This window comes from Bariatricus sp. HCP28S3_A4 (assembly GCF_052066395.1).
In the GTDB taxonomy this organism is placed as follows: domain Bacteria; phylum Bacillota; class Clostridia; order Lachnospirales; family Lachnospiraceae; genus Allocoprococcus.
The window spans coordinates 55,207-112,877 of the sequence record NZ_JBQHSE010000005.1 but is presented as its reverse complement, the minus strand read 5'-3'; the positions used below and the strand labels follow the sequence as shown (position 1 = coordinate 112,877).

General features: G+C 43.1%; 58 protein-coding genes (2 of these 58 only partly in view). 52 read left to right on the top strand and 6 right to left on the bottom strand.

What is annotated here, in order from left to right; all coding sequences use genetic code 11:
* The 10 genes from grdB to ACTNBF_RS04375 all read left to right on the top strand — a co-directional run.
* On the top strand, positions 1-1,294 hold the 3' portion of the coding sequence (grdB, locus tag ACTNBF_RS04420) for a glycine reductase complex selenoprotein B (protein WP_427805769.1). It extends 20 nt beyond the left edge of the window; the window shows 1,294 of its 1,314 coding nt (coding positions 21-1,314); the start codon falls outside the window, past its left edge; it ends in the stop codon at positions 1,292-1,294.
* Positions 1,295-1,441: 147 nt separating this feature from the next.
* Positions 1,442-2,389 (top strand): thioredoxin-disulfide reductase, encoded by a 948-nt coding sequence (gene trxB / locus ACTNBF_RS04415; RefSeq protein ID WP_427805768.1) that lies wholly within the window; start codon positions 1,442-1,444, stop codon positions 2,387-2,389.
* Between the two features lie 25 nt (positions 2,390-2,414).
* Positions 2,415-2,732, top strand: a complete 318-nt coding sequence (gene trxA / locus ACTNBF_RS04410; RefSeq protein WP_427805767.1) for a thioredoxin TrxA — start codon at positions 2,415-2,417, stop codon at positions 2,730-2,732.
* Positions 2,733-2,883: 151 nt separating this feature from the next.
* Complete coding sequence (grdA, locus tag ACTNBF_RS04405) at positions 2,884-3,357, top strand: glycine/sarcosine/betaine reductase complex selenoprotein A (RefSeq protein WP_427805766.1); 474 nt, start codon at positions 2,884-2,886, stop codon at positions 3,355-3,357.
* Between the two features lie 171 nt (positions 3,358-3,528).
* On the top strand, positions 3,529-5,061 hold the full coding sequence (gene grdC, locus ACTNBF_RS04400) for a glycine/sarcosine/betaine reductase complex component C subunit beta (RefSeq protein WP_427820384.1): 1,533 nt from the start codon (positions 3,529-3,531) through the stop codon (positions 5,059-5,061).
* Between the two features lie 14 nt (positions 5,062-5,075).
* Positions 5,076-6,230, top strand: a complete 1,155-nt coding sequence (gene grdD / locus ACTNBF_RS04395) for a glycine/sarcosine/betaine reductase complex component C subunit alpha (RefSeq protein WP_427805764.1) — start codon at positions 5,076-5,078, stop codon at positions 6,228-6,230.
* 110 nt (positions 6,231-6,340) lie between these two features.
* Entirely contained in the window at positions 6,341-7,099 is a 759-nt protein-coding gene (locus ACTNBF_RS04390) for a threonine/serine ThrE exporter family protein (protein ID WP_427805763.1), read from the top strand.
* A gap of 15 nt (positions 7,100-7,114) precedes the next feature.
* Positions 7,115-7,621 carry a threonine/serine exporter family protein gene (locus ACTNBF_RS04385; protein ID WP_427805762.1) on the top strand — a complete coding sequence of 169 codons (507 nt, stop codon included), beginning with the start codon at positions 7,115-7,117 and terminating at the stop codon, positions 7,619-7,621.
* Positions 7,622-7,694: 73 nt separating this feature from the next.
* On the top strand, positions 7,695-9,152 hold the full coding sequence (gene gltX, locus ACTNBF_RS04380; protein WP_427805761.1) for a glutamate--tRNA ligase: 1,458 nt from the start codon (positions 7,695-7,697) through the stop codon (positions 9,150-9,152).
* A 25-nt stretch (positions 9,153-9,177) separates the two neighbouring features.
* Positions 9,178-11,034, top strand: a complete 1,857-nt coding sequence (locus ACTNBF_RS04375; RefSeq protein ID WP_441088821.1) for an ATP-dependent helicase — start codon at positions 9,178-9,180, stop codon at positions 11,032-11,034.
* A 110-nt stretch (positions 11,035-11,144) separates the two neighbouring features.
* On the opposite strand, the gene ACTNBF_RS04370 is transcribed toward ACTNBF_RS04375, so the two are convergent.
* A complete protein-coding gene (locus ACTNBF_RS04370; RefSeq protein WP_427805759.1) occupies positions 11,145-11,480 on the bottom strand; it encodes a DUF1292 domain-containing protein in 336 nt (111 codons plus the stop codon).
* A 126-nt stretch (positions 11,481-11,606) separates the two neighbouring features.
* On the opposite strand from ACTNBF_RS04370, the gene ACTNBF_RS04365 reads away from it, so the two are divergent.
* The 31 genes from ACTNBF_RS04365 to ACTNBF_RS04215 all read left to right on the top strand — a co-directional run bounded on the left by ACTNBF_RS04365 (position 11,607) and on the right by ACTNBF_RS04215 (position 43,421).
* Positions 11,607-12,593 (top strand): sugar ABC transporter substrate-binding protein, encoded by a 987-nt coding sequence (locus ACTNBF_RS04365; protein ID WP_427805758.1) that lies wholly within the window; start codon positions 11,607-11,609, stop codon positions 12,591-12,593.
* Positions 12,571-14,301: an alpha-amylase family glycosyl hydrolase gene (locus ACTNBF_RS04360; RefSeq protein WP_441088820.1), complete on the top strand. Its 1,731-nt coding sequence runs from the start codon at positions 12,571-12,573 to the stop codon at positions 14,299-14,301. Before ACTNBF_RS04365 ends, ACTNBF_RS04360 begins: the two co-directional genes overlap by 23 nt.
* An 8-nt stretch (positions 14,302-14,309) precedes the next feature.
* Positions 14,310-14,879: a DUF5662 family protein gene (locus ACTNBF_RS04355; protein WP_427805756.1), complete on the top strand. Its 570-nt coding sequence runs from the start codon at positions 14,310-14,312 to the stop codon at positions 14,877-14,879.
* Positions 14,876-15,055, top strand: coding sequence for a DUF4250 domain-containing protein (locus ACTNBF_RS04350; protein ID WP_427805755.1), 180 nt, complete (start codon positions 14,876-14,878; stop codon positions 15,053-15,055). The genes ACTNBF_RS04355 and ACTNBF_RS04350 overlap by 4 nt, the downstream gene beginning before the upstream one ends.
* Positions 15,056-15,078: 23 nt before the next feature.
* Positions 15,079-16,536: a tRNA (N6-isopentenyl adenosine(37)-C2)-methylthiotransferase MiaB gene (miaB, locus tag ACTNBF_RS04345; RefSeq protein WP_427820346.1), complete on the top strand. Its 1,458-nt coding sequence runs from the start codon at positions 15,079-15,081 to the stop codon at positions 16,534-16,536.
* Positions 16,537-16,814: 278 nt separating this feature from the next.
* Positions 16,815-17,453: an RNA polymerase sigma factor gene (locus tag ACTNBF_RS04340; RefSeq protein WP_427820345.1), complete on the top strand. Its 639-nt coding sequence runs from the start codon at positions 16,815-16,817 to the stop codon at positions 17,451-17,453.
* Positions 17,454-17,543: 90 nt separating this feature from the next.
* Positions 17,544-18,206: a hypothetical protein gene (locus ACTNBF_RS04335; protein ID WP_427820344.1), complete on the top strand. Its 663-nt coding sequence runs from the start codon at positions 17,544-17,546 to the stop codon at positions 18,204-18,206.
* A 47-nt stretch (positions 18,207-18,253) separates the two neighbouring features.
* Positions 18,254-18,658, top strand: coding sequence for a hypothetical protein (locus tag ACTNBF_RS04330; RefSeq protein ID WP_427820343.1), 405 nt, complete (start codon positions 18,254-18,256; stop codon positions 18,656-18,658).
* A 27-nt stretch (positions 18,659-18,685) separates the two neighbouring features.
* Positions 18,686-19,090 (top strand): hypothetical protein, encoded by a 405-nt coding sequence (locus ACTNBF_RS04325; protein WP_441088819.1) that lies wholly within the window; start codon positions 18,686-18,688, stop codon positions 19,088-19,090.
* A gap of 35 nt (positions 19,091-19,125) precedes the next feature.
* Complete coding sequence (locus ACTNBF_RS04320; RefSeq protein WP_441088818.1) at positions 19,126-19,809, top strand: ATP-binding cassette domain-containing protein; 684 nt, start codon at positions 19,126-19,128, stop codon at positions 19,807-19,809.
* A complete protein-coding gene (locus ACTNBF_RS04315) occupies positions 19,806-21,107 on the top strand; it encodes an ATP-binding cassette domain-containing protein (RefSeq protein WP_441088817.1) in 1,302 nt (433 codons plus the stop codon). Before ACTNBF_RS04320 ends, ACTNBF_RS04315 begins: the two co-directional genes overlap by 4 nt.
* A 59-nt stretch (positions 21,108-21,166) precedes the next feature.
* Positions 21,167-21,598, top strand: a complete 432-nt coding sequence (locus tag ACTNBF_RS04310; protein WP_427805751.1) for a putative ABC transporter permease — start codon at positions 21,167-21,169, stop codon at positions 21,596-21,598.
* A gap of 165 nt (positions 21,599-21,763) precedes the next feature.
* Positions 21,764-22,414, top strand: coding sequence for a hypothetical protein (locus ACTNBF_RS04305; RefSeq protein WP_441088816.1), 651 nt, complete (start codon positions 21,764-21,766; stop codon positions 22,412-22,414).
* Positions 22,415-22,647: 233 nt separating this feature from the next.
* Entirely contained in the window at positions 22,648-25,317 is a 2,670-nt protein-coding gene (gene mutS / locus ACTNBF_RS04300) for a DNA mismatch repair protein MutS (protein WP_441088815.1), read from the top strand.
* Between the two features lie 34 nt (positions 25,318-25,351).
* Positions 25,352-27,490 carry a DNA mismatch repair endonuclease MutL gene (gene mutL / locus ACTNBF_RS04295; protein WP_441088814.1) on the top strand — a complete coding sequence of 713 codons (2,139 nt, stop codon included), beginning with the start codon at positions 25,352-25,354 and terminating at the stop codon, positions 27,488-27,490.
* A gap of 49 nt (positions 27,491-27,539) precedes the next feature.
* The gene (gene miaA, locus ACTNBF_RS04290) at positions 27,540-28,523 is read left to right on the top strand and encodes a tRNA (adenosine(37)-N6)-dimethylallyltransferase MiaA (protein ID WP_441024777.1); all 984 of its coding nucleotides are present in this window, start codon (positions 27,540-27,542) and stop codon (positions 28,521-28,523) included.
* Between the two features lie 35 nt (positions 28,524-28,558).
* Positions 28,559-29,818, top strand: a complete 1,260-nt coding sequence (locus ACTNBF_RS04285) for an aminotransferase class I/II-fold pyridoxal phosphate-dependent enzyme (protein WP_441088825.1) — start codon at positions 28,559-28,561, stop codon at positions 29,816-29,818.
* Positions 29,818-31,056, top strand: coding sequence for an NAD(P)/FAD-dependent oxidoreductase (locus ACTNBF_RS04280; protein ID WP_441015770.1), 1,239 nt, complete (start codon positions 29,818-29,820; stop codon positions 31,054-31,056). The genes ACTNBF_RS04285 and ACTNBF_RS04280 overlap by 1 nt, the downstream gene beginning before the upstream one ends.
* Entirely contained in the window at positions 31,049-32,740 is a 1,692-nt protein-coding gene (locus tag ACTNBF_RS04275; protein WP_427805865.1) for an NAD(P)/FAD-dependent oxidoreductase, read from the top strand. The genes ACTNBF_RS04280 and ACTNBF_RS04275 overlap by 8 nt, the downstream gene beginning before the upstream one ends.
* Positions 32,741-32,821: 81 nt before the next feature.
* A complete protein-coding gene (locus tag ACTNBF_RS04270) occupies positions 32,822-33,082 on the top strand; it encodes a DUF4321 domain-containing protein (protein WP_427805738.1) in 261 nt (86 codons plus the stop codon).
* A gap of 70 nt (positions 33,083-33,152) precedes the next feature.
* Entirely contained in the window at positions 33,153-33,863 is a 711-nt protein-coding gene (gene radC / locus ACTNBF_RS04265) for a RadC family protein (protein WP_427805737.1), read from the top strand.
* Between the two features lie 20 nt (positions 33,864-33,883).
* Positions 33,884-34,906 carry a rod shape-determining protein gene (locus ACTNBF_RS04260; RefSeq protein ID WP_427805736.1) on the top strand — a complete coding sequence of 341 codons (1,023 nt, stop codon included), beginning with the start codon at positions 33,884-33,886 and terminating at the stop codon, positions 34,904-34,906.
* Complete coding sequence (gene mreC, locus ACTNBF_RS04255; protein ID WP_427805735.1) at positions 34,907-35,767, top strand: rod shape-determining protein MreC; 861 nt, start codon at positions 34,907-34,909, stop codon at positions 35,765-35,767.
* 2 nt (positions 35,768-35,769) lie between these two features.
* Complete coding sequence (gene mreD / locus ACTNBF_RS04250; RefSeq protein ID WP_441024774.1) at positions 35,770-36,297, top strand: rod shape-determining protein MreD; 528 nt, start codon at positions 35,770-35,772, stop codon at positions 36,295-36,297.
* A gap of 61 nt (positions 36,298-36,358) precedes the next feature.
* Positions 36,359-39,229, top strand: coding sequence for a penicillin-binding transpeptidase domain-containing protein (locus ACTNBF_RS04245; RefSeq protein WP_427820352.1), 2,871 nt, complete (start codon positions 36,359-36,361; stop codon positions 39,227-39,229).
* A 5-nt stretch (positions 39,230-39,234) separates the two neighbouring features.
* Positions 39,235-39,891 carry a septum site-determining protein MinC gene (locus tag ACTNBF_RS04240; protein WP_441049132.1) on the top strand — a complete coding sequence of 219 codons (657 nt, stop codon included), beginning with the start codon at positions 39,235-39,237 and terminating at the stop codon, positions 39,889-39,891.
* A gap of 11 nt (positions 39,892-39,902) precedes the next feature.
* Positions 39,903-40,694, top strand: coding sequence for a septum site-determining protein MinD (gene minD / locus ACTNBF_RS04235; RefSeq protein ID WP_427805732.1), 792 nt, complete (start codon positions 39,903-39,905; stop codon positions 40,692-40,694).
* Between the two features lie 11 nt (positions 40,695-40,705).
* The gene (locus ACTNBF_RS04230) at positions 40,706-40,936 is read left to right on the top strand and encodes a cell division topological specificity factor MinE (protein ID WP_441024772.1); all 231 of its coding nucleotides are present in this window, start codon (positions 40,706-40,708) and stop codon (positions 40,934-40,936) included.
* Positions 40,933-42,057 (top strand): FtsW/RodA/SpoVE family cell cycle protein, encoded by a 1,125-nt coding sequence (locus ACTNBF_RS04225; RefSeq protein ID WP_427805730.1) that lies wholly within the window; start codon positions 40,933-40,935, stop codon positions 42,055-42,057. Before ACTNBF_RS04230 ends, ACTNBF_RS04225 begins: the two co-directional genes overlap by 4 nt.
* A 13-nt stretch (positions 42,058-42,070) precedes the next feature.
* On the top strand, positions 42,071-42,466 hold the full coding sequence (locus ACTNBF_RS04220) for a methylglyoxal synthase (RefSeq protein WP_427805729.1): 396 nt from the start codon (positions 42,071-42,073) through the stop codon (positions 42,464-42,466).
* Positions 42,450-43,421, top strand: coding sequence for a D-alanyl-D-alanine carboxypeptidase family protein (locus ACTNBF_RS04215; protein WP_427820334.1), 972 nt, complete (start codon positions 42,450-42,452; stop codon positions 43,419-43,421). The genes ACTNBF_RS04220 and ACTNBF_RS04215 overlap by 17 nt, the downstream gene beginning before the upstream one ends.
* A gap of 37 nt (positions 43,422-43,458) precedes the next feature.
* Here ACTNBF_RS04215 and ACTNBF_RS04210 read toward each other — a convergent pair whose 3' ends face one another.
* Complete coding sequence (locus ACTNBF_RS04210; RefSeq protein ID WP_427805727.1) at positions 43,459-43,665, bottom strand: DUF378 domain-containing protein; 207 nt, start codon at positions 43,663-43,665, stop codon at positions 43,459-43,461.
* Positions 43,666-43,775: 110 nt separating this feature from the next.
* Here ACTNBF_RS04210 and ACTNBF_RS04205 point away from each other — a divergent pair, with 110 nt between their 5' ends.
* From ACTNBF_RS04205 to ACTNBF_RS04165, 9 genes are all read left to right on the top strand, one after another.
* On the top strand, positions 43,776-44,747 hold the full coding sequence (locus ACTNBF_RS04205) for a TIGR01212 family radical SAM protein (RefSeq protein ID WP_441088813.1): 972 nt from the start codon (positions 43,776-43,778) through the stop codon (positions 44,745-44,747).
* A 32-nt stretch (positions 44,748-44,779) separates the two neighbouring features.
* The gene (locus ACTNBF_RS04200) at positions 44,780-46,204 is read left to right on the top strand and encodes an HlyD family efflux transporter periplasmic adaptor subunit (RefSeq protein ID WP_427805725.1); all 1,425 of its coding nucleotides are present in this window, start codon (positions 44,780-44,782) and stop codon (positions 46,202-46,204) included.
* A 13-nt stretch (positions 46,205-46,217) separates the two neighbouring features.
* Positions 46,218-46,910, top strand: coding sequence for a YggS family pyridoxal phosphate-dependent enzyme (locus ACTNBF_RS04195; protein ID WP_427805724.1), 693 nt, complete (start codon positions 46,218-46,220; stop codon positions 46,908-46,910).
* A 30-nt stretch (positions 46,911-46,940) separates the two neighbouring features.
* Entirely contained in the window at positions 46,941-47,483 is a 543-nt protein-coding gene (locus tag ACTNBF_RS04190; RefSeq protein WP_427805723.1) for a cell division protein SepF, read from the top strand.
* Positions 47,484-47,501: 18 nt separating this feature from the next.
* Positions 47,502-48,278, top strand: a complete 777-nt coding sequence (locus tag ACTNBF_RS04185) for an RNA-binding protein (RefSeq protein WP_441088812.1) — start codon at positions 47,502-47,504, stop codon at positions 48,276-48,278.
* A 32-nt stretch (positions 48,279-48,310) separates the two neighbouring features.
* Positions 48,311-48,832 (top strand): signal peptidase II, encoded by a 522-nt coding sequence (lspA, locus tag ACTNBF_RS04180; protein WP_441015781.1) that lies wholly within the window; start codon positions 48,311-48,313, stop codon positions 48,830-48,832.
* A gap of 35 nt (positions 48,833-48,867) precedes the next feature.
* Positions 48,868-49,785, top strand: a complete 918-nt coding sequence (locus tag ACTNBF_RS04175) for an RluA family pseudouridine synthase (RefSeq protein WP_441028529.1) — start codon at positions 48,868-48,870, stop codon at positions 49,783-49,785.
* Between the two features lie 62 nt (positions 49,786-49,847).
* A complete protein-coding gene (locus tag ACTNBF_RS04170) occupies positions 49,848-50,492 on the top strand; it encodes an AAA family ATPase (protein WP_427820330.1) in 645 nt (214 codons plus the stop codon).
* Between the two features lie 30 nt (positions 50,493-50,522).
* On the top strand, positions 50,523-52,406 hold the full coding sequence (locus ACTNBF_RS04165) for a fructose-1,6-bisphosphatase (RefSeq protein WP_441088811.1): 1,884 nt from the start codon (positions 50,523-50,525) through the stop codon (positions 52,404-52,406).
* A gap of 52 nt (positions 52,407-52,458) precedes the next feature.
* On the opposite strand, the gene ACTNBF_RS04160 is transcribed toward ACTNBF_RS04165, so the two are convergent.
* Entirely contained in the window at positions 52,459-53,193 is a 735-nt protein-coding gene (locus ACTNBF_RS04160) for a tRNA 2-thiocytidine biosynthesis TtcA family protein (RefSeq protein WP_441088810.1), read from the bottom strand.
* Positions 53,194-53,394: 201 nt separating this feature from the next.
* On the opposite strand from ACTNBF_RS04160, the gene dtd reads away from it, so the two are divergent.
* Positions 53,395-53,844: a D-aminoacyl-tRNA deacylase gene (gene dtd / locus ACTNBF_RS04155; RefSeq protein ID WP_427820329.1), complete on the top strand. Its 450-nt coding sequence runs from the start codon at positions 53,395-53,397 to the stop codon at positions 53,842-53,844.
* Positions 53,845-53,893: 49 nt separating this feature from the next.
* A complete protein-coding gene (gene pepV, locus ACTNBF_RS04150; RefSeq protein WP_427805715.1) occupies positions 53,894-55,258 on the top strand; it encodes a dipeptidase PepV in 1,365 nt (454 codons plus the stop codon).
* Positions 55,259-55,366: 108 nt separating this feature from the next.
* Here pepV and ACTNBF_RS04145 read toward each other — a convergent pair whose 3' ends face one another.
* The 3 genes from ACTNBF_RS04145 to sppA all read right to left on the bottom strand — a co-directional run.
* Complete coding sequence (locus ACTNBF_RS04145; protein ID WP_441088809.1) at positions 55,367-56,431, bottom strand: tyrosine-type recombinase/integrase; 1,065 nt, start codon at positions 56,429-56,431, stop codon at positions 55,367-55,369.
* A 76-nt stretch (positions 56,432-56,507) separates the two neighbouring features.
* Complete coding sequence (locus tag ACTNBF_RS04140) at positions 56,508-57,155, bottom strand: RDD family protein (protein ID WP_441024767.1); 648 nt, start codon at positions 57,153-57,155, stop codon at positions 56,508-56,510.
* Positions 57,145-57,671, bottom strand: the 3' portion of a protein-coding gene (gene sppA, locus ACTNBF_RS04135; RefSeq protein ID WP_441028524.1) for a signal peptide peptidase SppA. 448 nt of this gene lie beyond the right edge of the window; only the last 527 of its 975 coding nucleotides appear in the window; its start codon lies beyond the right edge, outside the window; the stop codon is at positions 57,145-57,147. Before sppA ends, ACTNBF_RS04140 begins: the two co-directional genes overlap by 11 nt.

Here is a 57,671-nt window from a genome sequence, read left to right as displayed (position 1 = left end):
ACATTATATCAATCAGTTCTTCGCTAATATCGGTGGAGAAGAAAAAGCTGATTACCCGGCTGAACTTCGTGTTGGCGAAGTAGTAGGACCAGGTATGGCACTTGCACAGAAATTTGGAGAGGAAGCAGAAATCGTTGCTACGATCGTTTGCGGTGACTCTTACTTCAATGAAAATCTTGAAAAAGCAAAAGCTGATATCCTTGGATGGGTTAAAGAACAGGCTCCGGATGTATTCGTAGCTGGACCAGCTTTCAACGCTGGACGTTACGGTGTAGCCTGCGGTACCATCGCAGATGCAGTTCAGGAAGAACTTGGAATTCCTGCAGTGACCGGTATGTATGTTGAGAACCCGGGCGCTGATATGTTCAAAAACAAAGTATATATGGTTTCTACAAAGAACAGCGCAGCTGGTATGAGAGATGCGGTTGGCAAACTTGCTCCACTCGCTCTGAAACTTGCTAAAGGCGAGCCAATCGGTGCTTCCTGCGAAGAAGGCTATATGCCGAACGGAATCCGTGTAAACTTCTTCGAGAAGAAACGTGGATCTCAGAGAGCAGTTGAAATGCTTCTTAAGAAACTTGCTGGAAAACCGTACGAAACAGAGTATCCGATGCCGACATTCGACAGAGTTGCTCCGAACCCGGCTGTTAAAGATCTCAGCAAAGCTACAATCGCTCTGTGTACATCAGGCGGTATCGTACCGAAGGGAAATCCGGACCATATCGAAAGTTCAAATGCTTCTCACTATGGCGAATACGATATCACAGGTGTTATGGATCTGACAGAAGAGACATACGAGACAGCTCATGGCGGATACGATCCGGTATACGCTAATGAAGATGCTGACCGTGTACTTCCTGTTGACGTACTCCGCGAACTTGAAAAAGAAGGCGTTATCGGAAAATTACACAACAAGTTCTACACAACAGTTGGTAATGGTACTGCAGTTGCTTCTGCTAAAGCTTTCGCTGACGAATATGCTCAGAAACTGATCGCTGACGGCGTAGATGCAGTTATCATGACCTCTACTTGAGGTACCTGTACACGTTGCGGTGCAACGATGGTAAAAGCTATTGAAGCAGCAGGACTTCCGGTAGTTCATATGTGTACTGTAACTCCAATCTCTATGACAGTTGGAGCTAACAGAATCGTTCCTACAATTGCTATTCCTCATCCACTTGGAAATCCGGCTCTGGATAAAGATGAAGAATATGCACTTCGTAAAGACCTTGTTATGAAAGCATTAAATGCTTTGACAACAGAAGTTGAAGATCAGACAATCTTTGACAAATAAGCATAATTGTTAAGAAAAAATATTTGCAAAATACTAGTATGATTTAAAATTGTGTGGTATAATGTAAATAGATGGGATGTAATCGCGATAACTTAGTTATTGTGACGAATCGGATAATCTTAAAAATATGTGAAGGAGAAATGCGTTATGAGTAAAATTTATGACGTAATTGTCCTGGGTGCAGGACCGGCAGGCTTAGCTGCCGGTCTGTACGCAGGAAGAAGCCGTCTTTCTACATTAGTAGTAGAAAAAGGCAAAGATGGCGGACAGATCGCTATTACAGATGATATCGAAAACTATCCTGGACAGATCGTTGAAGGTGAGAGCGGACCGTCTCTTATCGCCAGAATGACACAGCAGTGTGAAAAATTCGGTGTTGAGCGTGTGTCAGATGTCATCAATGCGGTTGAGCTTGAAGGCGACGTTAAGAAGCTGAAAAGCGCAAAAGGTGAGTACTGTGGAAAGACAGTAATCATCGCAACAGGAGCTTTTGCAAGACCGATCGGATGCAAAGGCGAGAAAGAATTCATGGGCAAGGGCGTTTCTTACTGCGCTACCTGTGACGCAAACTTCTTTGAAGATTTTGAAGTATTCGTAGTTGGCGGCGGCGATTCAGCTGTTGAAGAAGCTATGTATCTTACAAAATTTGCAAGAAAAGTTACGATCATTCACAGACGTGATGAACTTCGTGCAGCTAAGTCCATTCAGGAGAAAGCATTTAAGAACGAAAAACTTCACTTTATGTGGGATTCCGTTGTAGAAGAAGTCGGCGGTGAAGGCATTCTTTCATGGATGAAAGTTAAGAATGTTAAGACTGGTGAAGTTACCACGATTGAAGCAGATGAAGAAGACGGAATGTTTGGTGTATTCGGATTTATCGGAACTCTGCCAAGCACAAAGATCTTCGAAGGAACTCCTCTTCAGCTTGATGAAAGAGGATATATTCCGACAGACGTTGATATGCATACAAATATTCCTGGTGTATTCGCAGCAGGTGATGTACGTGTAAAGAGCCTTCGTCAGGTTGTTACTGCAGCTGCTGACGGAGCAATCGCAGCTACTCAGTGCGAAAAATATCTTAACGAACATGAATAATTAGACTTCGAGGAGGAACAGATCAATGTTAGAAGTAGATAAAAATACATTTAAAACAGAAGTACTTGAAGCAGAAGGCTACGTTTTTGTAGATTTCTTCGGTGATGGATGTGTACCTTGCCAGGCTCTTATGCCGTTCGTACATGAAATGGCAGACAAATATGGCGATAAGCTGAAATTCACATCTCTGAATACTACAAAAGCTCGTCGTCTTGCTATCGGACAGCAGATCTTAGGACTTCCGGTAATGGCTATCTACAAAGATGGACAGAAAATAGAAGAAGTTGTTAAAGAAGATGCTACTCAGGAAAGCATCGAAGCAATGATTAAAAAATATATCTAATTTTTTGAACGCCGGATTTGATCGGCAAAATGACCGGGAATAACCGGTAAACAAGCGAAAATGCGTACAAAGCCATCGGGCTTTTACGGAAATGCAATTGGCTTGCATTTCATTAATAAAAAATAAAATGAAGGGAAGGAGGAAAAACATCATGGCAATTTTAGAAGGTAAAAAAGTTGTAATTATTGGTGACCGTGATGGTGTTCCAGGACCGGCTATCGCTGAATGCGTTAAGACAGCCGGAGGAGAAGTTGTTTTTTCTTCAACAGAATGTTTCGTCTGAACAAGCGCAGGCGCAATGGATCTTGAAAATCAGAAGAGGGTAAAAGAATTCGCTGAAGAATACGGCCCGGAAAACGTAGTCGTAATCGTAGGTGCTGCTGAAGGTGAAGCTGCAGGTCTTGCAGCTGAGACTGTAACAGCAGGTGACCCGACTTTTGCAGGTCCATTGACAGGAGTCCAGCTTGGACTTACGACATATCACGTATGTGAACCAGAATTGAAGGAAGAATTTGACCCAGCAGTTTACGATGAACAGGTAGGTATGATGGAAATGGTACTTGATGTTGATGATATCGTAAGCGAAATGTCAGCTATCCGTGACGAATACTGTAAGTATTTATAAGAAGAATCTTTGACGGCGTCTTAGATTTCAAAAAGCGGTGAGGTAAATACTTACCTCATCGCTTTTGCTTTACAGAGTCTATCCTTGAATTCATTTAATTTGAGGAAATATAGTCAGATAAATGGCGGGGGCATATTTATCTGATATCTTTAAGAAAGGTGGACACTTGCGATGAACAGTGTAATTAAAGGAGCCAGCTATGTTCTGGCACATACTCCGCAGATGGTAGTATACAACGGAACAACTCAGACAACAGAGCGGGTTGTGAATCCAGAATCAGAATACTTAAAAGAATTAGAAAGTCATCTTCGTTCTTATGAAGAATGCGTAAACTACTGGCCGAACCAGGTATATATCGGAAATGCACATCCGGATGAACTGGCTCAGGTAGAGTTCCCTTATTATGATAAAGTTAAAGAAGGCGCTGAAAGATATGGAAAATACGGCGAGATTATGCCGGAAGAAGAATTCATTCTTTTAGCTCAGACCTGCGATATGTTCGAAGTTGTTAAACTTGACAAAGAGTTTGTTGCAGCTCACAAAGAAGCTTTCGCAGCTGATCCGATTATCACGGAAGATATTGTTGCTAAAGTTGAAGAAGGCGTTGAACTTTCTGAAATTGAACAGTTTGTTAACGAAGAGCATGCTGAAGGTATTTACCATGCCGGAAAGCTTGTTGGATGCGTTAAGAGAGCACATGATATCGATGTAAACCTTTCTGCACATGTTATGCATGAAAATATCATGAGCAAAGCTACCAGCGTTCTTGCATTATTATATGGTGTAAGAAATGCAGGTATCGAAAAGACAGATATTCAATATGTTATCGACTGTGCTGAGGAAGCATGTGGTGATATGAACCAGAGAGGTGGCGGTAACTTCGCTAAGGCGGCAGCTGAAGTTGCGGGTCTTATGAATGCTACCGGATCTGACTCTCGTGGATTCTGTGCAGGACCTTCTCATGCACTGATTGAAGCAGCAGCTCTTGTTAAGTCTGGAGCATACAAATGCGTAGCTGTTACAGCTGGCGGATGTACTGCTAAACTTGGTATGAACGGTAAAGACCATGTTAAGAAAGGCCTTCCGATCCTGGAAGACTGCCTTGGCGGATTCTGTGTAATCATTGCTGAAAACGATGGTGTGAACCCGGAAATCAACCTTGATATCCTTGGACGTCATACAGTAGGAACAGGAAGTGCTCCGCAGAACGTTATCGGAAGCCTTGTAGCTGATCCTCTGGAAAGAGCTGGAATGAAGATTACTGATATTGATAAATTCTCTCCGGAAATGCAGAACCCGGATATCACAAAACCGGCTGGAGCAGGAGATGTACCGCTTGCTAACTACAAGATGATCGGTGCACTTGCTGTTAAGCGTGGTGACCTTGACAAGAAACAGCTTGCAAGCTTTGCAACCGAGCACGGACTTACAGGATGGGCTCCGACACAGGGACACATTCCTTCAGGTGTGCCGTACATCGGATTTGCAAGAGAAGATATTCTTGCAGGCAAGATCAAGAATGCAATGATTATCGGAAAAGGAAGCTTGTTCCTTGGACGTATGACCAACCTGTTTGACGGTGTTTCTTTTGTAATCCAGGCTAATACCGGAGCAGAAGACAACAGCGGAGTTTCTGAAGAAGAAGTTAAAGGATTAATCGCTAAAGCTATGAAAGACTTTGCTGCATCAATGCTGGCAGAATAGAGAGGTGGACGATTATGGCAAGTGGAATTGAAAAAATGATCGCCGAGACCTTCATGAGCATGGCAGAAGGACTGGAGACCGGAAGCTTCGGAAAACGTCCGAAAATTGCTCTGACCGGTATGGGCAGCGAGCATGGAGAAGAAAACTCTATGGCAGCTGCAATTGAGGCGGCAAAAGACGGAATCGATGTATACTACATCGGTACGTTAGAAGCAGAGGGTGTTACGACCGTTAAAGTGGCTAACGACGAAGAAGGCCATGATAAGATGGAAGAAATGCTCAAAAATAAAGAAATTGACGCTGCTGTAACGATGCACTTCCCATTCCCGATCGGTGTTTCTACCGTTGGACGCTGTGTAACACCTGCAAAGGCGAAAGAGATGTTTGTTGCTAACACAACAGGTACATCCAGCACAGACCGTATTGAAGGAATGATCAAGAATGCGATCTACGGAATCATCGCAGCGAAAGCATGCGGTAAAAAGAATCCGACAGTTGGTATTCTGAATGTTGACGGTGCACGTCAGACAGAAAAAGCTTTGAAACAGCTGAAAGAAAACGGATATGATATCACATTTGCTGAATCTACCCGTGCAGACGGCGGATGCGTTATGAGAGGAAACGATGTTCTTCAGGCAGCTCCGGACATCATGGTAACAGATTCCCTGACCGGTAACATCCTTGTTAAGATGCTTTCATCCTTCATGACAGGCGGAAGCTTCGAAGCAACCGGATTTGGTTATGGACCTGGTATCGGAGAAGGATATGAACAGCTCGTTATGATCGTATCCCGTGCATCTGGCGCTCCGGTTATTGCAAATGCAATCCGTTACGCAGCACAGCTCGTAAGAGGAAAAGTATTTGAAGTAGCAAAAGCTGAATTTGCAGCAGCTAAGAAAGCTGGTCTGAAGGAAATTCTGGATGCTCACAAGGCAGCACAGAAACCTGCAGCTGCAGAAGAAGAAGTAAAAGAGCCGCCGAAGGAAATCGTAACAGCACAGATTCCTGGAATCGAAGTTATGGATCTTGAAGATGCGGTGAAAGCACTCTGGAAGATCAACATCTACGCAGAGAGCGGAATGGGATGTACAGGCCCGATCATCCGTGTGTCTGATGCAAATCTTGCGAAAGCAGAAGAAGAGCTGAAGAAGGCAGGATATATCAATTAGTTGATTAATTGATGGAAATAACGTATAATATTGGGAGACGTAGCGTTTTTGCTGCGTCTCCTTTCGTAGTTTTTAGATCAGCTGGGTAATTGGGGAGACAGGAGTGTAGTATGGATTTACAGTTGCTAATCAAAACAGCGATGTCTGCAGGTGAGTTGATGCTCTGCAGCGGAGCTGAGACTTACCGGGTGGAAGATACCATGTACCATATTTTAAAGACAGCAGATAATCTGGAAATGTCAGAAGTACTGGTCGTGATGACAGGAATCACAGCTTCTGTGAAGGTGAAGGGTGAGAAAGTTGTGACGCTTGTGAAGCGTGTGGAAAGCCGTGAAAATAATCTGAGCCGTGTGGTTTCGGTTAATGATATTTCGAGACGTTACTGTGGTGGAGAATTGTCCTTGCAGGCGGCATATGAGGAGCTGAATTCACTGAAAAAGAAAGAATATCGCCGTTTTTCCTATAGTATTGCAACGGTTGCTGTTTGTGTGGGATTCTCCCTTTTCTTTGGAGGAGGAATCTGGGAGGTTGTGTCATCGCTGATTGTAGGCGCATTTCTCGCATTTTGTATCGAAGCAGTGCGTGATCTTAAGGTCCATGCTTTTATAGAAGACGTATTTTCGTCTATGGGCATTGCAATGGCAAGTGCAGTTATGAAAATCATGCTTGGCGGCAGAATGGATATTGATATTGTAATCATCTCTTGTATCATGCCGCTTGTTCCGGGAATGGCAATCACAAATGCAGCGAGAGATACACTTAGAGGCGATTATCTTTCAGGCATTGCCCGAATGCTGGAAGCATTCATCAAGGCGGCAGGAATTGCTATCGGTATTGGTATCGGTCTGGCAATTATGGGGAGTTATTAGAAGGAGGAGACAGTTATGAATCGAGAGATGTTTAGAATAATGATTCAGGTTTCCGGAGCATTTCTGGCAATCTACGGTTTTGCCGTACTGCTTGATACTCCAAAAAAGTATTTGTTTCATGCAGGGGGTGTTGGTGCGGCAGGAGGATTGGTGTATCTGATCTGCATTCAGAATGGATTGGGTGTTGTTTTTTCATCTTTTATCTCTGCACTTGTAGTGGCAGTGATATCCCATATTTTTGCACGTATATTTAAGACTCCGGTCACTCTGTTTCTGATTGCAGGATTTTTGCCGACTGTACCGGGAGCCGGCATGTACCGGATCGTCCATTATATACTGGAAGGAAATGAGAAAATGACTGGGTACTATCTGATTCAGACGCTTCAGATTGCGGGGGTTTTTGCGCTGGCAATCTTTATTATAGATACTGTTTTTTATTCGTTCCAGAAGGGTGAATGGAAGCAGAATTCCATGAAATACATTCGAAAAGAAGAGGGAAGTAACGATGCCCACTTGAAGTAAAAATCGGAATGTGGTAGTATATTTTGGGACATTTAAAGATAGAAAAGATTAAGATAAAGAGAGGGAACCGATTATGAGTAAAGTTAGAACAAGATTTGCGCCGAGTCCTACCGGACGTATGCATGTTGGAAATCTTAGAACCGCATTGTATGCATATCTGATTGCAAAGCATGAGAATGGCGATTTTATGCTTCGTATTGAGGATACGGACCAGGAACGATTTGTGGAAGGTGCACTGGATATTATTTACCGTACGCTGGAGAAAACTGGGCTTGTTCACGATGAAGGCCCGGACAAAGACGGCGGATATGGACCGTATGTTCAGAGCGAGCGTAATGCGTCCGGCATTTATTTGAAATATGCTAAACAGCTCATCGAACAGGGAGATGCTTATTATTGTTTTTGCGATAAAGAACGTTTGGAATCTTTGAAAACTTCTGTTTCTTCTGAAGGTACTGAAATTGTAAACTATGATAAACATTGCCTGCATCTCAGTAAGGAAGAGATTGAGGAAAATCTTGCATCAGGAAAGCCTTATGTTATTCGTATTAATATGCCGACAGAAGGTACAACGACATTCCATGATGAGATTTATGGAGATATCACCGTTCCGAATGCCGAGCTGGATGACATGATTCTGATTAAATCAGACGGATATCCGACTTATAATTTTGCTAATGTCATTGACGATCATCTGATGGGAATCACACATGTCGTGCGAGGTAATGAATATTTATCGTCTGCACCGAAATACAATCGTCTTTATGAGGCGTTCGGATGGGAAGTTCCGATTTATGTACATTGTCCGCTTATCACAGATGAAAACCATAAGAAGCTTAGCAAGAGATGTGGACACTCTTCTTATGAAGATCTGTTAGATCAGGGATATGTGAGTGAGGCAATCGTCAATTATGTTGCACTGCTTGGATGGTGTCCACAGGATAACCGGGAGATTTTCTCTCTTCCTGAGCTGGTGGAGGCATTTGATTATCATCATATGAGTAAATCGCCGGCTGTTTTTGATACAACAAAGCTGAAATGGATGAATGGTGAATACCTGAAAGCTATGGATTTCGATACCTTTTATGAGATGGCTGAACCATATATCAGAAAAGTTATTACAAAAGATTATGATCTGAAGAAGATTGCTGCACTTGTTAAGAGTAGAATTGAGATCTTCCCGGATATCGCAGAGCAGATTGATTTCTTCGAAGAACTTCCGGAATATGATACGGCTATGTATTGTCACAAGAAGATGAAAACGAATGAAGAGACTTCTCTTGAGGTATTGAAAGAACTGCTTCCGCGTCTGGAAGCATGGGACGATTACAGTAATGATGCGCTGTACGGTCTTCTGAAGGATTATGTGGCAGAAAAAGGTTGTAAGAACGGCTATGTAATGTGGCCTGTCAGAACGGCGGTTTCCGGTAAACAGAACACACCGGGCGGAGCGACCGAACTGATGGAGATACTTGGAAGAGAAGAATCCTGTGCCAGAATCAGAAAAGCAATTGAAATGCTGAGTAAATAATTAATATAATAAGGGGTTTTGGTGAATGCTGAACAAAGGACAAGAAGAGGCGGTACATCACCTGGAGGGGCCATGTATGGTGATTGCACCGCCGGGGTCAGGTAAGACACTGACCATAACCAGAAGAATCCGGTATTTGATTGAAGAGGCCGGAATCGATCCCGGTCAGATACTTGTGATTACATTTACACGGCTTTCTGCGCGTGAAATGAGAGAACGATTTACTTCTTTGACCGAAGGAAAGCATTATCCGGTCACGTTCGGAACTTTCCACAGTGTTTTTTATGGGATACTGAAATGTGCTTATGGCATCAACGGTTCGAATCTGCTTGCCGAGCAGGAAGGACTTGAGATCCTGAAACAGGCAATGGATGAACTGAAACTTGAATCACTCCAAGGACCGGAAGACGATGAAGAACTGACACATGAATTGATGCAGGAAATCGGAATCGTGAAGAACAGCCTTCTCCATTTGAAGGACTTTCACAGTCAATATTTAAATCAGGAAGAATTTACGCTTTTGTTCCGCCAGTATGAAAAAAAGAAAAAAGAACGAAAGAAATTTGATTTTGACGATATGCTGGTTCAGTGCTATGCATTGTTTCAGAAACGTCCGGACATTTTAAAAGCGTGGCAGGAACGTTTCCAATATATTCTGATCGATGAGTTTCAGGACATCAACCGAGTGCAGTATGAGGTGATTCGGATGATTGCTGCTCCTGAATACAATTTGTTTGTTGTAGGGGATGATGACCAATCTATCTATGGATTCCGTGGGGCAAAGCCTGAACTTATGCTTTACATGAAGCAGGAATTTCCAAATATCAGGCAGATTCCGCTTACAACAAATTACCGTTCTACCGAGTTTATCGTAGGTGCCGCATCGCGGGTGATCCTGCATAATGAGTCGAGATTCTATAAAAGGGTCCAGTCATCGAAAGGAAAAGGAGAAAGTGTCCATGTTCAGGAAGTGCTGGATGAGAATGAAGAAAGCAGATATGTGGCAGGTGAGATTCAGAAACATCTGGATCTTGGTGAGAAGCCGGGAGAGATTGCAGTACTTTTCCGTGCCGGAATTCAGGCGCGGATGCTGACGGAGATCCTGAATGAATACCGGATCCCGTTTGAGATGAAAGAACATATTCCTAATTTTTATGATCATTTCATTGTCCGGGATATGATCGCTTATATGCAGCTTGCGGCCGGGAATCGGGAAAGACGCTGGTTTTTGATGATTGCAAACAGGCCAGTGCGATATCTTGCCAGAAACAGTATGGATGGTGCCAGAGTGGAATTTGAAGATCTGCGAAGATTTTATCTGGATAAAGAATGGATGCAGGACATCATTGACCAGTTTGAGGTTGATATCAAAATGCTGGAGAACATGACGCCCTATTCGGCGATCCAGTATATCAGGAAGCGTATCGGTTACGATACATTTCTGAAAGAATATGCGAAAGAACATCAAGTTCCCTGGAATACTCTGCTTGAAGTCATGACCGAACTGGAAGAACGATGCAAGCCCTATCGTACCTTTCAGGATTGGATGTGTCATATTGATACATACACCGCTGATCTGGAAGAGCAGGAGAAAGCTCGTAGAAATCGACAGTCGGCAGATCCTGAAAAGGTACAGTTAATGACGATGCATTCCTCGAAAGGTCTGGAATTTACGACTGTATTTCTGATTCATGCCAATGAGGGAGAAGTGCCTTATCAGAAGGCGGTGACACCAGAACAGATGGAAGAAGAACGACGTATGTTCTATGTTGCAATGACAAGAGCAAAGGAGCATCTTACAATTTCTTATATAACAGAAAAAAATGGGAATGCAGTCAAAGCTTCCCGGTTTGTAGAAGAGCTTCTGGGAAGACATGTTTGACAACACGATGTTCACCGGATATTTATCTCTTTAAAAATGCAGTTTTCTATAGAGCAGGAAAGAGCCTGGCATGCCAGACTCTTTCATTTAATGGATTGAAACAGACGGTTCTAGTCATCAATACCAAACTCTTCGAATTGCTGCTCGTCCAGCCATTCATCGAATGCATCCGCAGCAAGTTCGTATTCATCATCATCTTCGATGTTTTCGAGATCATGATTGTTTCCACCGGTCGTATCCCTGATGAAACGATAAATCCATACATCGCCGTCTTCGTTCTCCCCGTTCTCGTCTAATGGAAGAAGTACAATGTATTCTTTTGAATTAACCTCAAATGTAGTAATGATGGAGCATTCAATCTCCTCGTCGTCGTCAAGAGTAATCGTGACTACCTGTGTTTCAAGAAGATCGTTATCTTCATTTCCGCCTTCATGATTATGTCCCATAATTCGGCTTCTCCTTTCATATGATACTTCCACTCTAACAGACTATGCAAGGATTTGCAAGGGGAAAAACTATTGACATTGACGATAAAAAAGTTACAATAAAAGAAAGGTTTAGGGAGGTTTGGTATGTATAAGAGAAAAATAGCACTGTTTCTTACATTTCTTATGTGTTGTATGATGGTTACAGGTTGTAAGAAAAATGTGGGGACCAGTGAGGATAATGCAATAAAGCCGGAAGAAGATCAGGAGGAAACGGTGTCTTATACCTTTGGGTTCAGTTGTATCACAATGGAGAATCCTTATTTTATTACACTGGAGCAGTCGCTTCGTGAGTATGTGGAGAATGAAGGGTGCACGATGATTACGATGGATCCGGAGCTGAATGTGAATACGCAGATTCAACAGATCGATGAGATGATAGAGCAGGGAATCGATGCCATTTTTCTGTGCCCGGTCGAATGGGAAGAAATCACACCGGCGCTGGAACATCTGAAAGAAGCGGATGTCAAAATCATTAATATCGACTCAGAAGTAAAGGAAATGGATTATGTAGATGCTTTTATAGGATCCAACAACTATAATGCAGGGTATATTTGTGGAGAAAATCTGATTAAGCAATGTCCGGAAGGAGGAAAGGTTGCGATCCTGGAAAGTCCGACTCAGAATTCGGTCAATGAGCGCATTACCGGATTTGAGGAAGCGATTATGGATAAAGGCTTTGAAGTGGTTGCTCGCATGGATACGCAGGGGGATCTCAATCTGGCGAGAGAAGCGGCGAACCAGATCTTTGCTGAGCATAAGGACATCACGGCGGTCATGTGCGGAAATGATCAGATCGCACTTGGTGCGCTGGTGGCAGCTCATACGGAAGCATTGCATGATATCATGATTTATGGTGTTGACGGTTCACCCGATCTCAAAAAAGAGCTTTTGAAACCGGGGAGCTTGATTCGGGGGACAAGTGGTCAATCCCCTATTAATATAGGAAAAGATGCCGCAAAAACAGCATTTGCCATTTTAAATGGGGAAAAATATGAAGAGGCGATTTATGAAGATGTCTTTTTTATTGATGCAGATAATGTAGAAATGTATGGTGCTGACGGATGGCAGTAAAGAGGAGAAGATGATGATAAAAGTAACAACAGGTTATCCATTGCCGCAGGGCTGTACAGTGCGCGGCGAAAATGTGAATTTTTCGGTATGTGTTCCTTCTGGAAAAAAATGTGAGCTCCTTCTTTATAAAAAGGGGAAGAAGGTTCCGGAGCAGATATTTGACATGCAGGAAACGGGTTCTTCCGGGCTGATTCGCTGTATTGCGCTTCGTATACCAAGAGCTGAAGCTTATGAATATAATTACAGAGTTGACGGAGAAATCGTAATTGACAGTTATGCAAGAGCTTTTGCGGGACGTAAAGTCTGGGGTGAAGCCAGAAATATAGAACAGCATGAAGTCCGTGCCCGGATCATTGATACGGAATTTCCGTGGGAGGATGATAAAAGGCCTCATCTGGCACAAAATGAAGTGATTGCATACAGCCTTCATGTTCGTGGCTTTACCAAACACAGTTCTTCAAAGGTGCGATATAAGGGAACTTTTGCAGGTGTTCTGGAGAAATTGCCATATTTAAAGGATCTTGGAGTGAATCAGATTCATGTAATGCCAATATATGATTTTGAGGAGAATAAATCCTACCTGAATTATTGGGGATACGGAGAAGGGTATTATTTCGCTCCTAAGAGCTCCTATGCTGCCAAAGAGGAAGTTACAGAACTGAAGAATCTGATTAAAACTCTTCATTCGGAGAATGTGGAGTTGATCCTTGAAATGCCTTTTACGGGAGATACTCCGAAAATGATGATTCTGGGATGTCTTCGTTTCTGGGTGATGGAATATCATATTGATGGGTTTATTCTCAATCCATGTATTATAGACAGAGAGTCTCTGATCAACGATCCTGTTCTCTATGGTACCAAGATCATGAAGAAAATGGATGATTTCCAGAATACCATGCGCCGCTTCCTGAAAGGAGACGAGGGTATGGTTCCGGGGGTCATGTGGTGGCTGAGACATCAGTCAGAAGAGGAAGAGACCTTTAATTATATCACCGGACAGACAGGTTTCACTCTGAATGATCTGGTTTCTTATGATCAAAAACATAATGAAGAAAACGGAGAGGAGAATCAGGACGGACCGGATTATAATTTTAGTTGGAACTGTGGCGTAGAGGGGCCGACCCGCAAACGCTCTGTCGTGGAATTGCGAAGAAAGCAGATCTATAATGCATTTTTCCTCCTGCTCCTTGCACAGGGAACACCTTGTATTCTTGCAGGTGATGAATTCGCGAACAGCCAGAAGGGAAATAATAATGTCTATTGCCAGGACAATCCGGTTTCCTGGCTTGACTGGAGCAAACTTCAAAAAGAAGAGAAGTTGCATCAGTTTGTAAAAGATCTGATCGCTTTCCGCAAGGCACATAAGGTGCTGCATCCGGAACATGAAATGATGGGAATTGACAGTACCAGCTGCGGAATTCCGGATATCTCTTATCACAGTGAAAACGCATGGCAGACATCCTCCGAGGTTTCAAGTAGACAGATCGGTGTATTCTATCACGGCAGCGACGAGGAGGAAAGCTGCTATGTTGCATATAATATGCACTGGGTTTCGCATCTTTTTGCGCTTCCGGCACTTCCAAAGGGTAAACACTGGTATCTTGCAGCTTCTACGGATGATGGAGTATTGAAAGAACCGGTACTCATTGAAGAAGCAAAGTGTGTGGAAGTAGAGGAACGTACCATCAAAGTATTCATTGTGAAGTAGGAGGAAATATGAAAGCCTGGCAGCATTTTTGCACCATTACAAATCATAAAATTCTGGTTATGAAGAATTGTTTCCGGGTAGGATTGTACCGTCAGGGGCTTTTGCATGATATGTCCAAATATATGCCGTCTGAGTTCCTTGTGGGATGCAGATACTATCAGGGAACCAGAAGCCCGAACAATGCGGAGCGTGAAATAACCGGTTGTTCGACGGCCTGGCTACATCATAAAGGACGCAATAAGCATCATTATGAATACTGGATCGACTATGGATTAGAACAACCGGGACTAACCGGTATGAAGATGCCGAAAAAATATGTGATTGAGATGTTTATGGATCGGATTGCGGCATCGAAAGTATATATGAAAGAGAATTATACGGATTCTTCTCCCCTTCAGTATTATGACAATGGGATTGCCGGACAGCTTATTCATGAAGATACTCGGGCACTGCTGGAAGAACTGCTGCATATGCTTGCCGAGAAGGGAGAAAGGGAGACATTTGCCTATATTAAAAATACGGTGCTGAAGACGCACGATTATGAAAATATGGGGAAGAACAGGAGGAGTAGGAGATGATATCATTGCCAAATGATCCGATGATCCTGCTGAGTGTGATCAACATGAAACTGAGAGACTCATATTCCGGGCTGGATGAGCTGTGTGAGGATATGGAAGTGGATCGGGAAATGATTGAAAAGAAACTGGAACAGATCGACTATCGCTATGATGAGGAAACGAATCAGTTCATATAACAGGATTATGGAAGGATAATAACATGTTTGATATAAATTTTGATGAAATTGATTTGACAAAGCAGCCGCCGGTAGAAGAGCCGCAGCGTCAATACTATTTTATGGCCAAAGCAAGGCATTATGTGCAGGAAAAGAGCAGGGAACTGGGGAGAGATCTCACGTTCTGCGTGACCACTTTTGGTTGTCAGATGAATGCCAGAGATTCCGAGAAGCTGGTCGGCGTGCTGGAACAGATCGGGTATGTGGAGGAGCCGGACGAGGAGAAGGCTGATTTCGTCATCTTTAATACCTGTACTGTCCGCGAGAACGCAAACACAAGGGTGTATGGACGTCTGGGGCAGTTAAACCGTGTAAAGAAGCAGAAACCGTACATGTTTATCGGACTTTGCGGATGCATGATGCAGGAGCCGGAAGTGGTCGAGAAGATCAAGAAAAGCTATCGTTTTGTGGATCTGATTTTCGGGACTTATAATATTTACAAGTTCGCGGAATTAATCGTGACGCGTTTTGAATCAGAACGAATGGTGATCGATCTCTGGAAGGATACAGATAAGATCGTAGAAGATCTGCCGAGTGAGAGAAAGTTTTCTTTTAAATCAGGCGTTAATATCATGTTCGGCTGCAATAATTTCTGCAGCTACTGTATCGTACCGTATGTGCGCGGACGCGAGAGAAGCCGGAATCCCAAAGACATTATCCGCGAAATCGAGTCGCTGGTCGCGGACGGAGTTGTGGAAGTCATGCTCCTTGGACAGAATGTTAATTCGTACGGAAAGACACTGGATGAGCCGATGAGCTTCGCCCAGCTTCTGGAAGAAATTGAGAAAATCGATGGCCTGGAAAGGATCCGTTTTATGACATCACATCCGAAAGACCTTTCCGATGAATTGATCGCAGTGATGGCAAAATCAAAGAAGATCTGCCGTCATCTGCATTTGCCGATCCAGTCAGGAAGCAGCCGGATCCTTCAGAAGATGAACCGCCGCTATACCAAAGAACACTATCTCGAACTGGTAGATAAGATCCGCGCCGCAGTTCCGGATATCTCACTTACGACCGATATTATTGTAGGATTCCCGGGAGAGACAGAAGAAGATTTCCAGGAAACACTTGACGTAGTCAGAAAAGTACGTTACGACAGCGCCTTTACATTCATCTATTCCAAACGTACAGGCACACCGGCAGCGGCGATGGAAGAACAGATACCGGAAGATGTAGTAAAAGACCGATTTGACCGACTCTTGAAAGAAGTACAGGAAATCTCCGCGGAAGTATGTTCTGTACATGAAGGAACGGTTCAGGAAGTACTTGTCGAAAGCGTGAACGATCACGATCCAAGTCTTGTTACCGGGCGACTTAGCAATAACCTGCTGGTGCATTTCCCTGGGGATAAAGAGTTGATTGGGAAAATCGTACCGGTTCATCTGGATGAGGCGAAGGGATTCTATTATTTGGGGACGGTTCTTTTGCCACGACCATAGCCCTTTGGCTTTTGTAAGCGGAAAAAAAGAAATATTCTAAGAGAATTGGAAAGCAGTCTTTACAGAAGAATGAAAGAATCTGAAAAGGCTGCTTTTTTCATAGCACTCTTTTGACAATTTGCCAAATTCTGCCTTTTCCAATCATATGTAATACGATACGGACAGGTCGATCAGACCAAAGGGCGATGGTCGGGACAAAAGAACCGTCCCTACTAACATTTTTACATTTTGCAGGACTATATATATGAAAGTATTGATCAATCACTTTGGAGAGAAAAATGAAGAAACAAGATTTGCTGAGAATAATTGACAATGAACTGCTTGAGGAACTGTTTGGATTCTGTTACACGAGAACGAAGGACAGTTATGAGGCTGAGGAGCTATGTTCGGATATTGTTTTTGCGCTGATCAAGGCTGCCTGTTCAAATGGTGAAATTGAAAATCTTTATCCATTTATATGGAAAGTTGCGCGAAATGTATATGCTGATTTTTCGGATCGGCGAAGAAAACATACGGATATGTTTTACGAGGGTGATTCTGAAACGGTACTTCCGTTTATTGCCGATGAAGAGGATAACGATCAAAGTGAAGAACTGCTTGATGCGGTGTATCGTCAGATTGCGTTTCTGACGAAGGCATACCGGGAGGTTATGATTCTGTTTTATCTTGATGGTTTATCAACCGCGGAAATTGCCGTCAGGCAGAATATTAGTGAGACGGCGGTTCGTCAAAGATTATTTTCGGCGAGAAAAAGAATTAAAAGCGAGGTAAAAGAAATGACAGAGACTTATCCGAAACCGGTGGTGCTTGACAGAATCAATTACGTGATCTGGGGGGAGGGAAATCCATGCGGGAATGATCCCAGAACGGTTTGCACAAGGCAGTTTTCGAAGCATGTAGTGTACATGTGCTACTAACATAAAGACAATGAGGAACAGTATCTTACATTTCCGTATTTAAACCGGAAAATCGATCAGAATCTGGTACTCTGGCAGCAGATTGTTCCAATGGTGGATTCTTTAATTAAAAATGTTGAAAAAGACATGGAAGAACGCTATTTTTCTCGGATCCAAAAGAAGAAACGGCCGTTTTATGTCTATGGTTATATTGATAATGGGAAATATTTTGGAAGTGGCTGGGACGGCGTGAATGCTGAAAATGTATGTGGATACTCAAAAATTCGTGTTGACAATATTTACACTACACAAGTTAGAGCGCATTTCCACTGTGGTCTTAATCTTGCAAATGATATCCCGATCCAGCTGGCTCTTCGGGCGATTGACGGGCTGAATATCGGCTCGCTGACAGAAGCGGAAAAGGAATATGCAGCGATGGCTGTTTCGTGTGGCTATCTTTACAGGGAAGGCGAAATGCTGTACACGAAAATTCTCGTTAATCGTCTGTGCGATTCTGAAAAATTATATGATATCAGTCAACGTTTAGAAAAAGGCTGTTTTGAAAAAACGGCAAGGATCATCGCTGACAAAATGGCAAAACTGATTTATGACTGTGTGCCGGATTATCTGCTGAGTGAATGGAAATTTGCAAATCGGCTGGTGTCGCTTCCGGTGATTGATTCGGTCGTGGAGGCTCTGATTGAAAAAGGAATGCTCGTGCCGCCGGAAGACGGTGTGGGTGCAGAAGGATGCTGGATGGGAGTTGAAAAATAATGCTTTCATTCATCAGAAGTTACAAATATCAGAATGTTTTCATAATTATGCTGTTGTTACTCCAGAATCTGCTTCTTTTAGCGAGTACTCTGACTACGATGCGCATGGCGCGTCTGGTGATGGACGGAGATTTCGAGGGAATCGTGGCATGTATGATTTTTGTAATTATCGTGTATCTGACGCTGCATTTCCTGTTCTGGATCTATGATGTGCAGACTGCCAGAACGATAGCGCATATGAATCAGGATGTAAGGGCAAGCCTCAATCGGCAGATCATAGAGAGGAATGCAGAAGAGCTTAACGGAACGGACACGGGAGAATATATCTCCTGGTACACCAATGATTTAAAAGAAGCAGAAACACAGGGATTTCAGAATTTTTATTCTGCTGTGGACGCAGTGATTAAACTGACCATCGGTATCGCGGTACTTGCCCGGATCCAGTGGAAATAATTAATATGTACGCTGCTGACGTCCGGAATGGTTTATGTGTTTTCTCACTATTTTCATGGAAATGTGGAAGAAGAGTCCGGGAAAGTGTCCAAGGGATGGGAGACATTTACGCAGGCGGTAAAAGAGCAGGTAGGTGGAGTACATGTTCTGAAATCATTCGGACACGAGATGGATTTTAAGGGAAATATCCAGACGGCATCCAGGGAGCTGGAAAGGCAGAGATGCAGGTACGTAAAGACCCGTGAAAAAGCGGCGTTGAAAATGAAAGGAATTAATGCTTTTGCCGGACTTGTGAATAATCTGGTTCTTTTTGGAATGTGTGCCTTTCGCGTGATTCCGGCGGAAATTTTTTTCGGCGGAGGGAACCTGACCAATCAGGTAAAAGAATCCATTCTGTCACTTTCTGAAATCCGGATTGCATTTGCCGGGTGAAACCATATTTCGAGAAAATCAATCGACAGATACGTATGACGGAGCATGGAAGAGTGCTTCCGCCGATCAGAGACGAAATCGAAACGAGAGAGCTTGGATTTTCCTATCCGGGTCATCCGGTTTTTGTGAATCTGAACCTGCGGTTCAAAGTGGGTGGGAAATACGCGATCGTCGGAAAAAGCGGCTGCGGGAAAACGACGCTTCTCAAACTCCTTCTGGGACAATTGGGAAATTACGATGGAACCATTCTCTTTGACAAGGTGGAGGCGTCATCCTATGATCCCAAGAGTTTCTGCGGGCAAATCGCATATATTGAGCAGAACGTATTTCTGTTTCACACGACGATTCGAGAAAACATCACACTGGGACAGACATTTTCGGAGGAAGCACTGGAGGAGGTGCTTAAAAAGAGCGCATTATGCGAGGATATAAAACTTTTTCCTGACGGTCTCGATACAGATGTAGGTGAGAACGGAAGGAATCTTTCGGGAGGACAGCGACAAAGGATTGCTGTAGCACGCGCACTGCTATATAATAGGAACATTCTGATCATGGACGAAGGCACATCTGCTCTTGACAGAGAAAATGCAAAGGCAATCGAGGAAGTACTGTTAAAAGACCCTGATATTACTCTGATTCTGGTGAGTCATCATCTGGATGAAGATGACATGAAAAATTATACAGCTGTTTATCGATTGGGAGAGAAGGTGCCGGCATGAAAAAATACTTGATCAAATATAAATGGCAGAACCTGCTTCTTTTTCTACTTTTATTTATCATAAACAGCGTGACGACCGGATTGGCGTTTGTGCAGATGTACATAGGTAAACAGGTTATAGAAGGAAATTTCATCATGGTCATGATAGCGGTGTCGGCAAGTGCGGCGCTGGTATTTTTCAACAGTTTCCTTCTGTACATACGCAAAAATTTCCAGGCACATCTGATTGCTCAAATGAATCAGGATTTCAGAAATCAAATCAGCGATAAGATTATAAGGGAACCATACGATAAACTGAATCAGACAGATACAGGAGAATATCTATCCTGGTATACGAATTACGTCCGGGAAGCGGAGAATCAGGGATTTCAAGTATTCTACAATTGTTTGGATGAGGCTTTAAAACTGATCCTCGGAGCAATTTCGCTTCTCTTTATACGATGGGAAATTCTATTGCTGACACTCGTGGTGTCCGGCATCTCTCTTTATATCAGCCGACGACTGAATCGTAAAGTTGAAACCTATGCAAACAATGTATCTGTAGCGTTGGAACGCTATACGGACAGGGTAAAAGAACAGATTGCAGGATCCCGCCCGTACTTTGCAAAAGGAGAATGGAAAAGTGAAGCGGAAGAAATATGCGAGATGGCCGTTCTTCCCGCATTAGAAAACGAGATTACAGTGAAAAATCTGTCCTTTTCCTATGGAGAAAAACAGGTCCTGAAAGATATAAACCTGACCTTCCGCAGAGGAGAAAAGTACGCCATCGTAGGAAAAAGCGGCTGCGGGAAAACGACCTTACTGAAGCTCATGCTCGGACAGCTTACGGGATATCAGGGAAGTATCCTCTATGATAAAAAAGAATTGTCCTGCTATGATATAAATACATTTTATGAACAGATGGCATACATCGAACAAAATGTATTCCTGTTCGATACCTCTATCCGGAATAATATTACAGTGGGGGATTCGTATTGTGAAGACGAGATAGATAAAGTGCTTAAAATGAGCGCACTGGAAGAAGATATTCGGACATTTCCAGAAGGATTGGATACCAAAGTCGGAGAAAACGGGAAGAATCTCTCCGGAGGGCAGAAACAGAGAATAGCGGTGGCCAGAGCTTTAATTCATGATCGTAAAATTCTACTCGTAGACGAAGGAACATCTGCATTGGATCAGGAAAATGCATTGATAATCGAACTTGCACTTTTGAACTGCCCGGAACTTACCTTAATTCTGATCATACATCATTTGAAAGAAGAGTATGTAATGCTTTATGAAAATGTATATCGGCTGTAATAATTTTCCCAAAATCGCTCACACTATGTAGGAAGATTTGCATAGTGAGGGCGATTTTTATGAAGAGCAGAAGATCAAAATATATCAGTGAAGTGTTGTTTATCTGGGCACTGGGCGGAACGATTTACTATACGATTGAGATGGTGACGCGAGGTTTTTCGCATTGGAGTATGTTTGTGGTTGGCGGACTTGCGCTTTGTTTCTGTACATTTCAGGGGCAGGCGATGAAGTGGACGGAGCCATTATGGATTCAGGTCATCAGATCGGTCGTATTTGTTACTTCACTGGAATTTATAACAGGGATTATTGTGAATAAATGGCTTCATCTTGAAGTGTGGGACTATAGCGACCAGCCGTTTCAATTATGGGGGCAGATCTGTGTGCCGTTTATGATCTTATTTTCCGGGCTGATTGTGATTGGAATTCTTTTGGGCGGGACATTGACATATTGGATTTATGGGGAAAGAAAGCCGGATTTTCATATTCTTTGATATTTCTGATTTTTCCATTAAACCGTTTATGTCGTGAACATGACCGTTCATGTCGAATTGGTTGATTTTATGCATATATTTGTTATAATTGGGATAATATGAAGAGGAAAATCTTGGAATCTTTTTGAAAATTTTGAATTTGCAGAGAAATATCATGTACACCGGATGGAAGCCATCCAGATTTCCCTCCGAATAAAAGGGCAGTCCGCTCCGGGAAGCACAGAAAACGCATTTCAGCAGGGCGGATCCGCATCAAAATCCAGCCTGTCCAGTAAGCTTGGCGTAAACCCAAACGCAATCGTAAGTGAACTGATAATGCATCAATTTGATGATTACTATTTGAATACAAAATATGTTGGACTCAACCCAAATAAAGATTTCAAATTATGTATGCGCCCGTATGGTGAGTATGCGAACAATAACCCCGGAATGAACTGTACCGGCTTTGTAGTATTCGTTTTCCAGAAGTGTGGAGCAAATCTGGAAACAATCGGGAATATGGGTCTTAGAGGAAGTTACTGCAATGCCTCCAACTGGTTGAGATACTTCAAAAAATATAATGTCACCTACTATCAGTATTCAACAGTAGGAGAATTACTTAATAGTGGGAAAGCAGAAAAAGGAGATATCATTTTCTGCGATCCCAAGGATTGGAGCCAAAGCGGTGCGGATTGTCACATCGGTTTTTTCTGGGGAAACGATTCTTCCGATAATCGTTTCTGGCATTCTTCTACAAAACCGGGAAGCGGAAACCAGATATCTGTGATTACTCCTGTTACGAATCCATCATACATTTATTTAGTTAAGCTTAAATAATATTATCAAAACAAGAAAAGGACAACCATCCAGATTCTCGATAAAACAGTCCATTGTTTGTGGGGGCGATTTCAGCTTTTGCTTGAAATGCCTCCATAAATTTGTTAAGATTTGAATGTGACAAATGCCCCTATCCATTTGGCTGCAAATGCGAAAGGATAGGTGAAGTAACGTGGGAAGCAACTACTTTTAAAACTGTGAAAACCCTTGAAAAATAAGGAGAATTTGGAAATATGATAGATAAAACCAACATGGCATCGAAAATGACCCCAATGATGCAGCAGTACCTTCAAACGAAGAAAGAATATCCAGACTGTATCCTCTTTTACAGACTTGGCGATTTTTATGAAATGTTTTTTGACGATGCAATAACCGCATCAAAAGAACTGGAAATAACACTGACAGGAAAAAACTGTGGTCTCGAGGAAAGGGCTCCCATGTGTGGAGTCCCTTATCATGCTGTGGACAGTTATCTGAATCGTCTTGTATCAAAAGGATACAAGGTGGCAATCTGCGAGCAGATGGAAGATCCGAAGCTTGCGAAGGGAATAGTTAAAAGGGACGTTATTCGTATCGTCACCCCAGGCACCAATCTTGACATGCAGGCACTGGATGAGACGAAAAACAACTATATCATGAGTATCGTATACATCGCAGATCGTTTCGGGCTGTCTGTTGCTGATGTAACGACAGGTGAATACATGGTCACAGAAATCGAATCTTCCGGAAAAATGATGGACGAACTTACGAAATTTATGCCCTCGGAGATCATTTGTAATGAGGCGTTCTATATGAGCGGAATGAATCTGGATGATCTGAAAAACCGGCTTGGAATCACCATCTATTCTCTGGACGCCTGGTATTTTGACGATGCACTCTGTCGAAAGACACTGATGGAGCATTTTCAAGTGAAATCGCTGCAGGGACTCGGCCTTGAAGACTATGACTGTGGTATGATTGCAGCGGGCGCATTGTTGAAATATCTGGAAGAAACACAAAAAAATTCGCTGTCCCATCTGAGCCGGCTTACCACCTATACGACGGGAAATTATATGGTCCTTGACAGTTCGACGCGTCGAAATCTGGAACTGGTTGAGACGTTGCGGGAGAAGCAGAAACGAGGTTCGCTTCTGTGGGTGCTGGACAAGACGAAAACAGCAATGGGTGCCCGAACTCTTCGAAAATATGTGGAGCAGCCACTTATCGATAAAGCTTCTATTAAAAAGAGACAGGATGCGATAGAAGAATTAAAGAACAACGCTATTTGCAGAGAGGAAATACGGGAGTACTTAGGTCCTGTGTATGATCTGGAGCGCCTGGTCGGAAAGATCACCTACCAGTCTGCAAATCCGCGTGATCTGATTGCATTTCAGAGCTCCCTTTCCATGCTGCCTCCGATTAAATGCATCCTGGAGGATATGCAGTCAGAGCTTCTGAAAGAGATTTACGGGGAAATGGATACACTTGAGGAGCTTTGCACTCTGGTCAAGGAAGCAATCATGGAAGATCCGCCGCTTGCAATGAAGGAAGGCGGCATTATTCGTGAAGGCTACAACGAAGAAGTAGACCGCCTGCGCAGAGCTAAATCGGATGGAAAGGGCTGGCTTGCTGAGCTGGAAGCAAAAGAGCGGGAGAAGACGGGAATTAAAAATCTGAGGATCCGTTATAACAAGGTGTTTGGCTATTATCTGGAAGTGACGAATTCGTTCAAAAATCTGGTGCCCGATTACTATGTGAGAAAACAGACGCTGGCCAACGCGGAACGTTATATCATCCCGGAGCTGAAAGAACTGGAAGACACGATTCTGGGAGCTGAGGACAGGCTTTGTGCACTGGAATATGAACTGTACTGTGAAGTGCGGAACAAAATCGCCGGAGAAATCCTTCGTATCCAGACGACTGCAAAAGCGATTGCCAAGCTGGATGTGATTGCCTCCCTTGCCCTGGTTGCGGAGAGAAATAATTATGTCCGCCCGAAAATTAACGAGAAAGGTGTCATTGATATCAAAGACGGACGTCACCCGGTGGTGGAGAAAATGATCCCTAATGATATGTTTATCTGCAATGATACCTATCTGGATGATAAAAAGAACCGCATTTCGATTATCACCGGACCGAATATGGCCGGTAAATCGACGTACATGCGTCAGACTGCATTGATCGTATTGATGGCACAGATCGGTTCATTTGTCCCGGCATCGTCCGCGAATATCGGACTTGTAGATCGTATTTTCACGCGAGTAGGTGCCTCCGATGATTTGGCATCCGGACAGAGTACCTTTATGGTGGAAATGAACGAGGTGGCGAATATCCTGAGAAATGCAACCAGCAAAAGCCTTCTGATCCTGGACGAGATCGGAAGAGGAACCAGTACCTTCGATGGCTTAAGTATCGCATGGGCGGTCGTGGAACATATCAGCAATAGTAAGCTTCTGGGGGCGAAGACATTATTTGCTACACATTATCATGAATTAACGGAGCTGGAAGGGAAAATCGATAATGTCAATAATTACTGTATTGCTGTAAAGGAAAAGGGAGATGATATCGTCTTCCTTCGAAAAATAGTAAAAGGCGGTGCGGATAAGAGCTACGGAATCCAGGTTGCTAAACTGGCGGGGGTTCCGGATTCTGTCATTAATCGTGCGAAAGAAATCGTGGAAGAGCTGGTCAATGCAGATATTACGGCGCGGGTGAAGGAAATCGCCGTACAGGGAGAAAACCAGAAGAAAAAGCCACAGAAGAAGCTGGATGAAGTTGATCTGGCACAGTTTTCTCTTTTCGATACGGTAAAGGATGATGATGTTCTGAAAGAATTAGAAGAACTGGATATCAGTCATATGACTCCGATCGATGCGATGAACAAATTGTATCAGCTCCAGAATAAACTGAAAAATCGATGGTAAGATAAGATACTTAGAATGAATAAAGGAGAACAATATGCCGCATATTGAATTGTTGGATCAGATCACAATTGATAAAATAGCAGCCGGGGAAGTGATAGAAAGGCCGGCCTCGGTGATCAAAGAACTGGTGGAAAACGCAATTGATGCCGGTGCAACGGCGGTTGTAGTAGAGATAGAGGATGGTGGTATCACATTTATGCGGATCACCGATAATGGATATGGGATTGAGAGGGACGATGTTAGAAAAGCATTCCTACGCCATTCGACGAGTAAGATTCGAAGCGCAGATGATTTAGTGCACATCTCTTCGCTTGGATTTCGTGGTGAGGCGCTTTCCAGTATTGCCGCTGTTGCTCAGGTTGAATTGGTGACAAAAACGGCGAATGATATATTTGGAACCCGGTATGTTATAGAAGGAGGACAGGAAAAGGTTCTGGAAGAAACGGGAGCTCCCGACGGAACAACGTTTTTGGTACGTCAGCTCTTCTATAATACACCTGCAAGGAGAAAATTTTTAAAAACACCAATGACAGAGGCAAGCCATATCAGCGATCTGCTGACACGGCTTGCACTTTCGCATCCAGAGGTTTCCTTCCAGTTCATCAATAACCATCAGCCGAAGATACATACATCCGGAAACGGACGTCTAAAAGATGTGATTTATCATATTTACGGACGAGAGATTGCCAATAATCTGCTCCCGCTGGAATATGATTGTGAAGGGATGCGTGTTAATGGATTTCTTGGAAAACCGCTTATTTCCCGCGGAAATCGAAATTTTGAAAACTATTTTGTAAACGGACGATATATCCGCAGTAACATCTTGTCGAAAGGGATTGAAGACGCATATAAAGATTTTACGATGCAGCATAAATATCCGTTTGTAGCGTTTCACATTCAGGTGGATCCAGAGAAGATCGATGTCAACGTACACCCGACAAAAATGGAACTTCGCTTCAGCAATCAGCAGGAGATTTACAATCGGATTTATCAGGCTGTCAGTGACGGCCTACACGAAAAGAATCTGATCCCGGAAGTGGAGATACCGGAACCGCCGTCGCTTGAAAATAAAATAAATGACAGGAGAGCAGATAAGCGGAAAAGCGCTGTATTGGTACAGGAGGTCCCAAAACGGCCTTACGGGAATTTGAATCCGGAACCAGTAAAAAAAGAAGAGAGCGATGAAGAGAAGAATCTTGATTATTTCATGAAAAAAATGAAGGAGAGAGTACAGGCTTATCATAATCAGGTTTCGCATGCGGAAGTGGAAAGCACGGAAGACATATCGAAAAAGGCACAGGAAACGGATAAGGTAAAAGAAGCTGTAAAAAGACGCTTGAATTCCAAAAAAACAGAGTACGCTCTACAAAACAGTCCTTCAAAAACAGAGCACACTCTACACAATACAGCAAGTAAAACAGAGTACGATCCAATAAAAACAGAGCAAACTCTGCAAAAAGACAATAGCGATACCAAAAAAACAGAGCGCGATCTGCAAAACAATCCACAATTTTCACATAATAATCCACAAAAGTCAGAAAAAAGCAAACAATTAGATTTGTTTGAGGAAAATTTACTCAAAAAAGAAGTAAAACAGGAGTATAAAATTATTGGTCAAGTGTTTGATACTTATTGGTTGGTACAATTTCGGGATAGTCTCTATATTATCGATCAACATGCTGCACACGAAAGAGTATTGTATGAACGTACACTTGCAGGAATGAAAAATCGGGAGTATACTTCTCAGTACCTGAGTCCTCCGATCATCTTAAGTTTATCTATGCAGGAAATTGATGTACTGGAGACTTACAAAGACCGGTTCACATCGATTGGATTTGAGATGGAACCATTCGGCGGCGATGAGTATGCTGTGAGAGCAGTTCCTGATAATCTATTCGGAATTGCTAAGAAGGAGCTCTTGCTTGAGATGTTGGATGGATTGTCTGAAGGCCTGGCTTCTAATCTGGAACCTTCATTGATTGATGAGAAAATTGCATCCATGTCTTGCAAAGCAGCGGTCAAGGGTAATTCCAGATTGTCTGCTGCAGAGGTTGAGGCTTTGATCGGTGAACTTCTGACGTTGGATAATCCATACCATTGTCCACACGGCAGGCCCACGATTATTTCAATGACCAAACGGGAACTTGAGAAAAAGTTTAAGCGTATCATTTAATAAGCGCATATTTTTCAATGAATTAAGAAATGTAGAGGAGGTGTCTGTAATGGAAGAAAAACGGAAAGAAACGGACGATGTCACAAAACCGCCGATTATTGTATTGACCGGACCTACCGCTGTGGGAAAAACGAAAGCTTCGATCGGACTGGCAAAGGCGGTCGGTGGAGAAATCATTTCTGCAGATTCTATGCAGGTATATCGGCATATGGATATTGGGTCCGCAAAAATCCGCAGGGATGAAATGGAAGGAATTCCTCATTATCTTGTGGACGTACTTGAGCCAGACGAAGAATTTCATGTAGCCAGATTTCAACAGATGGCAAAGCAGTCGATGGAGCAGATTTATGCAAACGGACATATCCCGATCGTGGTGGGCGGAACAGGATTTTATATACAGGCACTTCTGTATGACATTGATTTCTCCGAAGGAGAAGAAAATACTGCGTATCGAAAGGAACTGGAAGCATTTGCAAATGAAAATGGTGCAAATGCGCTGCATGATCGTCTGCGCGAGGTGGATCCGAAATCTGCCGATGAGATTCATGCGAATAATGTGAAGCGTGTGATAAGGGCACTGGAATTTTACCATCAGACGGGGATGCCCATCTCTCAGCATAATGAAGAAGAGCGTAAGAAAGAATCTCCGTATTCTTTTGCATATTTTGTTCTGAATGATGAGAGAAGCCGGCTTTACGAACGGATAGACAGGCGGGTAGATCAGATGATCGATGAGGGACTTGTGGATGAAGTCCGGGCACTAAAGCTGCGAGGCTATGACCGTAAAATGGTGTCTATGCAAGGGCTGGGCTATAAAGAAATTCTGTCATATCTTGAAGGGGAGTGTTCCCTTGAAGAGGCTGTTTATATTTTAAAACGGGACACCAGACATTTCGCAAAACGGCAGATTACCTGGTTTAAGCGGGAGCGTGATGTAATCTGGCTGCCCAAGGATCAGTACAATTATGATGAAACTGCGATATTGGAAGCAATGCTGAGAATCTTAAGAGAAAGGAAAATAATAGAATCATGAGTTTAAATCAAGAAACAGAATCACTTTATATTCAGATGGGAATTGACCCGAACGTGCTGCGGTACGGACTTGAAATCGAAGCAGGACTGAAGGATCGGTTCGCTGAAATCGACCGGATGGCTGAATTTAATCAGCTCAAGGTTCTGCATGCAATGCAGGAGGCGAAGGTGAGCTCGGAATGTTTTAATTATGCGTCCGGATACGGATACAGTGATTTCGGAAGAGATACATTAGAACAAGTGTATGCAAATGTATTTCATACTGAAGATGCACTGGTGCGTCCTCAGATTACATGTGGAACCCATGCGCTGGCGCTGGCGCTTTCAGCCAATTTAAGGCCGGGAGACGAACTTCTTTCGATTGCAGGTAAACCTTATGATACGCTGGAAGAAGTGATCGGAATTCGTCCTTCCACCGGTTCACTTGCTGAATATGGAATTACCTATCGCCAGGTGGATCTGCTGCAGGATGGCAGTTTCGACTATGATAAGATACGTGAGGCGATCAATGAAAAAACCAAACTGGTTACGATCCAGCGTTCGAAAGGGTATCAGACACGGCCAAGCTTTTCGGTAGATCAGATTGGGGAAGGGATTGCGTTTGTGAAAAAAATAAAGCCGGAACTTATTTGCATGGTGGATAACTGCTACGGTGAATTCGTAGAAGAGAAGGAGCCGAGTGATGTCGGTGCCGATATGGTTGTCGGATCCCTGATCAAGAACCCCGGCGGAGGCCTTGCGCCGATCGGAGGCTATATTGCGGGAAGAAAGGATCTGATCGAGCAGTGTGCGTACCGTCTTACCTCACCGGGACTGGGGAAAGAGGTCGGTGCCTCTCTTGGTGTAATGCAGTCCTTCTATCAGGGGCTTTTCCTCGCACCGACCGTAGTGGCAGGCGCGTTAAAAGGAGCTGTTTTTGCAGCGAATATTTATGAAAAACTCGGATATCCGGTCATTCCGAACGGAAGTGAACCGCGTCATGATATTATTCAGGCGGTGACACTTGGAACACCAGAAGGCGTGATTGCGTTTTGCCAGGGAATCCAGGCTGCTGCACCGGTTGAAAGTTATGTGACACCGGTTCCGTGGGCGATGCCGGGTTATGACAGCGAAGTTATCATGGCAGCCGGAGCGTTTGTGCAAGGATCCTCGATCGAACTTAGCGCCGATGGACCGATCAAACCACCGTATGCCGTTTATTTCCAGGGAGGATTGACCTGGGAACATGCTAAATTCGGAATCCTGATGTCACTTCAGAAACTCCATGACGCTGGAATCGTAAAGGAGCTTCCATAATGGGAAAACAGATTGTGGTTGCAGGAGGAGGTGCTGCCGGTATGATGGCTGCACTTTCCGCTGCGGAAGAAGGGGCAAGCGTTACAATCGTGGAACACAATGATCGCGTCGGCAGGAAGATTCTTTCTACCGGAAACGGAAGATGCAATTATACAAATCTGTTCCAGAGCCCACAGTGCTACCGAAGCGATGAGAACGATTTCCCCTGGAAGATCATCAGCAGATTTCCGGCAGAGTGGGTCATTCGTAAATTTGAAGAAATGGGTGTTATGCCAAAAGACAAAAATGGCTACATTTATCCGTTTTCCGAACAGGCAAGTGCGGTGCTGGATGTGCTTCGTATGGAACTCGATCGATGCGGGATCCGCATTGTGACATCGGCCCATGTGTCGGATATTTTAAGAACAAAAAAAGGCTGGCAGGTTGAAATTCTCCAAGGTGGTAAAAAGAAAGAAAAAATGAATTGTGATTCCGTAATTCTTGCCTGCGGTTCGAGAGCAGCTTCAAAGCTCGGAAATGACGGAAGCGGTTACGATCTTGCGAAGAAGCTGGGGCATAAGATCATTCCTGTGGTCCCGGCACTTGTACAGCTCAAATGCCGGGAAAACTTTTATCCCTCTTTAGCAGGCGTGCGTGTGAACGGAAAAGTTTCTATATGGATTGACGGAAAGAAGCATGGAGAGGATACGGGCGAGCTACAGATGAATGCTTACGGTATTTCCGGAATTCCGGTCTTTCAGATCAGCAGGATCGCGGCGAAAGGACTTTACCGGAAACAATCTGTCTGTGCAGAAGTTGATTTTATGCCGCAGTTAACGGACGATGCATGGAGACAGATGCTTGAAGAGAGGAAAAGGCTTCATCCAGAAAAGGAAATGAGTGTCTTTTTTACCGGAGTATTTCACAAGAAACTGTCGGAGGTGCTGCTCAAAATTTCAGGGATACCGCGGATGAAAAAGGCGGGGGAACTTACGGAGGCTGAACTGGAACGCCTGGTGAAAGAAGGGAAACATTTTCGGACAGATATTATAGATACGAATCCATTTGAACAGGCTCAGATTTGCGCAGGAGGTGTTTCGACAGCGGAACTTTCTGCTCAGACGATGGAATCACGCATTGCAAAAGGTATTTATTTCGCAGGTGAGCTGGTCGATGTGGACGGAATCTGCGGAGGATACAATCTGCACTGGGCATGGGCAAGCGGATATCTGGCAGGGAAAGGAGCAGCGAATGCTTAGAATCAGTCAGTTAAAAATACAGGTGGGGCATACCGAAGAAGAATTGAAAAAGAAGGTACGGAAGCGTCTCGGAATTCAGGAAATGCAGTTGCTGGATCTTACCATTCGGAAAAGATCTCTGGATGCCAGGCGCAAGCCGGAACTTTATTATGTATACACCATTGATGTGAAAGTAAACGATGAGCAGGCTGTCTGGAAACGGGTGTCGAAGAAGAAAGGCAATTCAGATGTCAGCGTCTGCCGGGAAGAACGGTATCATTTCCCCGAAGAGGGCTCCTGCCGTCTGAAAGAAAGGCCGGTCATAGTCGGATGCGGTCCGGCGGGGATTTTCTGCGCGTATTTTCTGGCCAAGTGTGGGATGCGTCCGATCTTGATCGAGCGGGGAGCTCCTGTTGAAGAACGACAGGAGGATGTGAAGAAATTCTGGGAAACCGGAGTGCTTAAGCCGGATTCCAATGTTCAGTTCGGAGAGGGAGGAGCCGGAACATTTTCCGACGGAAAACTCAATACACTGGTCAAAGACCCGAACGGAAGGATCCGGGCCGTGCTGGAAACCTTCGTCAAACACGGAGCGCCGGAGGAGATCCTGTATGACGCAAAACCGCATATCGGAACGGATATTCTGTGTACGGTCATTCGGAATATGCGCGAGCAGATTCTTGCATGGGGAGGAGAAGTTCATTTTCATACGAAAATGACGTCACTTATCCTGAATGAGTCCGGACGAAAATTGAAGGGAATCTGGGTAGAAACAGATGCCGAAGAGAAAAATAACGTGAGGGAATTACCGGTCGAAGTTCTGGTTTTGGCGCCGGGACACAGTGCGAGGGATACATTTGGCATGCTTTATGAGACCGGGATCCCAATGGAAGCAAAATCATTTGCGGTGGGGGTGCGTGCGGAGCATCCTCAGGAACTGATCAACCGTTCCCAGTACGGGGCAGAATATCCGGATTCACTCCCGGCTGCGGCTTATAAACTGACAGCAAAACTACCGAATGGGCGTGGTGTGTATTCATTCTGCATGTGTCCGGGTGGATATGTGGTCAATGCATCATCGGAAGAAGGACACCTGGCGGTAAACGGAATGAGTTATCACGCGAGAGACAGCCGGAACGCCAACAGTGCTATCGTCGTAACCGTATCTCCGGAAGATTTTGGTTCCAAGCATCCGCTTTCTGGTGTGGAATTTCAGCGTAAACTGGAAAAGGCGGCCTATGAAGCGGGAAATGGCAGGATCCCGGTTCAGCGCTATGGGGATTTTTGCCAAAGTCTTCAATTGGATGCCGGGAAGTTGGACACACGTCCTGTGTGCATGGAATTCAGAGAAATGGTACCGTGTATGAAAGGCGGTTGGAAAAAAGCGGAGCTAAAACAGATTTTCCCGGAGCAGATTGCAAGATCTCTGGTTGAGGGAATGGAAGAATTTAATACGAAAATCCGAGGTTTTTCGCATCCGGATACGATTCTTTCGGCGGTGGAAAGCAGAACCTCTTCCCCGGTCAGAATTCTCAGAAATGAAACGATGGAGAGCCGTATTTGCGGACTATATCCGTGTGGAGAAGGCGCCGGATATGCAGGCGGGATTACGTCAGCCGCAGTGGACGGCATAAAGATCGCGGAAACGATCCGCAAAAAATATGCTTCATTCGACAAAAATGAAGATGCTTTAAGAAAAATTTAATGTCTAAAAAGGCTATACACGTTTTTTAAAATATGCTAAAATAATCACAGTTTGTGATTCAAAAAAAGAGGAGGAGTACAGATGAAGGGAGCCGGAAGCAAGAATACATGGGCTCTGTTTCTGTTTGTTTTAACAGGAATTGTGCTGGGAGGTTTTATTGCCATGATGACAGAGAATGTACCGGCACTTAGCTGGCTGTCCTATGGACAGACATTCGGATTTGACAGTCCGATCATTCTAAATCTCGGTATGGTGGTAATTACCTTTGGGCTTAGCATCAAGATTACGATAGCGAGCATCATCGGTGTAGTGCTTGCCATATTTATTTATCGTTTCTTATAGATGCCGTAAGGCATTTTTTGTGCTGTATGAGAACGTCTTTTTTCGAATTATCGAATCCTATATAAGGATTATGAATCAAAACAAAACCATGAAAGACATGATAGCAGATGAACGCCCGTATGAAAAATGCGAGCGTTTTGGGGCGGGCAGTTTGACAGATATTGAATTGCTTGCCGTTCTGCTGCGTACGGGTACAAAAGGAGAAAATTCCCTTGAACTGGCCAGAAAACTTTTGTACCCGGATACCGGTGTACAGAATAAGGATGAGACTCATCTGCAGAACTGGACCAAAGAAGAACTGATGAAAGTGCAGGGAATCGGCAGGGTAAAGGCGATACAGATTCTTTGCCTTTGTGAACTTTCCAAAAGAATGGCGCAGCTTTCTGCCGGGAAAGAACTGGATTTTTCCAAACCGGATACCATAGCGGACTATTATATGGAAGATATGCGTCACCGCAGGCAGGAGCATATGAAGCTGCTTATGCTGAATACCCGATCTAAACTGATCGGTGAAAGTGAGATATCCAAAGGAACGATCAATATGTCGCTGGTTTCCCCGCGTGAGCTTTTTGTGGAAGCTCTTATGAAAAATGCAGTATACATCATACTTATGCATAATCATCCCAGCGGTGATCCGTCGCCGAGCCGGGCTGATATTCTGGTGACCAGAAGGGTGAAGGAGGCAGGGGAAATCCTGGGAATTGAGCTCCTTGACCATATTATTATCGGAGACAACTGTTATGTCAGTCTTGCCCTTGAGGGGTATTTAGGGAATGCGTAGCTGTGAAAGGAATATAGCAAATGGCAAGAAATGTTTACGGTATTGATCTTGGAACTTATGAGATCAAAGTTTATGATAAAAAAAAGGACACCATATGGAAGGAAAAGAATGTCATTGCAATCGCCAATCAGAAAACAATTTTTGCTGTCGGTGATGAAGCATATGAAATGTATGAAAAAGCCCCGGGAAATATACAGGTTGTGTTTCCTATGAAGGAAGGGGTCATCAGCCGATTTAACGATATGCAGTATCTGCTTCAGAATCTGCTGAAAAAAGACCGCCAGTTTGCAAGAGGTGCTGAATACGTGATCGCTGTTCCGACCGATGTTACTGAGGTGGAGAAACGGGCTTTCTTTGATCTCGTGGTCCATTCGACCGCAAGAGCCCGGGAGGTCAATATTGTAGAACGGGGAATTGCACACTGCATCGGACTCGGAATGGATGTTCAGAATACAAAAGGGGTTATGATTGCAGATTTCGGAGGTGAGACGACGGAAATTTCGGTTGTCGCATCCGGTGGTATGGTGCTGAATAAACTGATCAAAATCGGTGGGAATACATTTGACAATGCTGTGGCGAATCTGGTGCGGCATAATTATGATTTCCTGATTGGAAGGCTTACGGCAGAAACACTGAGGCGGCGTTTCGGTGTGTTTGGCGGAGAGAGCAGTGAGACTATGGTCGTTGCCGGAAGAAATCTGGTAACCGGAGTTCCGAAACAGCAGGAAATTCCGATCAGCCTGGTACGTGCCGCCATGAAGGAGCCGCTTTCGGAATGTATCATGCAGATCAACCTTCTGCTTGAAAGAACGCCTCCGGAAGTATTGAAGGCCATACAGAAGAACGGTATCTTTCTGACAGGAGGTCTTTCCTATCTTCCGGGTCTTTCCAGTTACATAGAAGGGGCAACTGGTTACCGGGTTCACACTGCGCGTCATCCGGATATTTGCGCGGTGGAAGGACTGAGTCAGATTATCCGGTCCAAAGAGCTTAGAAAACACGCATATTCAATGCTAGACGAGAATTATAGGTGGATGAGATAGATGAAAGCAAAAAACCAATTTTCACTTGCAAGCAAATACTGGCTTCTGATCCTTGCAATAATTTGTATTATATTAATGGGACTTTCCGGTTTTGCAGATACCGGGAAAGGGCCGCTCGCATGGGTAGCCGGATATACGGTGGTACCAATGCAGAAGGGCATCAACCGTGTGGGGATGTGGATCAGTGATGTGTCCGATAATTTTGCAACGCTTCAGGAAGTGAGAGAAGAAAATAAACAACTGAAAGAAAAAGTTGCGGAGCTGACGATTGAAAATAATCAGCTTCAACAGAATTCCGCAGAGCTGGAACGACTTCAGGAACTTTTTAAAATGCATCAGGATACGGCAGATTATCCAAAGGTCGGGGCGAATGTTATTGCCAGTGAAAACAGCAACTGGTTTTCAAGATTCACGATCGACAAGGGAAGCAACGACGGTATTGAAGTGGATATGAATGTGCTTTCAGGTGCAGGGCTTGTCGGCATCGTTACAGAAGTCGGGCCGAATTATTCCATTGTAAGTTCCATCATTGATGATAAAAATGTGAGTGCCATGATGCTGGAAACTTTTGACAAATGTATTGTCAGCGGCGATCTGAAGCTGATAGGTGAAGGTGTTGTCAAATTCGAGCAACTTGCAAACAATGAGAATGAAGTTAAGGTAGGCACTCAGGTCGTAACTTCCAATATCAGTGACAAATATCTTCAGGGGCTTCTGATTGGATATGTCTCCGAGGTTACGGTTGATGCAAACAATCTGACACGTTCTGGATATATTATCCCGGCTACGGATTTTCATGAATTAAATGAAGTGCTGGTTATCACTACCACAAAGAAAGACTTGATTGATAAAAAGGAGTAAGGATGAAGAAATTAAAACGGATTGCAGTCTGTACCGTTATCATACTGATCTGTTTCCTACTGGAGACGACAATATTTCAATATCTGGCCCTGGCATCGGTCATCCCGAATCTACTGATCGTAGTCACTTCTTCCTTTGGTTTTATGCGCGGAAGAAAGGAAGGTCTGTTCATCGGATTCTTTTGCGGATTACTCAAAGATATTCTGGGTGGCGATTTAATTGGATTTTATGCCTTGGTGTATATGGTGATTGGATATTGCAACGGATTTTTCAGCAGGGTATTTTATGATGAAGACATCAAGCTTCCGCTGGCGCTGATTTCGGCGAGTGAACTGGTTTACAGCCTGGTTGTTTATATTTTCCTTTTTATGCTGAAAAGCGATTTTAATTTCTGGTATTATTTCAATCATATCATAATGCCGGAACTTGTTTACACCATTCTGATCACACTGGGCTTATATCAGGTGATCCTGCATACGAATCGACGACTGGAAGAGGAAGAAAAAAGGAGTGCAAGTAAATTTGTATAAATTATGGGAACGCCTGAAGGCATGGGCAATCGAGATAGTTAAATCCAGGGCTTTTGTTGTAATGATCGCGTTCTGTGTGATGTCAGCAATTCTTGTTCAGAGAGTTTTTTATCTGCAGATCGTAAAAGGACAGGAGTATCTGGATGACTATAAATTACAGATTCAGAAGACAAAAGAAGTACAAGGAACAAGAGGCCGGATTCTGGACCGTAACGGTGTGGTTCTTGCCGACAATAAGCTTGCCTATTCTGTCACAATAGAAGACAACGGGGATTACAGCAACAGTACTACTGCCGAAAAGAATCAGATTATCAATGAGACGGTTCTGAAAGTAATTGATATTGTAGAATCTAACGGGGATTCCATCATCAATAATTTTAAGATTGTTCTGAATGATAACGGGGAATATCAATATACGATGGATGAAGATTCGACTCAGAAGCTTCGTTTTCTTGCGGATATTTTCGGATATGCCACAATTGACAAGCTTTCTGATGAACAGAAGGCATATACCGCAGAAGATATCATCAACTATCTCTGTACGGATAAACGATGGGGATATGGAATTGATCAGGAAGAATTTTCGAAAGAGATGGTTCTGAAAATGGTCAATATCCGTTATGCCATGAGTCTGAACCGGTATCAGAAATATGTCGCTACAACGGTAGCAAGTGATGTGAGTGAAGAAACAAAAGCAGCCATTATGGAGAATATTGATACACTTCAGGGCGTCAATATCGCAGAAGATTCTCTGAGAGTTTATCCCGACAGCAAGTATTTTGCATCTATTCTCGGATATACCGGTACCATTTCCCAGGAAGAGTATGACTCCATGGACAAAGAAACGCAGGAAAGATATTCCCTTACAGATATTGTTGGTAAAGCTGGATTGGAACAGGTTCTGGACGAGACGCTCCAGGGGCCGAAAGGAGAAATCAAGCTTTACGTAAACAGCGTGGGGAAAATCATAGAAACAGATGAAGTTTCCGAGGCAAAAGCAGGAAATGATGTCTATCTTTCAATCGATGCAAATCTACAAAAAGCAGCTTATGACTTGCTGGAAGAAAAGATTGCCGGAATTGTGGTTGCAAAGATGGCGAATGTCATGAACTATGATCGGAGTCAGCTTACAGATGAGAGTGATGTTATCATTCCAATCGATGACGTCTACAATGCATTTATTTCAAATGAGATCCTGGATACCGGACATTTTGAAGATCCGGATGCCAAATCGACAGAACAGGCTGTGTATCAGGCATACATTACGAGACATGAAGAAGTGATTTCAGAAGTTCTGGAACAGCTGGGAAATCCGAATGCTCCTGCATATAAAGAATGTTCAAAAGAAATGCAGGCTTATTTGAGCTATGTGATCAGTGATCTTCTGACAACCAATGCAAAGATATTACAGACAGATAAGATTGATACGAAGGACAAGACATACCTTGCCTGGGAAGAAGATGAGACGATCAGCTTATATACATATTTGAACTATGCAATTTCCCAGAACTGGATCGATACATCGAAACTGAAGGAATACATGGATGAGGAGAGCAGTTATTCTGATCTTGGTGAGACTTACCAGGGACTCGTGAACTTCATTGGGAAGAAACTGTCGACGGATTCCGGATTTGAGAAACTGATTTATAAATATATGATCAAGACAGGCCGGATTACAGGTACGCAGATCTGTCTGCTCTTGTATGAACAGGAAGTCCTGGATTATGATGAAACCCAATACAATAACCTTGTAAGTGGTGCGACCGGTCCTTATGATTTTATTCGCGGTAAGATTCAAACGCTTGAAATCACTCCGGGGCAGCTTGGACTGGAACCATGTACAGGATCTGTTGTAGTGACGGATGTCAATACAGGAGAAGTGCTGGCATGCGTCTCTTATCCGGGATATGATAATAACCGTCTGGCGAACAGTATGGATTCTGATTATTATAGCCAGCTGCGGCAGAATCAGGCGGCACCGCTTTATAACAATGCCACACAGGAGCGGACGGCACCGGGTTCTACTTACAAACCGTTGGTTGCGACTGCAGGATTGACAGAGGGTGTGATTAGTTCTGATACATATCTGAACTGCAGCGGTGTTTATAAAAAAGTATCACCGAATCCGAAGTGCTGGGTTTATCCGAGCTCCCATGGATCACTGAATGTATCCGGTGCGATTCAGAAATCATGTAACCTGTTTTTCTATGAGGTGGGATATCGTCTGGGACTTACGAACGATGCGCTTAATGAGAATGATCTTTCGGATACAAGCGGCGAAGCTACAGCTACAAGATATTCGTCCGATAAAGGCCTTGCGGTTTTGAAGCAGTATGCGACTTTATTTGGTCTCGGGCAGAAAACAGGTATAGAGATACCAGAATCGGAGCCTCAGATTTCCGATCAGGATGCGGTCCGGTCTGCGATTGGACAAGGAACCAATAACTATACAACGACACAGCTTGCCAGATATATTACTGCTGTTGCGAACCGTGGAACCGTATATAATCTGACATTGATCGACAAAGTTACAACTGTGGAAGGCGATGTGATTGAACAGTCTGAGCCGAGTGCTCTGAATCAGATTGAAAATGTTTCCAACAACACCTGGGATGCGGTGCATCAGGGAATGCGTGCCGTTGTCACCAGCAGCAGTACCTATTCTTCTTTGAATGGATTTGCGATGTCCGGTAAAACGGGTACTGCCCAGCAAAGTAAATCGCATGCGAACCATGGTCTGTTTGTTGGATTCGCGCCGAGTGACGAACCAGAGATTGCATTTGCAATCCGAATTAAAAACGGATATGAATCGTTGTATGTTTCTGAAATTGGACGTGATCTGATGCGGTATTATTATGGATTGGCTGATCGTAATGAACTGATCACCGGTCATGCTGCAGAAATTACTGTGACAGGAGTTCACGGAGATTAGAAGGAGTGGGGGACTTGAATCAGAAAGTCGTAATTAAAAGTAATAAATACGGCCTGATCGTTCATATGGATCCTGAGGCAGAATATAAGCAGATCCTTGAGGAACTTAGGACAAGTTTCACTGAATCGGCAAAATTTTTTAAAGATGCAAGCATGGCGATTACCTTTGAGGGGCGAGTGCTTACCAAGCCGCAGGAAGAAGAAATCATAGATTTGATCACAGATATTGCGCACATCCATATTGTATGTATTTTCGACAAAAACGAGAATACAAAAAGATTGTACAAAAGCGTGGTGGAAGAATGTCTTGAAGATTTGCCCAGAAGAGAAGGACAGTTCTACCGGGGGACACTGAAGAAGAGGCAGGTACTGGAAACGGAAAAAAGCATCATTATATTAGGCGATGTAGAATTTGGAGCGACTGTCGTTTCACGCGGTAATATTGTGGTGCTCGGTACGATCCGTGGTACTGTACATGCAGGAGCGGCAGGAAATAAAAATGCGTTTGTCGTTGCGTTGGCTATGAAGCCTCAGATGCTGAAGATTGCAGGAGTCGGTGCAAATCGTGTGTATTTGCGTAAAGGGGAAAAGCCGGAAGCGCGGATTGCACGGCTGGACGAAGAACACATTTCTATTGGTCCGCTTAAGAATCAAATTTGGTAGGAGGACGTGTTATGGGCGAGATTATTGTTGTGACATCAGGAAAAGGCGGAGTCGGAAAAACGACCACTACAGCAAATATTGGAGCGGGACTTGCAAGTCTTGGCCAGAAGGTACTTGTAATTGATACAGATCTGGGGCTCAGGAACCTGGACGTAGTTATGGGACTGGAGAATCGGATTGTGTACAATCTCGTAGATGTAATTGAAGGAAGCTGCCGACTGAAACAGGCGGTTATCAGGGACAAGAGGCATGAAAATCTGCATCTGCTTCCTTCTGCTCAGACAAAAGACAAATCTGCTGTTTCCCCGGAACAGATGATCAAGCTGACTTCGGAACTCCGGGAAGAATATGATTACGTGCTTCTGGACTGTCCGGCTGGAATCGAACAGGGATTTCAGAATGCGATTGCCGGAGCTGACCGGGCAATTGTTGTAACTACTCCTGAAGTTTCATCGATTCGTGATGCTGACCGGATCATTGGACTTTTGGAAGCTCATCATATGGCAAAGATGAATCTGATTATAAACCGTATCAGGATCGATATGGTGAAACGGGGGGATATGATGTCCATTGACGATGTGACTGAAATACTTTCCATTGACCTTCTGGGGGCGATCCCGGATGATGAACAGGTCGTTGTCGGTACCAACCAGGGAGAGCCGGTTATTGATATGGATTCACTGGCAGGAAAAGCCTATATGAATATCTGCCGGAGAATTTTGGGAGAAGATGTTCCGTTTCTGGATTTTGATAAACAGAATAGTATGCTGCATAAGTTTATTCGCAGATTTCGGAAAAATTAGGAGGCAGGCTTATGCATGTATTTGAAACAAAATATCGGAAACCATCTGTTTCGATTGCAAGAGACAGGCTGAAAGCATTGATCGTAGCAGATCGTATGCAATGTCAGCCGGATACATATGAGTTTCTGTGCCGGGAATTATTCCGCACAGTTTCAAAGTACATGAAAGTAACTGAAGAACAATTTGACGTGGATATCACACGGTCAAGGATTACTATTGATTTAACGGGAGACGAATCGTGAGATTACCAAAAAAAACGAAACCTTATCATTTGAAGGATTACAAATTTAATCTGATCATTTCTGTTGTTGCGCTGACAATTCTGGGAATTCTGGTTATCGGAAGTGCCCAGAAATCAGTGCAGAATAAGCAGATCATTGGTCTTGTACTGGGACTGATCGTTATGGTCATCGTATCACTTATTGATTATGTATGGGTCTTGAACTTATACTGGATGATCTATGCGATTAATATTGTGATGCTGGTGATCACATTGATTTTTGGCACAGAAGTAAACGGTGCGAAGAGATGGATCAATCTGTATTTTACCAATTTCCAGCCTTCGGAACTCACTAAGATATTGATGGTTCTGTTTTTTGCAAAATTTCTTATGAATCATGAGGAAGATCTCAACAGTTTTCGCACGATTATAACTGCTGTATTACTGTTTGCTCCAACCGCACTTCTGATTGTAATGCAGCCGGATTTGTCTACTACGATATCGATTGTTCTGGTGTTCTGTGTCATGATGTATATCGCGGGACTGAGCTATAAATTTATTGGTACAATGCTGGCAATCCTCATACCAACGGCAGTGATTTTTATCAGTATTGCGGTACAGCCGAATCAGCCGTTCCTAAAAGACTACCAGCAGGAGCGAATTCTGGCATGGCTTGAGCCGGAAAAATATGCCAGTGATCAGGCATTTCAGCAGAACAATTCTATGATGGCGATTGGATCCGGACAGCTCACGGGGAAAGGGCTGAACAACAATACGACGACATCTGTGAAGAATGGAAATTATATACCGGAGCCCCAGACAGACTTTATTTTTGCAATTGTTGGTGAAGAATTAGGTTTTGTGGGTTGCTGTATTGTGATTGGTCTGTTATTATTAATAGTAATACAGTGTATTTTGATAGGGATTAAAGCACAGGATATGGCGGGGCGAATCATCTGCTGCGGAATAGCCGCGCAGATAGCGGTGCAGTCGTTCGTCAATATCAGCGTGGCTACAGGAATTTTCCCAAATACAGGTATTCCGTTACCTTTTGTCAGTTACGGGCTGACATCACTTGTCAGTATGTTTATGGGAATCGGTTTTGTGTTAAATGTTGGCCTTCAGCCGAAAAAATACCAATAAAGGAGTGGTGAAAATGAACATAGGACTTATTGCTCATGATTCAAAAAAAACTTTAATGCAGAATTTCTGCATCGCTTACAGAGGAATTTTAAGTAAGCACGAATTATTTGCTACCGGCACTACCGGACGTTTGATAGAAGAGGTCACGAATCTTTCTATCCATAAGTATCTCGCCGGGCCGCTTGGCGGAAAACAGCAGCTGGGAGCACAGATAGGACAGAATGAGATCGATGCGTTGATTTTCCTTCGTGATCCATCGAATCCAAAGCCGCATGAACCGGATGTAAACGATGTTATCCGTTTGTGTGACATGCACAATATTCCGATGGCTACGAACCTTGCAACAGCGGAGATCCTGATTTTAGCAATTGACAGAGGAGATTTAGACTGGCGTGAGATGTACAAGTAAAGGTAGACTATGTTTGATCGGATGTATGGCTTTCGCATTTCTGTACTTGAGTGGTTGTTCGGGGGAACCAAAAGCGCTCGTAACAGAATTTGAGAAAGCTCATTATAATGCAGAATTATATGAGAGCACCCTTTATGCAGAAGAGTTGTGCGTAGCTGAAACGGATGTGGCGCTTGAAGGATATGAAGGGGATACAGCGTTACACGCTTCATCCTTGTTTGACCTGGAGAATAAAAATGTTCTCTATTCCTGGCAGTCCCATGAAAGACTGTATCCGGCAAGTACGACAAAAATCATGACAGCCCTTCTTGCACTGGAAAATGGAAATCTGGAAGATACGGTTACGATCAGTAAAACAGCCGCTGCTGCAAGTTTTCCTTCCGATGCACAGGTGTGTGGTCTGAGAGAAGGAGAAGTCTGGACATTAGAAGATCTTCTTAATGCACTACTTCTGTATTCAGGGAATGATGCCGCTTCTGCCATCGCCGAACATATAGCAGGAACTGAAGAATCATTTGTAAATATGATGAATAGCCGTGCCAGAGAATTAATGGCGAATAATACGCATTTTACCAATCCGCATGGCCTGCATGATGATGAACATTATACTACTGCTTACGATTTATATTTGATTTTTAATGAATGTATTAAAAATGAACATTTTGTAGAGATTATCAGCAGCGATTCTTATACTGCAGTCTATACCGCGGCAGACGGTTCTCAGCAGGAGATGACGTTTACGCCTACCAATCTGTATGCAAAAGGGGTTGTTGAAGAACCGGATAATGTTACGATCGTTGGCGGTAAGACAGGGACAACAGATGAAGCCGGATGTTGTCTAATCCTCCTTGTAAGGGATTCACAGAATCGTCCTTATATATCCATCGTGATGGGAGCACCTGATAAATCAACACTTTATGAGGATATGACATCTTTAATTGAGAAAATCACATAAAAAGAGGGGCATCCATTTGGTGGGATACCCCTTTTTACTATGATTCAGATATGCTGTTTATACGACCGAACAGGCTGATTAAATAAAGACCGCACAGTCCGACCAGCGTATAGATAATTCGTGACAGCCATGACAGGTTGCCGAAGATGTAGGCTACCAGGTCAAAGCGAAATATACCGACGAGAAGCCAGTTAAGTGCACCAATAATTACGATTGTTAAAGCTGTGTTATCAAACCATTTCATGACAGTTTCCTCCTTATATGGTTTCTGTCTACTAGTATGTACAGTAAATAATGCAGTTATACCACTCTGATGCAAATAGTTTCTATAAACAGTAACTACAGGAAAGAATAATGGAAAAGGAAAGAAAGTTTGAAAATAAAGGATTGTATTATCCTTATTCTGATTATTTAAAAGAAAAATATCATGAAAAAATCTATAAACTGCCCGTAAATCTGCCGGTCTCCTGTCCGAACCGTGTGGATGGGCCGGGATGTGCGTTTTGTGCAGGAGCCGGTACGGGATTTGAAGCAATGGACGCACAGATCTGCGTCTCTGAGCAGATTCTCCGTACCAAGGAACGAATTGAAGAAAAATATCATGCACATAAATTTATAGCTTATTTTCAGAATTATACGAATACATTTCAGCCGTTGGAGCATTTCACTAAGTATCTTAGGGAGGCTGCGGCGGTGCCGGATATCGTGGAAATATCTGTTTCTACCAGACCGGATTGTTTGAACAGAGAATATTTGGATGTAATGGATGCCATTCAACGTGAGACCGGGATTCAGATGAACATTGAGCTGGGGCTGCAGACCGTTAATTACCATACACTGGATCGAATAGGAAGAGGACATGGGCTGGCGGAATTCCTTGATGCCGTTTTGATGATTAAGGAATACAAAGGGTTTACTATTTGTGCCCATGTGATTCTGAATCTTCCCGGAGATGACAGGAACGATGCCTGCGAAACGGCACGTGTTCTCACTGCGCTTGGGATAGATATCGTGAAACTGCATTCTTTATATATTGCAAAAAATACCTTATTGTGTGATTGGTATGAAAATGGTAGAATATGTTTGTGTTCCAAAGAAGAATACCTGGAAAGGGTTGCTTCTTTTCTAGAACTGATTCCTGAAAATATGGCTGTGGAACGGCTCTTTTCAAGGATTCCGGAGAAGGATTCTGTTTTTTGCAATTGGGGAAACAGCTGGTGGAAACTCAGGGACGAATTATTTGCAAAAATGAAACAAGAGGGACGATATCAGGGAAGACTATGTAATTACCTTAACGGAGCTGCCCTGAAAAAATTAGATCAATAATTTGACATTATGGTATTGAGGAGGCTGAAGTATTGGCTGGAAGGAATAAAGATGTTATCAGTTTGAAACGCTATAAAAGAAAAGGAACCTGGAATATTGGAACGATACTTTTTGGTGTCATTTTTATTTACCTTGTTGTCACGGTTCTTACCTATCTTACCAAAGACAGAATTGCTGTTTATGAGGTGCGTGAAGGCAGTATTTTAAAAAATACTTCTTTTACATGCATTGCACTGCGTGATGAAAATCTGGTATATGCCGATCAGGAAGGATATGTGAATTATTTTGTCGAAGCCGGACAGAAAGTAGCAGTCGGAAACAATGTCTATACGCTGAGCACGAATAAAATTGCAGATACTTCTTCGACGGAATCGAATGATGAAGTGGATTTGTCTACGGATGAGTGGAACAGTATACTGATGAAAGTTCAGTCATTTCATGAAAATTTTCGATTGCAGAATTTTAAAGATGTACGAGTCCTTAAGGAAGAAACCACAGCTTTGCTTCAAAGTAATACAAACCAGAACAGGGTAACCCAGCTCAATACACTACTGGGAGAGGGAAGCATTGATGGACTTCAGGTATTCCAAACTCAGGATGACGGTATTATCGAGTATTCTTATGACGGTTATGAAGGATTGTCCATGGAGGATCTCACGGAAGATGAGTTTTCTAAAGAAGGATATGCACAGACTGAGATTCTGAATAACACGAAAATCAGTGCCGGTTCGCCTGTTTATCGTTTGGTTACCGGTGAGGCGTGGAGTATTGTATTTAAGCTCAATAAAGAGACAGAAGAGATGCTGTATAAAAAGATGGGCGATAAGGATAAGCTGTCTGTAAAAATCCGTTTTGATAAAGATAATAAGACGATGTGGGGAAGTCTGCGTATTTTTAATAGAGGAGAAGATGAGACTTACGGTTATATCCAGTTTACTGATTCCATGATTCGATATGCACAGGACAGATATCTCGATATTGAACTGATTCTTGAGGATGAATCAGGCCTTAAGATTCCGAAATCCGCTGTGACGGAAAAGGAATTCTATCTGGTTCCTGAGGATTATCTGACTACAGGCGGGGCTTCTAACAATAAAGGAGTTCTTCGGCAGACAAAAAATAAAAAAGGAGATTCTATTGTAGAATTCCTTGATGTAAACGTGTGTTATCGTGATGTGGAAAATAGTATGGTTTATCTTGATCCGGGAGATTTCCAAGCCGGAGATGTTCTGGTACGTCCGGAGTCAACCGAGACTTTTACATTAAGTAAAACGGGAACGCTAAAAGGGGTTTACAATGTTAATAAGGGATACGCCGTATTTAAACAGGTTGAGATCCTCTGTGAAAGCGAAGAGTATTATATTATAGAAGAAGGAAACAGCTATGGGCTGTCCAATTATGATCACATTGCTCTGGATGGAGCTTCCGTCCGGGAAAATGATATAGTAAGTCAGTAAGGAGTGACAAAACATGGTAGCAGAGAACTTAATGGATGTAGAACGACGCGTTTGTGAAGCCTGCAGACGTGCCGGGAGAAGCCGTGACGAGGTGACTTTGATCGCAGTGAGTAAGACAAAACCGGTGGAAATGCTGGAAGAGGTGTATGGTGCAGGTACCAGATATTTCGGTGAAAATAAAGTTCAGGAGCTGGTGGATAAATATGAAGTGATGCCGAAGGATATCCATTGGCAGATGATCGGTCATCTTCAGCGCAATAAGGTGAAGTATATTATTGATAAGGCGGAGCTGATTCATTCCGTTGATTCTATTCGTCTTGCGGAAACTATTGACAGAGAAGCCGAGAAAAAAGGTATCGTTGCAAATGTGCTTCTCGAGGTAAATATGGCAAGAGAAGAAACAAAATTCGGATTGATGCCGGAAGAGGTTCCGGACTTTGTTAGGCAAATTGCCGGATTTCAGCACATAAAAGTACAAGGTTTAATGACAATTGCTCCTTTTGTAAGTGATCCAGAGGAAAATCGCAAATATTTTGCAAACTTACGAAAATTATCTGTTGACATTGGAAAGGAAAAAGTTGATAATGTGAATATGAGCATTCTTTCCATGGGTATGACAAATGATTTTGAAATTGCAATCGAAGAGGGAGCAACTATGATACGAGTTGGTACTGCAATTTTTGGTGAAAGAAATTATGTTCAATAAGAAACTGATACAACAGATAGGAGTGTAAAAATGGGAGTTTTAGATAAGTTCTTGGAAGTAATGAAATTAGACGGTGATGACGATTACGATGAGGATGACTTCTTCGATGAAGATGACTTTGAAGACGAGTACGAAGAAGAAAAACCGAAGCGTGGAATTTTTAAGAAAGAAAAAGCCAATACTTCTTATGAAGAGGAAGAAGAATTTGAACCTAGAAGATCTTCTCGTCCGACCAATAATAAAGTAACTCCAATGCGTCAGCCATCAAGAAAAAGTGCACCTGCTATGGAAGTATGCGTAATCAAACCGAACAACATGGAAGACACCAGAGAGATTACGGAGACGCTTCTTGGTGGACGTACAGTTATTTTGAATCTTGAAGGCATGGATCTTGAGGTCGCTCAGAGAATCATAGATTTCACATCAGGATCAACTTTTGCAATCGATGGAAATCTTCAGAAGATCTCAAACTTCATATTCCTTGTCACACCGGCGAATGTAGATATTTCCGGAGATCTTCAGGATATTCTGAACACCTCATCTTTTGATGTTCCGATTCAGAATCGCTATTAATACATAGGAATTATGGAAATGGACAAGGAAGAAGAATTACTTCGCAAACGTTTTTTGGAACTTTCCAATCAGGCATTTCAAAGGGGAATCGTAATGTATACCGATTTCCTGAATTTGAATGAATTAAATATTTTGCATACAACGCCAAAGAATTTGTTGGCTGTTCCCTTCAGAACCTTTGGCGGTTATGCATTTGCTGAGCGTCAGATGGCTGCATTTCTACCTGATGCTTTTTATTTGTATACTGATGAAGACGAAATATTGGAAAAATATCCCATGAGCGTAATACAGATCTCTCCATTAAACGGGAAATTTGCCGAAGATCTGGGGCATCGCGATTATCTTGGAGCATTGTTGAATCTGGGTATTGAACGTTCTAATCTGGGAGATATTCTGATTCAAGAGAAAATGGCGTATCTTTTTGCTTGTGACGGTATGGTAGATTTTATTTGTAATGAACTGACTCGTGTCAGGCATACAACGGTCCAGGCTGTCCGGATCGAGAGAGAGGAATTTGATTATGAACCAAGGTACGAGGAAATCAGAGGTACGGTTGCATCCGTGCGTCTGGATTCACTGTTGAGCCTGGCGTGGAATTCTTCCAGAAGTAAAATGGCCCCTCTGATAGAAGAGGCTCGTGTATATGTCAACGGGAAGCTGATAACAAGCAATGGATATCATGTCAGAGAAAACGACATCATTTCCGTAAGAGGGATGGGAAGATTCAGGTATATGGGGATGATTTCAGAGACGAAAAAGGGCAGATGCTATGTCCTGGTATATAAATATATATAGCTATATTTTGTAAATGGAAAAGGAGCATCATCATGAATCAGAAACTCAAAAAATATATCAGTGCTGCGGTCGGTGTTCTGGCACTTCTGCTTCTGGATCAATATACGAAGATTCTGGCACTTCGATTTTTGAAAGATCAGCCGGCAGTTGTTATCTTGAAAGGTGTTTTTGAACTGCAGTATCTGGAAAACAGAGGTGCGGCGTTTGGAATGATGCAGAACCAGAGATTTTTTTTCCTAATTATTACGGTCGTTGTGCTTGGAATCATGGTGTATCTGTACAGTCTTACACCTGTCACACGTCGGTATCTTCCGCTCAGGCTCTGTATGGTTTTCCTTGCAGCCGGTGCGGCGGGGAATTTTATCGACCGGTTACTGCGCGGATATGTTGTGGATTTCTTTTATTTTTCACTGATCGATTTTCCGATTTTTAATGTTGCCGACATTTATGTAACCGTCACATTTTTTGTACTGGTATTGTTGATCTTTTTCTATTATAAGGAAGAAGATTTGATGATTTATTCAAGGCAATATCGGAAAGAACATCAGATATAGAAAAGAATCTCATTCAGAGAAAGCAGGATTTTTAAATGCGGTTAGAAGAATTTCAAATTGAAACAGAAAACGGGGAAAGAATCGATAAATATCTCTCAAATGAGATGAGCGGCTTTTCCCGTTCTTATATTCAGAAACTAATGAAAGATGGACATGTATACGTAAATGGAAAAGCAGTGAAAGCAAATTATAAGCTGGCTTATGACGATATGATCACTGTGGAAATCCCGGATCTAGTTGAGCCTGATATTGTTCCTGAGAATATTCCTCTTGATATTCTCTACGAGGACGATGACATATTGATCGTAAATAAGCCTAAAGGGATGGTAGTCCATCCGGCTGCAGGACATTATAGCGGAACACTGGTTAATGCGTTGATGTATCACTGCGGCGAGAGCCTTTCAGGGATCAACGGAGTTATGCGTCCCGGAATCGTACACCGGATCGATATGGACACAACCGGATCCCTTCTTGTCTGTAAAAATGATCAGGCTCATCAGAAACTTGCAGAGCAATTAAAAGTGCATTCGATCAAGCGGGTCTATCATGCTATTGTCTGCGGGAATCTGAAAGAAGACAGCGGTACGATTGACGCGCCTATCGGGAGACATCCGGTCGATCGGAAAAAGATGAGTATTAATTACCAGAACGGACGAGAGGCTGTCACGCATTATCAGGTTCTCGAGCGCTTTGGAGACTATACCTATATTTCCTGCCGACTTGAGACTGGCAGAACACATCAGATCCGTGTTCATATGGCTAGTATCCGGCATCCATTGCTCGGAGATACCGTATACGGTCCACAGAAGTGTCCCTTTAAGCTGCAGGGACAGACGCTGCATGCAAAGATTCTGGGCATTACACATCCTACAACCGGTGAATATATGGAATTTGACGCGCCGCTTCCGGAATATTTTGAAGATTTACTCGGACGAATGCGTCAAAATAGATAAAATGTCTATACAATATTCGCACTTTGTTATATAATATGCATAAGAAAAGGAGTGTGACTGATATGAAAAACCTGAATACAATTATTACAATCGGAAGACAGTTTGGAAGTGGCGGTAAAGAGATTGGTACACGTCTGGCGGAAGATCTTGGAGTAAAGCTTTATGATAAAGAGATGCTGGATATTGCTGCAAAGGAAAGCGGAATCTGTCAGGAACTCTTTGAGACTCATGATGAAAAACCGACGAACAGTTTTTTGTATTCGCTGGTAATGGATACTTATTCTGGAGGCTATGCAACAGGAGCTTTTGCAGATATGCCGCTGAATCATAAAGTGTTCTTAGCACAATTTGAAGCAATCAAGAAGATTGCAGATGAAGGGCCATGTGTCCTTGTTGGAAGATGTGCAGATTATGCTTTGGAATCTTATGATAATGTCATGAGTGTTTTCATTCATGCGGACTTAACAAGCAGAGTCCGGAGAATTGCCAAAATGTATGACATCACGGATGCAAAAGCCAAGGATATAATCCTGAAAGCAGATAAAAAGCGTGCAAGTTACTATAATTATTTTACGAATAAAAAATGGGGAGATGCAGAAAGCTATGACATCAGTATCTGCAGCTCTGAATTAGGAATTGAAGGAACTGTGAAAGCACTTGAAGCATTGATCGAGCTTCGAGAATCCGTAACAGATCCAAGAATCTGATTGAGATCAAATATACATATAGGAGTGAGAATGGAAACAGAGAATTTGTTTAAAAATCTTTTACAAGAAAAATATCCGACCAGGCAGGCGGTCTGTCGTGAAATTATTAACCTAAATGCAATCATTAATCTGCCAAAGGGTACGGAGCATTTCATGAGTGATCTGCACGGCGAATACGAAGCGTTTCTCCATATTTTAAATAATTGTTCCGGGGTCATACGCGAAAAGGTTGATGCACTCTGGGCAGATTCGCTCAGCTTGAAAGAGCGCGATGAGATCTGCACATTAATCTATTATCCCCGTGAGAAGATGAACCGTATGAAGCGGGAGGGAAGAATTACGGAAGACTGGTACCGCGTGATGCTGAACTACCTGATTGAGCTGGCAAAAGTGGTTTCTTCCAAATATACGCGCTCGAAAGTACGTAAAGCACTTCCGGAGGAATTTGGATATATTATTGATGAACTTCTGCATTTTATGCCGGATGAAGACAACAACCAGATCCTGTATCACAAAAAAATACTGGATACCATTATCGGAATTGAGAGCTCGGAAGAATTTATTATTGCTCTTGCAGAACTGATCAAACGTCTTGCGGTAGATCATCTGCACATCGTAGGAGACATCTTTGACAGAGGAGAGAATGCAGATAAGATTCTGGATCTGCTCATGAAGTATCATTCGCTTGATCTGGAATGGGGCAATCATGATATTCTTTGGATGGGTGCAGCCTGTGGAAGCGATGCCTGCATTGCATCTGTTGTACGGAATAATATCAAATACAGTTGTATTGAAACGTTGGAGAACGGATATGGGATTAGTCTGAGATCGCTGACTTTATTCGCGGAGAAGACTTATCCTGATCTGCCGCCGATGGAAGCTGCACTGAAGGCGATTTCGGTGATTCTGTTTAAGCTGGAGGGCCAGATCATCATGCGCCGTCCGGAATATGAGATGGAGGGACGCCTGCTTCTTGATAAAATAAATTATGAGAATGGGACGATTGAAAGTGAGGGAACGGTCTATCAAATGAAGGATACCTTCTTTCCGACTGTCGACCCGACAAACGCATATGTGCTTTCAGAGGCAGAACAGGAAGTCATGGATAATCTAAGGTTTGCTTTCGTAAACAGCCACCGCCTGCATGAGCATGTGAAATTTTTATATGACAAAGGATGCATGTACAAATGTTACAACGGAAACCTGCTCTACCACGGATGCATTCCTCTGGATGAAGAGGGAAACTTTGATGGAGTCAAATTCGGAGGCTGCATTTATACCGGCAAATCCTATCTGGATTACGCAGAAAAGATTGCCAGAAAGGCCTGGTCAGCACAGGCATCCCAGTGGGACCTTGATTTCATGTGGTACCTGTGGTGCGGAAGAAAATCTCCTCTATCAGGCAGAAATGTAAAAACCTTTGAGCGTACGTTTATTGCCGATAAGGAAGCATGGCATGAGGAGACGAATCCATACTATAAGCATTATTATAGCGAAAAGACCTGCAATATGATCCTGCGTGAATTTCACTTGTATTCCGACATTTCGCATATCATTAACGGACATACACCGGTTAAGACAGAAAAAGGAGAGAAGCCTGTACGTGCGAACGGCAAGCTGATCGTGATTGACGGAGGATTCAGCAAAGCTTATCATAAAACGACCGGTATTGCAGGATATACTTTGATCTATAATTCTCATGGAATGCGAATCAAGGCACATCAACCGTTTGAAAGTGTGGAGAAGGTTCTGGAGGAGAACAAAGATATCGAGTCTACATCCAAGATGTTTGAGACTGAACCGCACCGGCTCCTCGTGGGAGACACGGATGACGGAAAGAAGATCAAGGAAGATATTCAGGTTTTGACACATCTTCTGGAATCGTACAAAAAAGGGAAAAAAGAATTATTCTAAAAATCTACAAAGAGGAACATTTCACACACTGTGAGAGGTTCCTCTTTAAAGATTAACGGGTATGCGGCGTTCGCGGCGGCCATCCTCCAATATTTCCGTTTAGAATCGCCGTAAACATGCGATTCTTCGCACCCGGATGAGCCTGATTCAGTTCTCGAACCAGATCTTTTGCATATTGACGCTTGGTAAATCCGTCGACCGGGCATCGGCTTTTTACAACAGGCAGATTGTATTTATGCTGAAAACCGATCACATCCATCTCATCCACAAACATCATCGGGCGGATGACGCTTAAATCCTTTCGGTCCAGATAAGTCTTCGGAGAGAAGGAATGGAACCTTCCTTCAAAAATGAGGGAGAGCAGCATCGTCTCAATGATATCATCCTTGTGATGCGCGTAGGCAACTTTATTGCATCCCATCTTTTTTACCGCTTCGTTTAAAGCACCCTTCCGCATTTTTGCACAGAGCGAACAGGGGTTGGACTCCTTACGCTCATCGAACAAAATGCGGGCAATGTCTGTCTTCACGATCTGATATGGAACATCAAGTTCCTTGCACAGTTCCGTTACCTGCGAGAAATCGCATTTCTCATATCCGAGATCCACAGTAATTGCGCTCAGTTCAAAATGCTTCGGATAGAATCTTCTAAGTCCCTGCATTGCGTAAAGGAGTGTGAGACTGTCCTTCCCGCCAGAGATCCCTACTGCAATGTGGTCGCCTTCCTGGATCATATCATATTCGTCAACAGCTTTCCTTGTATAACTCAGTAATTGTTGTAATTTCATTGTCAATCACCACCTTATTTTCATAAACATATCGCCTTAATGTTACCGCATTTATAAAAGAATTACAAGTATAAATGCGTGCTAAATTCTTTGGGAAATTCTTTTGAAAGAAGGATTGCCTGAACAAGTCGGGCGTGTTAAGATAGCTATAGACTGAAGTTCTAAAAGTCAGCCAAGTACAAATAATGAGAGGATAGCAAGATGAAATTCGTAATTCAAAGAGTGACGGAAGCGAATGTAAAAGTGGATGGTGAGATCATCGGCGAGATCGGCAAAGGCTTCATGGTTCTGATCGGAGTCGGTGAAGATGATACCAGAGAAATCGCGGATAAGATGGTTAAGAAGATGACCGGACTTCGTATTTTCGAGGACGAGAACGGGAAGACGAATCTGTCTCTGGCAGATGTGGGCGGACAGATGCTTCTTATTTCGCAGTTTACATTGTACGCAAACTGCCGGAAGGGAAATCGTCCAAGCTTTATCGAGGCGGGCGCTCCGGATAAAGCGAATGAGATGTATGAATATATCATAGAAGAATGTAAAAAAGTAGTTCCCGTCGTTGAAAGAGGACAGTTTGGAGCGGATATGAAAGTAAGCCTCGTAAATGATGGACCGTTTACAATAATTCTGGATTCAGCCCAGCTTGCGTAAAATAAGAAATGTGGTAAAATAAGAAAGAATGAAAGAGAGGGATATTGCAATGAGTTATGAAACATTGAATGCGAAAGTACTGGAATTAAAGGACGATATGATTGCGTCTATCCAGCAGAATATGAGAATTGAGAGTGTGAGAGGAGAATCAGCTCCCGGTGCTCCTTATGGAGAAGGACCGAAGGCTGCCCTTGATGATGTGCTGGCGCTCGGTGAAAAATTGGGATTTCGTACAGGACAGGCTGATAACAGAGTCGGATGGATTGAGTATGGGGAAGGCGAAGAGATGGTTGGTATCCTCGGACATGTGGATGTCGTACCTGCCGGAGACGGATGGACTCATCCGGCATTTGGTGCAGAGATCCATGACGGCGTTCTCTGGGGCAGAGGATGTCTGGATGATAAAGGACCGGTCATCATGGCTGTCTATGCGCTGAAAGCAATTCGTGATTTGAATCTTCCAATTGACCGCAGAATCCGTGTGTTATTTGGCTCTGACGAAGAATGTGGTTCTTCCTGCGTGAAATACTATGTAGAAAATGGTTATGAAATGCCAACGATCGGTTTCACGCCGGATGCGCAGTTCCCAGCAATTTTCTGTGAAAAAGGCACGTCCAATTTCCTTGCAGGAACGAAGATTTACAACAAAGGCGAGATTGATGTTGAATATTTTGGCGGCGGAGTTGCCGCAAACGTTGTTCCGCCGGTATGCAAGCTGATTGTAAATGGTCCGCTGAAAGTTACGCCTGAGGAAGGAATTACTGTCACAGAAGAAAACGGAAAGACGATCGTGGAAGCTACCGGTTTCAGTGCACATGGAAGTACACCTGAACTTGGTGTTAATGCTGTAGTAAAATTATTGAATGCAGTCAAAGAAAATGACTTTGGAGGTGATTTCCAGCAGCTTGTTAATTTTATTTTAGAAGAAATCGGAAATGAAACAAATGGAAAATCACTCGATATTCTGTATCAGGATGAGGAAACCGGTGAAACGACAGTCAATCTTGGTGTTGTAAAATATGATGGGGAAGAAATGTCCTTTACTTTGGATATCCGTTATCCGAAAAACGGAGATGCCGAAGTGATCGACGATAAAGTAATCAATCGGATCAACAGTTACAACTTTGATGTTCTGAAAAAAACAAACAATAAATTATTATATGTTCCGAAGGACTCAGAGCTTGTTTCAAAACTGGTGAAAGTTTACGAGGCACAAACAGGAGATAAAAGAGAACCGATCGCCATCGGAGGCGGTACCTACGCGAAAGAATTTCCGAATATGGTTGCCTTTGGACCAGTATTCCCGGGAGAACCGGATGTGATCCATCAGCCGAACGAAAGAGTTGCCGTTGAGCAGCTGATCCGTGCAGCACAGGTTACAGCAGCTGCAATGTATGAACTGGCTAAGAAATAATCATTGATTTTGGGACTTTCGTGAAAAAAAACAGCATCATTCCTGGAAACAGGAGTGGTGCTGTTTTTTTTCACGTAATTTGGGAAGAATTTTTTGTGTAATACAACATTACGGCTCCCTGAGCTTCACGATGTCAGCAGCACTTCGGCGCCGGTCTTCGTCAATGGCCGCATAATGCTTTTTCGTCGTATTTACATCCTTATGGCCAAGTACATCAGCAACCAGATAAATATCGCCTGTTTCTTTGTATAAAGCGGTTCCATAGGTGCTTCTGAGCTTGTGAGGGGTAATCTTCTTATTCGGTGTTACCTGACGGGCATACTTTTTGACCATATTCTCCACAGACTGTACACCCATCCTTTTCCGCTGAGTGGAGAGGAAGAGGGCATTTTCGTGTCCTGGCAGAGGATTCACGGCTTTCCTGCTGGATTCCATATAAGTACGCAGGGCTTTTTCCACTTCCTCGCCAAAATAAATCACCATCTGGTTTCCGCCTTTTCTGGTTACTGTGATTCCATTATTCTTAAAATCCACATCGCCCAGATCAAGACCAACACATTCCGAAACACGTATTCCGGTACCTAACAATAAGGTAAGAATGGCAAGATCACGCTCCTTTGTCTTTTCATAATAAACACGGGCCTGGCCGGTCAGCTTCACGCCGCAGGATTCCACATAATCCAGAAGGGAAGCAACTTCATCTGTATCCAGACGAATGATTGCCTTCTCATGGAGTTTAGGCATATCGACTAATAAAGTCGGATTATTACTGATCATTTGCCGTTTAAAATAATATCCGTAGAAGCTTCTGAGCGCCGACATTTTGCGTGAAAGGCCTTTCTCAGCGTTCGTGATGCGTCGCCCGTCTTTGGGACGATAAACCTTCAGATATTCCTGGTATTCCTCGATATCCATCGGTGTAAGTCGATCCAGATCACTAAGTGTAAAATCCTTCATACTATAATTCTTAAAAGCCGGATTCTCGTCCAGAAGAAACTGAAAGAAAACACGGATATCATAAGCATAGGAAATCCTTGTTTTAGGTGATGTTGTTGGCTCTACAGTACGGAAATAATCCTTTGCAAATTCTGGCATTGTCTGCAATATTTCACGCAGACGCAAAGTATTATCTATATAGAGCTGATCCTGGTATGTTTTTGGCTCTGATGCCATAAATAGGTTCCTCCTTATCTTAATCTTTTGGAAAAATCGGTATTTGTCGTATAGATTGATCCCGCAAAACCACACCCTACTCGTGTGGTCTGTTATTAATATCATAATCAAAATTATCATATTCACTTGTATTTACAAGTGGTTGTTGACTTGATATGTTGTAACCGGGGTCAGGCATAATCGGTGGCTGATATTCAGGATAGATTTTTACTTTTTTAGTATAGATCACACGTGTATCACAGAGAATATCATGTAAAGCTCGTTTTTCCTGATCTAATCCGGCAAGTAGATAACCAATATATAGAATGATTCCGGAAAGATATCTGCCGATTGTTTCACGGTAAACCACATTGATCAGTGTAAGCTGTTCATTTGTATTATTATCATCAACATTATTTTCGTCTTTTAAAGAACGACAAGGAATTACTTTTAAATTGAAAGCTTTTTTTCCAAGAGTTGCTCCGGTATAATAGGTCAAAAGTACAAAGTATATGGCATGGCATCCATAAACTATGATGTCCTTTAATGTATACGAAAACAATATTTCCGTATCAAATATAGATGTGCCGGTAAGCAATGAAATCAAAGAAAATAATAATTTGATAATCAAAGTTCCGGCAAAAAGAATCAGGCTGTCCAGCGTAAATGCTGCAAAGCGTACCCAGAAACCAGCGTAGACATATTCCTGATCTGTTCCAGAGAAATCGGTATTTTTATTCTGCATAATACATCAATACCCCACTTTCTTTCTCCGCTGCTATCTCATTGAGTGTCTGTGCTTCTGATTTCGGTATTAGAGATTCGATTCTTGCAAAAAGTCCTGCTAACATATCAGATTCTTCTGGAAGCTCGTAAATCATCTCACAATCCATTTCTTCCATCATCCGGTCTAGTGTATTGTCATAGGTATCTATTGCGTCAATCAGGCCGTTATCGAGAGCTTGAGCAGCTGAATAGATTCTTCCGTCAGCAAGAGTGAGAACATCCTCACGGGCCATGTTACGTCCCTCAGCAACTTTATCGACAAAACTGTTATAGGATTCGTCAACGATGGACTGATACATCTGAATCTGCTCATCGGTCATCTTTGTGCTGTCTTTCATTGGACCACTCGTGATACTGATATAACGGATCCCGAGTTTCTCATAAAGTCCGGTCATGTCATATGTTGATATGATTACTCCGATAGAGCCTGTCATCGTCTCCTGGTTGGCTGCAATATAATCAGCGGCCACTGATG

Excerpts from the sequence above, each read along its gene's own strand:
- trxB (WP_427805768.1), top strand. The coding sequence starts at position 1,442 with ATGAGTAAAATTTATGACGTAATTGTCCTGGGTGCAGGACCGGCAGGC.
- trxA (WP_427805767.1), top strand. The coding sequence starts at position 2,415 with ATGTTAGAAGTAGATAAAAATACATTTAAAACAGAAGTACTTGAAGCA.
- grdC (WP_427820384.1), top strand. The coding sequence starts at position 3,529 with ATGAACAGTGTAATTAAAGGAGCCAGCTATGTTCTGGCACATACTCCG.
- grdD (WP_427805764.1), top strand. The coding sequence starts at position 5,076 with ATGGCAAGTGGAATTGAAAAAATGATCGCCGAGACCTTCATGAGCATG.
- ACTNBF_RS04390 (WP_427805763.1), top strand. The coding sequence starts at position 6,341 with ATGGATTTACAGTTGCTAATCAAAACAGCGATGTCTGCAGGTGAGTTG.
- ACTNBF_RS04385 (WP_427805762.1), top strand. The coding sequence starts at position 7,115 with ATGAATCGAGAGATGTTTAGAATAATGATTCAGGTTTCCGGAGCATTT.
- gltX (WP_427805761.1), top strand. The coding sequence starts at position 7,695 with ATGAGTAAAGTTAGAACAAGATTTGCGCCGAGTCCTACCGGACGTATG.
- ACTNBF_RS04375 (WP_441088821.1), top strand. The coding sequence starts at position 9,178 with ATGCTGAACAAAGGACAAGAAGAGGCGGTACATCACCTGGAGGGGCCA.
- ACTNBF_RS04370 (WP_427805759.1), bottom strand. The coding sequence starts at position 11,480 with ATGGGACATAATCATGAAGGCGGAAATGAAGATAACGATCTTCTTGAA.
- ACTNBF_RS04365 (WP_427805758.1), top strand. The coding sequence starts at position 11,607 with ATGTATAAGAGAAAAATAGCACTGTTTCTTACATTTCTTATGTGTTGT.
- ACTNBF_RS04360 (WP_441088820.1), top strand. The coding sequence starts at position 12,571 with ATGGTGCTGACGGATGGCAGTAAAGAGGAGAAGATGATGATAAAAGTA.
- ACTNBF_RS04355 (WP_427805756.1), top strand. The coding sequence starts at position 14,310 with ATGAAAGCCTGGCAGCATTTTTGCACCATTACAAATCATAAAATTCTG.
- ACTNBF_RS04350 (WP_427805755.1), top strand. The coding sequence starts at position 14,876 with ATGATATCATTGCCAAATGATCCGATGATCCTGCTGAGTGTGATCAAC.
- miaB (WP_427820346.1), top strand. The coding sequence starts at position 15,079 with ATGTTTGATATAAATTTTGATGAAATTGATTTGACAAAGCAGCCGCCG.
- ACTNBF_RS04340 (WP_427820345.1), top strand. The coding sequence starts at position 16,815 with ATGAAGAAACAAGATTTGCTGAGAATAATTGACAATGAACTGCTTGAG.
- ACTNBF_RS04335 (WP_427820344.1), top strand. The coding sequence starts at position 17,544 with ATGGTGGATTCTTTAATTAAAAATGTTGAAAAAGACATGGAAGAACGC.
- ACTNBF_RS04330 (WP_427820343.1), top strand. The coding sequence starts at position 18,254 with ATGCTGTTGTTACTCCAGAATCTGCTTCTTTTAGCGAGTACTCTGACT.
- ACTNBF_RS04325 (WP_441088819.1), top strand. The coding sequence starts at position 18,686 with ATGGTTTATGTGTTTTCTCACTATTTTCATGGAAATGTGGAAGAAGAG.
- ACTNBF_RS04320 (WP_441088818.1), top strand. The coding sequence starts at position 19,126 with ATGACGGAGCATGGAAGAGTGCTTCCGCCGATCAGAGACGAAATCGAA.
- ACTNBF_RS04315 (WP_441088817.1), top strand. The coding sequence starts at position 19,806 with ATGAAAAAATACTTGATCAAATATAAATGGCAGAACCTGCTTCTTTTT.
- ACTNBF_RS04310 (WP_427805751.1), top strand. The coding sequence starts at position 21,167 with ATGAAGAGCAGAAGATCAAAATATATCAGTGAAGTGTTGTTTATCTGG.
- ACTNBF_RS04305 (WP_441088816.1), top strand. The coding sequence starts at position 21,764 with ATGGAAGCCATCCAGATTTCCCTCCGAATAAAAGGGCAGTCCGCTCCG.
- mutS (WP_441088815.1), top strand. The coding sequence starts at position 22,648 with ATGATAGATAAAACCAACATGGCATCGAAAATGACCCCAATGATGCAG.
- mutL (WP_441088814.1), top strand. The coding sequence starts at position 25,352 with ATGCCGCATATTGAATTGTTGGATCAGATCACAATTGATAAAATAGCA.
- miaA (WP_441024777.1), top strand. The coding sequence starts at position 27,540 with ATGGAAGAAAAACGGAAAGAAACGGACGATGTCACAAAACCGCCGATT.
- ACTNBF_RS04285 (WP_441088825.1), top strand. The coding sequence starts at position 28,559 with ATGGGAATTGACCCGAACGTGCTGCGGTACGGACTTGAAATCGAAGCA.
- ACTNBF_RS04280 (WP_441015770.1), top strand. The coding sequence starts at position 29,818 with ATGGGAAAACAGATTGTGGTTGCAGGAGGAGGTGCTGCCGGTATGATG.
- ACTNBF_RS04275 (WP_427805865.1), top strand. The coding sequence starts at position 31,049 with ATGCTTAGAATCAGTCAGTTAAAAATACAGGTGGGGCATACCGAAGAA.
- ACTNBF_RS04270 (WP_427805738.1), top strand. The coding sequence starts at position 32,822 with ATGAAGGGAGCCGGAAGCAAGAATACATGGGCTCTGTTTCTGTTTGTT.
- radC (WP_427805737.1), top strand. The coding sequence starts at position 33,153 with ATGAATCAAAACAAAACCATGAAAGACATGATAGCAGATGAACGCCCG.
- ACTNBF_RS04260 (WP_427805736.1), top strand. The coding sequence starts at position 33,884 with ATGGCAAGAAATGTTTACGGTATTGATCTTGGAACTTATGAGATCAAA.
- mreC (WP_427805735.1), top strand. The coding sequence starts at position 34,907 with ATGAAAGCAAAAAACCAATTTTCACTTGCAAGCAAATACTGGCTTCTG.
- mreD (WP_441024774.1), top strand. The coding sequence starts at position 35,770 with ATGAAGAAATTAAAACGGATTGCAGTCTGTACCGTTATCATACTGATC.
- ACTNBF_RS04245 (WP_427820352.1), top strand. The coding sequence starts at position 36,359 with ATGATCGCGTTCTGTGTGATGTCAGCAATTCTTGTTCAGAGAGTTTTT.
- minD (WP_427805732.1), top strand. The coding sequence starts at position 39,903 with ATGGGCGAGATTATTGTTGTGACATCAGGAAAAGGCGGAGTCGGAAAA.
- ACTNBF_RS04230 (WP_441024772.1), top strand. The coding sequence starts at position 40,706 with ATGCATGTATTTGAAACAAAATATCGGAAACCATCTGTTTCGATTGCA.
- ACTNBF_RS04220 (WP_427805729.1), top strand. The coding sequence starts at position 42,071 with ATGAACATAGGACTTATTGCTCATGATTCAAAAAAAACTTTAATGCAG.
- ACTNBF_RS04210 (WP_427805727.1), bottom strand. The coding sequence starts at position 43,665 with ATGAAATGGTTTGATAACACAGCTTTAACAATCGTAATTATTGGTGCA.
- ACTNBF_RS04205 (WP_441088813.1), top strand. The coding sequence starts at position 43,776 with ATGGAAAAGGAAAGAAAGTTTGAAAATAAAGGATTGTATTATCCTTAT.
- ACTNBF_RS04195 (WP_427805724.1), top strand. The coding sequence starts at position 46,218 with ATGGTAGCAGAGAACTTAATGGATGTAGAACGACGCGTTTGTGAAGCC.
- ACTNBF_RS04190 (WP_427805723.1), top strand. The coding sequence starts at position 46,941 with ATGGGAGTTTTAGATAAGTTCTTGGAAGTAATGAAATTAGACGGTGAT.
- ACTNBF_RS04185 (WP_441088812.1), top strand. The coding sequence starts at position 47,502 with ATGGACAAGGAAGAAGAATTACTTCGCAAACGTTTTTTGGAACTTTCC.
- lspA (WP_441015781.1), top strand. The coding sequence starts at position 48,311 with ATGAATCAGAAACTCAAAAAATATATCAGTGCTGCGGTCGGTGTTCTG.
- ACTNBF_RS04175 (WP_441028529.1), top strand. The coding sequence starts at position 48,868 with ATGCGGTTAGAAGAATTTCAAATTGAAACAGAAAACGGGGAAAGAATC.
- ACTNBF_RS04170 (WP_427820330.1), top strand. The coding sequence starts at position 49,848 with ATGAAAAACCTGAATACAATTATTACAATCGGAAGACAGTTTGGAAGT.
- ACTNBF_RS04165 (WP_441088811.1), top strand. The coding sequence starts at position 50,523 with ATGGAAACAGAGAATTTGTTTAAAAATCTTTTACAAGAAAAATATCCG.
- ACTNBF_RS04160 (WP_441088810.1), bottom strand. The coding sequence starts at position 53,193 with ATGAAATTACAACAATTACTGAGTTATACAAGGAAAGCTGTTGACGAA.
- dtd (WP_427820329.1), top strand. The coding sequence starts at position 53,395 with ATGAAATTCGTAATTCAAAGAGTGACGGAAGCGAATGTAAAAGTGGAT.
- pepV (WP_427805715.1), top strand. The coding sequence starts at position 53,894 with ATGAGTTATGAAACATTGAATGCGAAAGTACTGGAATTAAAGGACGAT.
- ACTNBF_RS04145 (WP_441088809.1), bottom strand. The coding sequence starts at position 56,431 with ATGGCATCAGAGCCAAAAACATACCAGGATCAGCTCTATATAGATAAT.
- ACTNBF_RS04140 (WP_441024767.1), bottom strand. The coding sequence starts at position 57,155 with ATGCAGAATAAAAATACCGATTTCTCTGGAACAGATCAGGAATATGTC.